At 47.0% G+C, this 40949-nt stretch carries 42 protein-coding genes; 24 read left to right on the top strand and 18 right to left on the bottom strand.

Going from position 1 to position 40949, the window contains the following annotated elements; all coding sequences use genetic code 11:
• Positions 1–142: 142 nt before the first annotated feature.
• Positions 143–1576, bottom strand: a complete 1434-nt coding sequence (locus DXA36_RS30125; protein ID WP_118682950.1) for a S1C family serine protease — start codon at positions 1574–1576, stop codon at positions 143–145.
• A gap of 131 nt (positions 1577–1707) precedes the next feature.
• On the opposite strand from DXA36_RS30125, the gene DXA36_RS33910 reads away from it, so the two are divergent.
• On the top strand, positions 1708–1830 hold the full coding sequence (locus tag DXA36_RS33910) for a hypothetical protein (protein WP_279221574.1): 123 nt from the start codon (positions 1708–1710) through the stop codon (positions 1828–1830).
• 7 nt (positions 1831–1837) lie between these two features.
• Here the strand turns inward: DXA36_RS33910 and DXA36_RS30120 are convergent, their stop codons facing one another.
• Together DXA36_RS30120 and DXA36_RS30115 are read right to left on the bottom strand one after the other, a co-directional pair.
• Positions 1838–2656 (bottom strand): delta-lactam-biosynthetic de-N-acetylase, encoded by an 819-nt coding sequence (locus tag DXA36_RS30120; protein ID WP_118682949.1) that lies wholly within the window; start codon positions 2654–2656, stop codon positions 1838–1840.
• Between the two features lie 116 nt (positions 2657–2772).
• The gene (locus DXA36_RS30115) at positions 2773–3243 is read right to left on the bottom strand and encodes a TspO/MBR family protein (RefSeq protein WP_118682948.1); all 471 of its coding nucleotides are present in this window, start codon (positions 3241–3243) and stop codon (positions 2773–2775) included.
• Between the two features lie 220 nt (positions 3244–3463).
• Between DXA36_RS30115 and recA the strand changes: the two genes are divergently transcribed.
• The gene (gene recA, locus DXA36_RS30110) at positions 3464–4474 is read left to right on the top strand and encodes a recombinase RecA (RefSeq protein ID WP_118682947.1); all 1011 of its coding nucleotides are present in this window, start codon (positions 3464–3466) and stop codon (positions 4472–4474) included.
• A 54-nt stretch (positions 4475–4528) separates the two neighbouring features.
• Here recA and DXA36_RS30105 read toward each other — a convergent pair whose 3' ends face one another.
• The 4 genes from DXA36_RS30105 to DXA36_RS30090 form a co-directional block, all read right to left on the bottom strand.
• Positions 4529–5023 carry a heavy metal-binding domain-containing protein gene (locus tag DXA36_RS30105; protein WP_118682946.1) on the bottom strand — a complete coding sequence of 165 codons (495 nt, stop codon included), beginning with the start codon at positions 5021–5023 and terminating at the stop codon, positions 4529–4531.
• A gap of 106 nt (positions 5024–5129) precedes the next feature.
• Positions 5130–5474 (bottom strand): hypothetical protein, encoded by a 345-nt coding sequence (locus tag DXA36_RS30100; RefSeq protein ID WP_118682945.1) that lies wholly within the window; start codon positions 5472–5474, stop codon positions 5130–5132.
• Between the two features lies 1 nt (position 5475).
• On the bottom strand, positions 5476–6078 hold the full coding sequence (locus tag DXA36_RS30095; protein ID WP_118682944.1) for a hypothetical protein: 603 nt from the start codon (positions 6076–6078) through the stop codon (positions 5476–5478).
• Between the two features lie 7 nt (positions 6079–6085).
• Complete coding sequence (locus DXA36_RS30090; protein WP_118682943.1) at positions 6086–6760, bottom strand: hypothetical protein; 675 nt, start codon at positions 6758–6760, stop codon at positions 6086–6088.
• A gap of 203 nt (positions 6761–6963) precedes the next feature.
• Between DXA36_RS30090 and DXA36_RS30085 the strand changes: the two genes are divergently transcribed.
• From DXA36_RS30085 to DXA36_RS30065, 5 genes are all read left to right on the top strand, one after another.
• Complete coding sequence (locus DXA36_RS30085; protein ID WP_118682942.1) at positions 6964–8010, top strand: helix-turn-helix transcriptional regulator; 1047 nt, start codon at positions 6964–6966, stop codon at positions 8008–8010.
• Positions 8011–8174: 164 nt separating this feature from the next.
• Positions 8175–9548 carry an alpha-glucosidase/alpha-galactosidase gene (locus DXA36_RS30080; RefSeq protein ID WP_118682941.1) on the top strand — a complete coding sequence of 458 codons (1374 nt, stop codon included), beginning with the start codon at positions 8175–8177 and terminating at the stop codon, positions 9546–9548.
• A gap of 67 nt (positions 9549–9615) precedes the next feature.
• A complete protein-coding gene (locus DXA36_RS30075) occupies positions 9616–11025 on the top strand; it encodes an MFS transporter (protein ID WP_118682940.1) in 1410 nt (469 codons plus the stop codon).
• Positions 11026–11122: 97 nt separating this feature from the next.
• Positions 11123–13552 carry a glycoside hydrolase family 2 protein gene (locus DXA36_RS30070; protein WP_182479326.1) on the top strand — a complete coding sequence of 810 codons (2430 nt, stop codon included), beginning with the start codon at positions 11123–11125 and terminating at the stop codon, positions 13550–13552.
• Positions 13553–13714: 162 nt separating this feature from the next.
• Complete coding sequence (locus DXA36_RS30065) at positions 13715–14152, top strand: hypothetical protein (protein ID WP_118682938.1); 438 nt, start codon at positions 13715–13717, stop codon at positions 14150–14152.
• A 35-nt stretch (positions 14153–14187) separates the two neighbouring features.
• Here the strand turns inward: DXA36_RS30065 and dapA are convergent, their stop codons facing one another.
• Both dapA and DXA36_RS30055 read right to left on the bottom strand, forming a co-directional pair.
• Positions 14188–15084: a 4-hydroxy-tetrahydrodipicolinate synthase gene (dapA, locus tag DXA36_RS30060; protein WP_118682937.1), complete on the bottom strand. Its 897-nt coding sequence runs from the start codon at positions 15082–15084 to the stop codon at positions 14188–14190.
• Between the two features lie 12 nt (positions 15085–15096).
• On the bottom strand, positions 15097–15405 hold the full coding sequence (locus DXA36_RS30055) for a hypothetical protein (RefSeq protein ID WP_118682936.1): 309 nt from the start codon (positions 15403–15405) through the stop codon (positions 15097–15099).
• 55 nt (positions 15406–15460) lie between these two features.
• Between DXA36_RS30055 and DXA36_RS30050 the strand changes: the two genes are divergently transcribed.
• From DXA36_RS30050 to DXA36_RS30035, 4 genes are all read left to right on the top strand, one after another.
• Positions 15461–15895 (top strand): hypothetical protein, encoded by a 435-nt coding sequence (locus DXA36_RS30050; protein WP_118682952.1) that lies wholly within the window; start codon positions 15461–15463, stop codon positions 15893–15895.
• Between the two features lie 201 nt (positions 15896–16096).
• The gene (locus DXA36_RS30045; protein WP_118682935.1) at positions 16097–16534 is read left to right on the top strand and encodes a MarR family transcriptional regulator; all 438 of its coding nucleotides are present in this window, start codon (positions 16097–16099) and stop codon (positions 16532–16534) included.
• Entirely contained in the window at positions 16527–17384 is an 858-nt protein-coding gene (locus DXA36_RS30040) for an SDR family oxidoreductase (protein WP_118682934.1), read from the top strand. The genes DXA36_RS30045 and DXA36_RS30040 overlap by 8 nt, the downstream gene beginning before the upstream one ends.
• A gap of 119 nt (positions 17385–17503) precedes the next feature.
• Positions 17504–18919, top strand: a complete 1416-nt coding sequence (locus DXA36_RS30035) for an ATP-binding protein (RefSeq protein ID WP_118682933.1) — start codon at positions 17504–17506, stop codon at positions 18917–18919.
• On the opposite strand, the gene DXA36_RS30030 is transcribed toward DXA36_RS30035, so the two are convergent.
• Positions 18878–19591, bottom strand: a complete 714-nt coding sequence (locus DXA36_RS30030) for an ISAs1 family transposase (RefSeq protein ID WP_118682932.1) — start codon at positions 19589–19591, stop codon at positions 18878–18880. The genes DXA36_RS30035 and DXA36_RS30030 overlap by 42 nt on opposite strands.
• 257 nt (positions 19592–19848) lie before the next feature.
• Between DXA36_RS30030 and DXA36_RS30020 the strand changes: the two genes are divergently transcribed.
• Entirely contained in the window at positions 19849–20109 is a 261-nt protein-coding gene (locus tag DXA36_RS30020; RefSeq protein ID WP_118682930.1) for a hypothetical protein, read from the top strand.
• Here DXA36_RS30020 and DXA36_RS30015 read toward each other — a convergent pair.
• Complete coding sequence (locus DXA36_RS30015) at positions 20087–21352, bottom strand: IS701 family transposase (protein ID WP_118682929.1); 1266 nt, start codon at positions 21350–21352, stop codon at positions 20087–20089. The two genes, DXA36_RS30020 and DXA36_RS30015, sit on opposite strands and share 23 nt — an antisense overlap.
• A gap of 174 nt (positions 21353–21526) precedes the next feature.
• Between DXA36_RS30015 and DXA36_RS30010 the strand changes: the two genes are divergently transcribed.
• The 4 genes from DXA36_RS30010 (at position 21527) to DXA36_RS29995 (ending at position 23353) form a co-directional block, all read left to right on the top strand.
• A complete protein-coding gene (locus DXA36_RS30010) occupies positions 21527–21784 on the top strand; it encodes a hypothetical protein (protein WP_118682928.1) in 258 nt (85 codons plus the stop codon).
• Positions 21768–22187 (top strand): PIN domain-containing protein, encoded by a 420-nt coding sequence (locus DXA36_RS30005; protein ID WP_118682927.1) that lies wholly within the window; start codon positions 21768–21770, stop codon positions 22185–22187. The genes DXA36_RS30010 and DXA36_RS30005 overlap by 17 nt, the downstream gene beginning before the upstream one ends.
• 325 nt (positions 22188–22512) lie before the next feature.
• On the top strand, positions 22513–22920 hold the full coding sequence (locus tag DXA36_RS30000) for a histidine kinase (protein ID WP_182479325.1): 408 nt from the start codon (positions 22513–22515) through the stop codon (positions 22918–22920).
• Positions 22847–23353, top strand: a complete 507-nt coding sequence (locus DXA36_RS29995; RefSeq protein ID WP_118682925.1) for a hypothetical protein — start codon at positions 22847–22849, stop codon at positions 23351–23353. Before DXA36_RS30000 ends, DXA36_RS29995 begins: the two co-directional genes overlap by 74 nt.
• A 35-nt stretch (positions 23354–23388) precedes the next feature.
• Here DXA36_RS29995 and DXA36_RS29990 read toward each other — a convergent pair whose 3' ends face one another.
• The 4 genes from DXA36_RS29990 to DXA36_RS29975 are packed head-to-tail and all read right to left on the bottom strand — an operon-like array spanning position 23389 to position 28386.
• Positions 23389–24882, bottom strand: a complete 1494-nt coding sequence (locus tag DXA36_RS29990; protein WP_118682924.1) for a response regulator transcription factor — start codon at positions 24880–24882, stop codon at positions 23389–23391.
• A 16-nt stretch (positions 24883–24898) separates the two neighbouring features.
• The gene (locus DXA36_RS29985; RefSeq protein WP_118682923.1) at positions 24899–26638 is read right to left on the bottom strand and encodes a cache domain-containing sensor histidine kinase; all 1740 of its coding nucleotides are present in this window, start codon (positions 26636–26638) and stop codon (positions 24899–24901) included.
• A 36-nt stretch (positions 26639–26674) separates the two neighbouring features.
• Positions 26675–27502, bottom strand: a complete 828-nt coding sequence (locus DXA36_RS29980; protein ID WP_118682922.1) for a carbohydrate ABC transporter permease — start codon at positions 27500–27502, stop codon at positions 26675–26677.
• The gene (locus tag DXA36_RS29975; RefSeq protein ID WP_118682921.1) at positions 27499–28386 is read right to left on the bottom strand and encodes a carbohydrate ABC transporter permease; all 888 of its coding nucleotides are present in this window, start codon (positions 28384–28386) and stop codon (positions 27499–27501) included. Before DXA36_RS29975 ends, DXA36_RS29980 begins: the two co-directional genes overlap by 4 nt.
• A gap of 307 nt (positions 28387–28693) precedes the next feature.
• Here DXA36_RS29975 and DXA36_RS29970 point away from each other — a divergent pair, with 307 nt between their 5' ends.
• From DXA36_RS29970 to DXA36_RS29960, 3 genes are all read left to right on the top strand, one after another.
• Complete coding sequence (locus tag DXA36_RS29970; RefSeq protein WP_118682920.1) at positions 28694–30118, top strand: ABC transporter substrate-binding protein; 1425 nt, start codon at positions 28694–28696, stop codon at positions 30116–30118.
• Positions 30119–30144: 26 nt separating this feature from the next.
• Positions 30145–31602: a family 43 glycosylhydrolase gene (locus tag DXA36_RS29965; RefSeq protein ID WP_118682919.1), complete on the top strand. Its 1458-nt coding sequence runs from the start codon at positions 30145–30147 to the stop codon at positions 31600–31602.
• Between the two features lie 155 nt (positions 31603–31757).
• Positions 31758–32078, top strand: coding sequence for a hypothetical protein (locus DXA36_RS29960; RefSeq protein WP_118682918.1), 321 nt, complete (start codon positions 31758–31760; stop codon positions 32076–32078).
• Positions 32079–32557: 479 nt separating this feature from the next.
• Here DXA36_RS29960 and DXA36_RS29955 read toward each other — a convergent pair whose 3' ends face one another.
• The 3 genes from DXA36_RS29955 to DXA36_RS29945 form a co-directional block, all read right to left on the bottom strand.
• The gene (locus DXA36_RS29955) at positions 32558–34645 is read right to left on the bottom strand and encodes an FtsX-like permease family protein (RefSeq protein ID WP_243114779.1); all 2088 of its coding nucleotides are present in this window, start codon (positions 34643–34645) and stop codon (positions 32558–32560) included.
• Complete coding sequence (locus DXA36_RS29950) at positions 34638–35390, bottom strand: ABC transporter ATP-binding protein (protein WP_118682916.1); 753 nt, start codon at positions 35388–35390, stop codon at positions 34638–34640. Before DXA36_RS29950 ends, DXA36_RS29955 begins: the two co-directional genes overlap by 8 nt.
• Before the next feature lie 285 nt (positions 35391–35675).
• A complete protein-coding gene (locus DXA36_RS29945; RefSeq protein ID WP_118682915.1) occupies positions 35676–36347 on the bottom strand; it encodes a Crp/Fnr family transcriptional regulator in 672 nt (223 codons plus the stop codon).
• Between the two features lie 192 nt (positions 36348–36539).
• Here DXA36_RS29945 and DXA36_RS29940 point away from each other — a divergent pair, with 192 nt between their 5' ends.
• The 5 genes from DXA36_RS29940 to DXA36_RS29915 all read left to right on the top strand — a co-directional run.
• A complete protein-coding gene (locus DXA36_RS29940; RefSeq protein WP_118682951.1) occupies positions 36540–36905 on the top strand; it encodes a TIGR04076 family protein in 366 nt (121 codons plus the stop codon).
• 160 nt (positions 36906–37065) lie between these two features.
• Positions 37066–37854 carry a sialate O-acetylesterase gene (locus DXA36_RS29935; RefSeq protein WP_118682914.1) on the top strand — a complete coding sequence of 263 codons (789 nt, stop codon included), beginning with the start codon at positions 37066–37068 and terminating at the stop codon, positions 37852–37854.
• 25 nt (positions 37855–37879) lie between these two features.
• Positions 37880–39019, top strand: coding sequence for a carbohydrate kinase family protein (locus DXA36_RS29930; protein WP_118682913.1), 1140 nt, complete (start codon positions 37880–37882; stop codon positions 39017–39019).
• Entirely contained in the window at positions 39000–39440 is a 441-nt protein-coding gene (locus DXA36_RS29925; protein ID WP_147366661.1) for a hypothetical protein, read from the top strand. The genes DXA36_RS29930 and DXA36_RS29925 overlap by 20 nt, the downstream gene beginning before the upstream one ends.
• Positions 39441–40044: 604 nt before the next feature.
• On the top strand, positions 40045–40949 hold a 905-nt coding region (locus DXA36_RS29915; protein WP_147625745.1), incomplete at its 3' end, for an AAA family ATPase.

The following is a 40949-nucleotide window of genomic DNA, read 5'->3' as shown; positions in this document are numbered from 1 at the left end:
AAATGTGTCAGATGAGGCTGACACATTTGACTGGTCTCATCTCCATGGTCTGACAGGCACCTGCGAAAATTCCTTTTCCGTCCCGGGAGAGGGGCGCCGACAGCGGGCGGAGGGCCGTCTGGTACCTGCGAAGTTAGAGTTGTTAATAGATAGCCCCCATGTCCTTCTGGGTTCCTGCACCCGGAAGTTCTGCCGCTCCGGCCTGGGATCCGGTGCTTTCCGCGTGGCCTAAGGTGAGGGATACGGTTTTTTCCGTGTAGGCATTGTCGCTGCCCAGGGTCTGGATGGTAAGCTCTACGGTTTCGCCTGCGGGATAATACGCAAGAAGATCGGTCAGCTCCTGTATCTGGGTTATGGTTTTGCCGTCAAATTCAGTAATGACATCCCCTTTCCTGAGTCCGGCCAGTTGTGCGCCGCTGCTTTCCGATACGCTGGCAACATAGACGCCGGAAGGGATTCCGTAAACGCTGGTTACCGATTCCGTTACCGTGATTCCGGTGATACCGATGCTGGATTTCTGGTCATCGCCTACCTTGCTTCTGGTGGTTTCATTCATCAGCTTTTCAATGATATCGGAAACTCTGGAAACCGGGATGGCATAACCCATACCTTCCACTTCCGTACTGGCTAATTTGGCGGAATTGATACCGATGACTTCGCCTTTCATATTAACGAGCGCGCCGCCGCTGTTGCCGGGATTGATGGCGGCATCGGTCTGGATATAGGTAGACTGGCCGGCCGAATCGTTGGAAGCTGTTTCCTGGCTGCCGCCCAGGGTACGGTTTGTGGCGCTTACGATACCGGTGGTAACGGATTGGCCGTAGCCCAGCGCGTTTCCGATAGCCACAACCTGTTCACCCACACGCAGGGAATCCGAATCCCCGATGGAAGCGACGGCGATCTGGGACATGGTGTCTGCGGATATGCTTTCCAGCGGAACAGCGATTACCGCAAGGTCGTTATCGGGATCCGTGCCTTTCATATTTGCTTCATAGACCTGGTTGTCAACAAAAGCGACGGAGAGGGTATCGGCGTCTGCAATGACATGATAGTTGGTAACGATCAGAAGCTCGGAATCATTTTTGCCGATGATGATGCCGGAACCGCGGCTTTCTGTCTCCTGGGGGACGGTTTCCCCGCTGTAGCCGTAACCAAACATATTAAAATAATTCTGCACCTCCTGTACCGACTTATTCGTTATGGAAACGATAGAAGGCATGACGGCTTCTGCGATATCGGAAACATCCAGGCTGCCTTTCGCATCGGAAGTGCCGGAAAGGGAAGCGGTTTTCATAAGGCTTGCGGAGGGGCTTTGTGCGGAAGAGGCGTCGGCATCCTGCGCTGCAGTGTCGTAACCGGTTATATAATTTACCACCTGAAAGGATCCGGCAGCCACTCCGCCGAACAGCGCTGCACTTAAGGTGATGGCGCCTATTTTTTTCAGGAGACGGGTACCTTTCCGGGGGCGTCCGGGACCGGCCGGTTTGCGGGGCGTTGTAGGTCCGTTTTCCGGCATTTCACTGTAATGGTACATCTGGTCTCTGTTTTCATAAAGCTCATTCTGATATTCAAACATAATAGTCAACTCCTTTTTATGATTACATCTGTTTTCTTTGTTTCTATAGCTGTAGTATAAAAAGGAATTGTGATGGAATTATTATTAAATTGTGAGGAAACTGAGAAAAAAGTAAGGAAAAAGTGTGAAACGTGAAAGTGGATTCGAAAGCGCCGAAGAAAGCCGCTTCCGAATATCGGAATCCCACACCGGAAGATGGGAGTTACCATTCCCCTTACGGATGGTTTGTGCTTTCATCGGCAGCAGGACAGTAAGTGCGCGTCAGCTGGTTCCGACCCCCGGAAGCTCTGTCAGAGAACGGAAGCTGTAGCCCATTTCTTCCCATTTGGTAAGAAGTTCATCCAGGATTTCCCCATTGGTTTTTGAGGTATTATGTAACAGTATGATAGCGCCGGGATGTACCCTCTTGAGGAGCTTGTTAAAAGCTTCTTCGTGGGTAGGCTGCTGGTTCTGGTCCCAGTCCACATAAGCCAGGCTCCAGAAAAAGGTTTTATATCCCAGATCTTTGGCGATTTGTAGATTGTTTTCGCTGTATTTTCCCTGAGGCGGCCGGTAAAATTTCTGCATGGGCTGGCCGAAGGTCTGTTCATACAGCGTTTCCAGTTCTCCCAGTTCCTTTGTAAAATCTTCTTTTCCCATCTGTGACATGTCAGGATGGTGATAGCTGTGATTCCCCACGATATGTCCTTCGTCCAGCATGCGCCTGACGAGATCCGGACTGGTTTCCAGATAATTCCCTACAATAAAAAAGGTTGCTTTTACATTGTGCTTTTTCAGCGCATCCAGAATGGCAGGGGTATTCCCGTTTTCAAAGCCGCAGTCAAAAGTGAGATAGAGCACCTTTTCCTGTGTGTTTTCCGCGTAAAAGGCGTTGTATTTTGCCAGCTCCTCGAAGGTGGCGTTAGCAACAGGCGGCTTTCCTTCGTCCCGGAAGCTCAGCCCCCAGTTCCCTTCTGCCGGAAGGACTGCCGATGTGCTAAAGGCATCCACAGCCTGGGCCAGGAAGCGGCCTGCCAGAAAAGCCAGGACAAAAAGAAAGAGCAGTCCGGCCAGTCCTTTGATTTTTTCTCCATTTTTCATATCAGATATCCGGTTTTTCTTACAGGATATGTGCTGAAAGCCGTATTTATGTCTGCCATAGACGGTAACATCTGGATACGGAGAAGAAGAACTGGCACCTGCTTCTTCCTTCCTTTTTAATTCAGGATGGCAATGCCGAGATTCAGGTACCCTGCAAAGGTAACCCAGAGCAAATACGGCAGCAACAGATACGCCGCCGGCCTGGAGATATGGTAAAACAAGCGGATTGTGATAAGGATAAGGAGCCAAAGCAGCACAAGCCATACGAAAGAGAAGAAATACCAGCCCAGATTAAAGAAAAACAGCGGCCAGAAAAAATTCACCGCCAGCTGCAGCCCATAAACGGAGAGCGCATTCCGGATATCACCCTGTCCGGCTCCGGAGGAGAATACCAGATAGGAAGCGATACCCATCAGGATATACAGTATGGTCCATACAATGGGAAATACGGCTCCCGGCGGGCTTAAGGGCGGTTTGTTCAGCTGCCGGAATACCTGCATGCTCCCTCGTGTCAGAAAACCGGACAGGCTGCCGGTAAGAACCGGTATAGCAATACAAAGCAACAGATTTTTCAGTTTTTCCTGCATATCATTTACCTCCTCTTTATTGTTATGTGGGAAAGAGACGGAATATGAGCCGGCGGGAAAAGGGCTGCAAGGATAAAATCCGCTGGAAAAAGTGCACAAATAAAAAGGATATATTATACGGCAAAACAACCAAACTTTATCATCATACTATAAGAAAACGCTTACGAAACGACCGCTGAACTGCTACAATAAAAAAAAACTACAGGACAGGTAAAAGCGTATGGATGAAGATAAGAAAAAAGCACTGGATGCGGCGGTCATGAAGATTGAAAAGGATTTCGGCCGGGGAGCGGTCATGCGGCTGGGAGATGCATCCGCCTTCGGAGAGGTGGAAGCGGTTCCTACCGGGGCGTTGAGCCTGGATATCGCGCTGGGGCTTGGAGGAATACCCCGGGGCAGGGTAGTGGAAATCTACGGGCCGGAGTCCAGCGGAAAAACCACGGTATCTCTGCATATGGCGGCCGAGATCCAGAAAAGAGGCGGTATTGCGGCATTCATTGATGCGGAGCATGCGCTGGATCCCAAATATGCCGCAGGTATCGGCGTGGATATTGATGCGCTTTACATTTCCCAGCCCGATACGGGGGAACAGGCACTGGAAATCGCGGAAATGCTGGTGCGTTCCGGGGCCATTGATATTGTCATCATTGATTCGGTGGCGGCCCTGGTGCCCAAAGCGGAAATCGACGGGGAAATGGGGGACAGTCATATCGGGCTTCAGGCCAGGCTCATGTCCCAGGCGCTTCGAAAGCTGACCCCTGTGGTGAGCAAATCCCGGTGCATTGTGGTTTTTATTAACCAGCTGAGGGAAAAAATAGGCATCCTGTTCGGCAATCCTGAAACGACCACCGGAGGACGTGCCCTGAAATTTTATGCATCCGTCCGTTTGGATGTCCGGCGGATTGATATGATTAAAAGCGGCGGAGAAAGAATTGGGAACAGAACCCGTGTCAGGGTGGTAAAAAATAAAGTGGCCCCGCCTTTTAAGGAAGCGGAATTCGACATTCTATACGGCACGGGCATTTCCCGGGAAGGGGATATCCTGGATTTGGCGGCGGCTGTTGCTGTGGTGGAAAAAAGCGGTTCCTGGTATTCCTATCAGGGCCGCCGCATCGCCCAGGGACGTGATGCCGCCAGGGTATTCCTGAAGGAGCATCCGGAAACCATGGCGGAAGTGGAGAGGAAGGTAAGGGAATATTACCAGCTGAAGCCGGATGGGGTTACCCTGTAGGGGAATACGGACAAGGGAACATACCTTTTTTAACAGGGAGCTTTAGCCCCCTGTTTATTCGATTTTAACTGAGGTACCATTAACAGATATACCGATCATATTTCCGGTAAAAGCCACATAACTGTATGAAATGCCAATAATGGCATTTCCTCCTCTGTTGATGGAATCCGTTATCATGTCATATAATGCGGCCTGTTTTGCATCTTTGAGCCGGTCTGAATATGCTTTTGATTCCGTTCCGAATAAATCCGAGAAACTGGCTTTAAAATCCGATATAAAACCGGTTCCGATTACCGTTTCCCCGGACACAAGACCCAGATATTCAGTAATCTGTCTGTTTTCAAATGTGAAGCCGGTGGTCAGACAATGTTCCTTAACTTCTTTTTTACTGAAAGGATTTATTGTATGGGCCTGTTCCGTTATTTCTTCAAGTGTTTCCGGATCCAGAAAAGACTCATCTATTATTTTGCCGCATTCCCAGCACATGTTTGCATTTATCATTTCCGGTGTCAAAGTACAGCCGCATTCCGGGCATTTGTTGTTTGTCATAAAAAACCTCCTTTGAATGATTATCGTTTGTCAGCCATATGCAACTATCTGCATCAATATGATTCTGCAGTCGTGTAACGGTATCCGTTCAGGCAAGTCAGAAGCATTACGGGAAATCATCCATTTCCCCCTTCTTAAAATAAAGAATCTGTTCGACCATCTCCTGATCCCGGACGGGAAGAAACGTTGTCAGCTTTGTGACAGTACGTCCGCACCGGGGACATCTGTAATGCTGGATGCCGCAGGCGTAAATACCTGTGGGAATATCTGCTTTCTTCGCTACCGGTACCAGGGCTTTTTTGAAATAGCCGGCATCCTCCATAGGGGCAAAATGCCCGACGCTCATTCCCGGCATGGCATACAGCTGTTTTTTCACCATTTCCATCGGACATCGGCAGCTGCTGCAGGAATCAGGGCGGAAACGGGCCTGTATTTGTTGTAAAAAACTCATTTCACTGTACCTGCCCCCTGACTTTGTTCAGCAGTCCGACCATGACGTCGGCCTTGGAAATGCCTGTCAGAATCTCTTTGCTGTTCATCGCATAACGCTGATTGGAAAAGAAAGTAGGTACCTTTACCTTGACACCGTCCACCAGGAACAGGAAGCTTACCTCACGGCTTCCCTCCAGGAACCACCGTCCTTTTTTCCCGTCGTTTACCCACGCTTTTGTAATCCGGTCCGCGGGCAGCACAAAACAACAGGAGGGATTTAAGCCAAACTGTAATGCTATCAAACGTTGGGTGGTATCGACCATTACTTTACAGGAACCGTTAAAGGTAATATTTGTAACAAAACCTGATTTTTCAAGCTCCGACAGCTGTTCCCCGGTTTTCGCCAGATTACGCTTCTTAATACGCTTGCAGGAAAGGAGATATAGCAAAAAGCCAAAAAGGAAGGGGCCGAAAATTAAGGGAATCAAGATGCTGTCAGGAAGTTCAACAGTAAAACTTATCACCATGCAGGCGGCCAGAACGGCAATTGGTGCCAAAATTATGGAAACGATCAGCAGTACATATTTCGTATCGGTTTTTTTAACAGTGCTATCAGTGAGCATACGTTTTTTACTCCCATTCTGATTTTTTTTTCTTTCCGTTTCCGGGCATAAAAAAAGAGGGAAATACACCAAGCCTTGCCCCGGCCATATGGAAAAGTGAAAAAGCGGCAACTCCGGTAATAGCTTGCGCAGCGGAAACAGCAGGCTTTGTGAAATCCTCTTCTTCCTTTACAGGACTGTTCCCTGACATATCAATATAAAAGTCGGTACCAGTCAGCGGCTGCCTGCTTTCTATCTGCGCCATAAAGTCTTTATCCTGCGCCAAATCGGCATAAACGGCCGTACCAACAGGCAGCAGATACTCGCCTCCCAGAATCGGGAAATCCTCCAGTTTTACTGCGGAGTCAATATAGACAGAGGCGGCGACATATTCCCCGGACGGCAGTTTCAGACAGTACAGGGGGGAATCTTCATAAAAGCCGGTTCCATAATCGTAGAGCGTCATGATATCATAGACGAGGGTGAACCTTTCGTGGGAAAGAATATCGTCCACGCTTTGTGCCCGGAAGAAATCTTCATCGGCCCTGCCGCCTATTTCACCGTCCGGTATCTGATGTCTTTCCGCATAGCTGTCATAGGCCAGTGCAGCAGCCCGCCCGGCCAGTCTGCCTGCTCCCCAGGAGGCCAAAAAAGCGATTACAAGGCAAAAAAGGATATCATCCCTGATTCTGTAAATGCGCATAAATTATATAACCTCTGTTTTCATAAGTATCCTTATGATATCATGGTACAGGGGGGTTTGCAAGTTATAGGGCCCTTCCGTTCCAGGGCATTTTGTGTTACAGGACGCTTCTGTGTCCGTGACGCCGGCTCCGCTTAAGGAAGGCCGGCGGTTATAGTCCGGGCGTGGCGGAAATCGGTACCCGGACGTGAAAGGAGCAGTTTATGGATATGGAAACCTGGTTTGCCCCGGCAGTGGAACTGGGGCAGCTGGTAAGGGAATATCGTACGGCGGCGCCGGAGGATAAAGAAAGGCTGGAGCGGCTGATCAGAAATTCTGCGTATCTATCGCGGGTGGATATTGTACAGAGCTATGGCGGAACGGGTTTTTTGCGGGGAATGCTGCCGGAACAGAATATCAATACGATAAAAAGAGATTTTTTTATGAATCCGGCGACGCCGTCCCCCCAGACGCCCGGGGAGAAGCATTACCAGATGCCTTACCACAGGCATGACTACCTGGAACTTATTTTTGTGCTCCGGGGAAAATATGTACAGTCCATAAACGGGGTGCTCCATGAAATGAAGGCGGGTGAGGTATGTATGCTCAATCCCAATGTCATCCACAGGGATGAAATATCCGATACGGGGGATCGGGTTCTGTTTATGGGGTTATCCTCCGGCTTTCTGAAGGGGGAACTGATGCGTTTTTTTGCGCCGCATCCCGAGGTTGCGGGGTTTATGGAAAACCAGTACGGCCGCACGGATCAGCAGTATATCTTGTTTGACAGGAAAGATTTTGCGCCAGTGCAGGCGCTTCTGGAGCAGATTATGGAAGAGGATGAGAAAAAGCTCCCGGGGCACCATCTGGTGATAAAAGGATATCTGGTCCGTCTGTTCGGGTTGCTGGTGGAAAATCACAGCTATGTCTGCCACTACCAGAGCCGCAGTGAAATAGAAGAAAATCTGGTGGCTGAAATATTGAAATATATGGAAGATCATCTTGCCGACGTGGACAGGACCGCTCTTGCCGCTTTTTTCCACTTTAATCCGGACTATCTGAACCGTTTCCTGGTACGTATGACCGGGGAAAACTATTCCGCTAACCTGCGGCAGATACGGCTGCAGAGGGCGGCAGAGCAGCTGAAAAATACGGATAAAAGCGTCAATGGCATCATACGGGAGCTGGGCTTTTCCAATAAAGGTCATTTTAACAGGATGTTCACGGAAAAGTACGGCATGCTGCCCGGTGCATACCGGAAGGAAGAATGAGTATAGATTCCAAATTAGAAAACAGAGTGGATACCGTTCAGAAAGTCTGAATCGGTAACCACTCTGTTTTTGCCTATCTGTTCATGTTACTGAAAAAGCACCGTTGGAATGCTATATTTGATGTACAGATTAGATAAAACAAATAGTGGGAGAAGGAGGAGAGAATGGACAAAATAACTTTTTTGGGAGCGGGAAGTACCGTGTTTGCCAAAAATGTGCTGGGTGATTGTATGCTGACGGAGCCTTTGCGGGAGTTTGAGTATGCGCTGTATGATATTGATCCGGAGCGTCTGGAGGAATCGTACCTGATGCTTTCCAATATCAATAAAAACTCCAACGGACAGAAAGCAAGGATTGTGAAATACAGGGATCGCTGCGAGGCGCTGCGGGGAGCCAGGTATGTCATCAACGCGATCCAGGTCGGCGGATATGAACCCTGTACGGTAACGGATTTTGAAATACCGAAAAAATACGGCCTGCGGCAGACGATTGGGGATACCGTAGGAATCGGGGGGATTTTCAGGGCGCTCCGCACGATTCCTGTGATGCTGGATTTTGTGAAGGATATGGAAAAGGTTTGCCCGGATGCCTTGTTTTTAAACTATACCAATCCCATGGCTATGCTCACTCTGGCCATGCTCCGGGCATCCTCCATCCGTACGGTGGGAATCTGCCACTCTGTTCAGGTATGTGTGCCGCAGCTGCTTTACCGGCTGGGCCTGCCCCAGGATCATGTGAAATACCGGATAGCAGGCATCAACCACATGGCCTGGCTTCTGGAAATTACCAGAAATGGGGAGGATTATTACCCGGAAATCAAAAGGCGTGCAGAAAAGGGGCCTGTATATAAACCCTATACCAGGGAAATGCTGAAGGATTATCCGCAGCTTTTGTATCCGGAATATGAATTTACCCCCGAAAAGCATGATGATCTCGTCCGTTTTGAGATCATGAAGCAGTTTGGCTGTTATGTCACGGAATCCAGCGAACATAATGCGGAATTCATGCCATATTTCATCCGGAAAAACCATCCGGAGCTGATTGAAAAATACCAGATCCCGCTGGATGAGTATCCGCGCCGCTGCCGAATCCAGATAGAACATTGGAAGCAGCTGAAAAAGCAGCTGGTAGGGGATGAAAAGCTGACCCATGTGCGCACCCACGAATACCCTTCCTATATTCTGGAGGCGCTGGAAACGGGAAAACCGTTTTCTTTTGCAGGAAATGTAAGAAATGACGGGCTGATTGAAAATCTGCCGAAGGACTGCTGTGTGGAAGTGACCTGTGTGGCGGGACAGGGGGGCATACAGCCCTGTCATGTGGGAAATCTGCCGCACCAGCTTGCAGCCCTCAATATGAGCAACATCGGAATGCAGCAGCTGACGGTGGACGCGGCGCTCACCGGAAAAAAGGAGTGTATCTATCAGGCGGCGCTGTTGGATCCCCACACGGCGGCGGAGCTTACCATCGATGAAATACATAGTCTCGTGGATGATTTGATCGAAGCCCACGGCAGCTGGCTTCCGGAATTCAAGTAAACGGTATGGCAGGCGGGGAAGCCGGACAGTGCCTGCCGGCAGTAAACAAAAAAGAGAGGTATATCTTATGAGTGAAACAATGACCCAAAACAAGTATGGTACAGAAACGGCCAAACCGGGAAAGCATAAGAACATGGCATCCGGAAAGGAAGTGCTGGGGCATGCGCTGGGCGGTGTGGGGCAGAATACGGTTTATGCGCTGTGGAGCGGCTTTATCACTGCTTTTTATACGGATGTATTCGGAATGAATCCGGCCGTTATGGCAGGTATTTTCCTGTTCGCACGGATCTGGGATGCAGTGAATGACCCGATGATGGGTATCATGGCAGACCGATCCAAAAGCAGGTTCGGGCGTTACCGCTGCTGGCTTCTGCGTATGCCGGCGGTTGTGGCGGCCTGTCTGGTTCTGAACTTTACCGTCCCCAATTTCGGGACGATGGGAAATATAGTATACGCGGCAATCACTTACATATTGATGGGCATGGCCTTTACCAGTGTGGACATTCCGTACTGGAGCCTGCCGGCGGCGATGACGAATGATCCGGCGGAACGGACAAAGATTTTCACGACGGCGACGCTGGGCACCAACCTGGCAACCACAGTGGGCAACATGCTCATCCCTATTCTGCTTGTAGCCTTCGGCGGAACAGCCAGCGCCCATGCCTATTTCATGACGGCGGTTATCTTTGCGGTGGTCGGCTGCAGCCTGTATCTGACCTGCTTTGGCCTGGTACGCGAGCATGTGCAGGCCCCTACGGAAAAATTCAGCTTTGCATTGGCTTTTAAATCCCTGTTTACCAATAAGCCTCTGTTCTGTATCATGATCACCAATCTTGTCATCAATCTGGCATTTATCATGAAAATGACATTGAATTACTATTACACCACCTATACGCTGGGAGATGTAAAACTGATGTCACTCATGAGTCTGATTACGCTCCCGAGTATTCTGGTGGGAACCGCCGCGGCACCTTTCCTGACCAAATTGGTGGGAAAGAAAAAGACCCTTCTGGGACTGATGATCGCCAACCTGTTGATCAGCGCTGTATTCTGGCTGGTAGGTTACGGAAATATCCCTCTCGTGCTTCTAATGGGAGCGCTGCAGATTCTCTGCGTGGGGGCATCCTTTGTGGTAATCAGCTCCATGACGGCGGATACCATTGAATACGGGGAATGGATGACCGGACAGAGAAATGAAGGCGTGATCACATCCACCCGTACCCTGATTACGAAAGTGGCTTCCGCACTGGTAGGCGTTGCAGTAGCAGCGGTTCTGACCATGACCGGCTATGTGCCCAATGTGGCACAGTCTGCACAGACTATGGGCGCGTTCCACTTTGTCGTATCATTCCTTCCGGGTATTGTCATGATGATCGGGGCGATCCCCATGTTCTTCTACAGCCTGACGGAGGAAAGGCATGCACAGATTATGGAAGAACTCAAAGAACGCCGCGCCCTGAAGGACAGCGGTAAATAATCCTGTAAACTGATGTGGCCGTTCATTTCCGCGGCCAAAGCTATTATCCGATACCGCAGACGCCTGCTATCCGGTGTCTGCGGGGAAGGGAGGAAAATTGAAAGAAAGAATCCCGTTTAATGACAGCTGGCTTTACAAGCCTTCTTTTACCTCCGCCGATCCGTGCGGTACCACCGATACGGCGGAGTATTCCCGGGTGGATTTGCCGCATACTAACAAAATCCTTCCATACAACTGCTTCGATGAAGCGGAATGCCAGTTTATCAGCAGCTATAAGAAGCTTTTCCGGGTAAGTAAGAATTGGGAGGGTAAAACGGTTCTGCTGGAGTTTGAAGGGGTCATGGCGGCATGTGATGTGTGGTGCAATGGAATCCATGTCGGCGGACATGAAGGCGGTTTTACGCCGTTTCAGGTGGATTTGACAGCGGCCGTAAGGTTTGGGGAAGAGAATGTGCTTACCGTAAAGGTGGATTCCACGGAACGAAAGGACATTCCGCCCTTCGGCAACGTGGTGGACTATCTGACCTATGGCGGAATTTACCGGGAGGTATGGCTGACTGCGGCGGATCCGGTATTTCTGTCACGGATTTTTCTGGACTGTCCCGATCCGCTGGAGGAAGAGAAAACGCTGCACTGCAGCTGTGAAATCACAGCGCGGCAGACCTGTGAGAGTACGGTGACAGTTACGCTGTTTTCCCCGCAGGGAGAGAAAATAGGGGAACAGACGGAAACTCTTTCCCTGGGACAGGGGTGCGGAAAATACCGGATCACCCTTTCTCATTTACAGAAAATTGCATTGTGGGATCCGGATCATCCCAATCTGTATACGGCGGAGGCAGAGATGAGGGCCGGAGATAACCGGGACATCTGCACGGAACGGTTTGGTTTCCGGTCTGCGCGTTTTACGCCGGAAGGGTTTTTCCTGAATGGAAAGAGGGTGAAACTAATCGGCCTGAACCGGCATCAGTCCTGGCCCTATGCGGGTTATGCCATGCCCCGCAGGGTGCAGAGGAAGGATGCACAGCTTTTGAAGGAGGAGCTGGGCTGTAACATGGTGCGCACGAGCCATTATCCCCAGTCACGCCATTTCCTGGACGCCTGTGATGAAATGGGCCTGCTCGTTATGGAAGAGATCCCGGGCTGGCAGCATATCGGGGAGGAGGCCTGGAAGGAACGCTCCCTGAAGGAGCTGGAAGAGATGATTGTCCGCGATTATAACCGGCCGTCTATTGTATTGTGGGGCGTGCGTATTAATGAATCCCAGGATGACCATGGCTTCTATACACGGACAAACGCACTGGCGCACAGCCTGGATCCCGGAAGACAGACGGGAGGGACCAGGTATATCCAGCGCAGTGAGCTGCTGGAGGATGTATACACCTATAATGATTTCACCCATGAAGGCGGAGAAGAAGTCTTTCGCCCGCAGCAGGAAACAACCGGCCTGGAATCGCCAGTGCCGCTTCTGGTTACCGAAAGCAATGGGCATATGTATCCCACAAAACGGTTTGATCAGGAGCAGCGCCTGACAGAGCATGCGTTAAGACATCTGCGGGTGATCAACGAAAGCCTTGGCAGGGAAGATTTGGCGGGAGGTATCAGCTGGTGTGCCTTTGATTACCATACCCACTCCAGCTTCGGATCCGGCGATAAAATCTGTTATCACGGCGTATTTGATATGTTCCGTAATCCCAAATATGCGGCCTATGCCTATGCTTCCCAGAAGAATCCGGCGATGCAGATCGTGATGGAGCCTGTTACTGCGGCATGCCGCGGTGAAAAAGATGGCGGCGGAATGGTTCCTTTTTATATCATGACCAATTGTGACTTTGTCAGAGTCTATAAGAATGGAAAGCAGGTGGCGGATTTTTACCCCCAAAAAGAGGACTTTCCCTATTTGCCGCATCCGCCGGTGATGGTGGTCCATCTGATGGAAGCGGATGTGATATCCGGTTTTTCCGGGGAGGACAGACAGCAGTTTCAGGAGTATCTGGAAAAGAGGATGCGGGAAGGAACGCTGACGGGGCTGCGGCAGGAGGATTTGGAATATCTGGCAAAGCTGGCACACAAGTACGGGCTTGATGTAAAAGGGCTGGTAACCACTGTGATTAAATCCGCGGGCGGCTGGGGAGATATCGCAAACAATCTGGTACTGGAGGGCTTTTGGGACGGCCGGGCCGTATGCTGCCGTGAAATCGGAGAAGGCAAATATGCGGCCGGAATTACGGCAAAGCCGGATGATACGGTACTTTATACGGGAGGCGAGACCTATGACGCCACCAGAATCACAGTGGAAGCCATTGATAATAGGGGTAACCTGATGCCTTTTATACAGGAATGTGTGGAAGTGAAGCTGGAAGGCCCCGTCAGTCTGATAGGGCCGGCACGCTTCCCTCTCACCGGGGGCATCTCCTCCTTCTGGATCCGGACTGCCGGGGAAACGGGCAGTGTCAGGATTTCCGTAGAAGGCATGACGGGCCGGACGGAATGTGCGCTGGAAGTAGAGCTTGCTGTGCCTCTCACCTGATGGCTGTATTTACCAGTTTTTTCTAATCTCTCGCAGGCCCGCAGCTCTCAGGTAAGAGAGCAGTTTTTCCAAAATGCGCATGCGGTATTACAAATCATCCATTCCTTTTCATGCACCGGCTCTTATAATAATAGAAACATACCGGAAGGAGGACAGGAATAAATGAATACGGAATTTTGTGCAAAATGGGCGGCGGGCCTGTTGAAAGGACTGGAGGAAAACTGCCCGCCGGAAACAAGGCGTGCCTGCCTGGAAAGCTGTGCTTTTATCCATTACAGAATCAATAACATGGATCAGCTTACGGAACAGTATGCAGGGGATTTGGAAGGATTTACCGATTTCCTCCAGTCAGAGTATGGCTGGATTATCCAAAAAAGTGATGACGGGAAAACCTTACTGGCAGATGAAAACAAGAGTTACTGTGTATGCCCTATCGCGGAGGCAATGAAGGGAGAAGTCCCCCTGTCCCTCTGCGACTGTTCCGCGGGCTATGCCCGGCTCCTGTTTTCCCGTGTGGCGGAGTGTGATGTGGAAGTCCGGGTAAAGCGATCCTTCTTAAGGGATGGATTATCCTGTATCTATGAAATTACTTTCTGTTAACCATATTTATGAAAACCGGCGGATATCATAACCGTTTATGCGTGCCCGAGAAGTCCGTATTTTTTCAGCACTCCATAAAGTTTTTCCGTTTTTGCGGAATCCATATCACATAAGGGAAGCCTGCATTGGCCCACATCGTACCCCATGGCCCGCATAGCCTGCTTCACCGGTATCGGGTTCACATCCATAAAAAGGGCTTCTGTCAGTTCCCGGTATTTCTGCTGGAGGCTGTCACTTTTTTCTAGGTCGCCTTCCAAGAAGGAAGAACAGATGGTATGTGTTTCCTCCGGCAGGAGGTTGGAAAGGACGGATATCACTCCTTTCGCGCCAAGAGCCATGGCAGCGCCAATCTGATCGTCATTTCCCGAATAAATGACCAAATCGTCCCCACAGAGAGCGGCGGTTTCCGCCATCTGGGATAAATTACCGCTAGCCTCCTTGCAGGCCGCGATATTGCTGTTCCCGCTTAGTCTTTTATAAGTGGAGGGACAAATATTTACGCCGGTTCTTGAAGGGACATTATAGAGGATGATCGGCAGTGATGTGGCCTGTGCACAGGCCGTAAAGTGTAAGTACAGCCCCTGCTGGGATGCCTTGTTATAATAAGGGGTTACATGAAGGAGGGCATCGGCGCCGGCTTTTTCACACGCTTTTGACATCCATACGGCGTGGGCGGTATCGTTGCTTCCCGCCCCGGCGATTACGGGGATCCGCCCTCCGACCTGTTTTACCGCTTTTTCCACCAGCATCACATGCTCCTCGTCGGAAAGCGTGGAGGCTTCCCCTGTGGTTCCTGCGATAACCACCGCATCGGCCTTCCCCTCTATCTGCAGCTCCAGAAGCTGCTCTAAAACCGGAAAGTTAATCTTACCCTTTTCCGTCATGGGGGTAATAAGTGCGGTTGCCGCACCTTTAAAAATAAGTTTCTTCATCCTTTTCTCCTCTTATTCGGTCCTGGTTTTCATGATTGACGTCTGCTGCCTGCAGCAGATCATCCAGTTTACTTCTTGCGGTGTTTCTTTAATTCTTCTATACTCAAACTTCGCAGACAGCCGGCGGAAGGCCATTCGGCAACTGAGAAATTTGAATTTTATATTAATATCATATTCCTCTCCCCCGATATTGGCGATAAAACCACTTCTATTTTCCGCTATATGGAAACGTAAATCAGGGTTCCGGCAGAAATGCTGTACCAGTTCCGGGGCTTCTTCTTTCGTTTTCAACCGGTTTTTGTCGAATATTTGATTTGCCATGCATAACAATCCGGAAATTCGAAATAATAAAGAAAAAAAGAGAGGTAAAACAGCTATGGATAATTCAGATACCGTAAAGCTTCTGCAGGAATGTGACTCCGGCACTAAAATGGCAGTCTCCTCCATCGATGAGGTTCTGGAAAAGGTCAGTGATTCCGAGATGAAACGGCTGCTGCAGGAAAGCAAAAACCATCATGAAAAATTGGGAAATGAAATCCACGCTATGCTCAACCGCTATGATAAAGAGGAAAAAGACCCGTCTCCAATGGCTAAAGGCATGTCCTGGTTAAAAACGAACATGAAACTGGGAATGGATAACAGCGATGCGACGGTGGCGGATCTTATTACGGACGGCTGCAATATGGGAATTAAATCCCTCAACAAATATTTGAATGAATACGGACAGGCCGAACCTTCCGCCAAGAAGCTCTGCAAAGAACTGACGGAAATAGAGGAACAGCTGTGCACGAAGCTGGAGAGCTATTTGTAAGAAGGGATGGTTTGCCGTAAGAAAACGTGGCGGCAGTAAGAATCCGGCTCATCGTGAAGCGATTTCATAGGCCGGATGCAATAACGGTCCAGACTTGTCTGAACCGTTACAAAGGATCTTAATATAAAAGATTGACATAGTTAGCCTGATTAACTACAATAGTAGTTAGTCAGGCTAACTGTTATATAAGGAGGTACTACCATGCAGGATATCAGAATCGAAGCCGCAGAGACCGTTTCCCTGTTCTGCCGCCTGAATCAGCGGGTAAAAAAAGAACTGCCGATCCGCTCCAGTGAGATGGGCCTGCTGATACTGCTGGTCACATCGGAGGAACCCCTGTCGTCGGTGGAAGCCGCGCAATTTTTCCAGGTGAGCAAGCCGGTAATCACAGCTATGGTCAAGTCCCTGACGGCAAAGGGTTATCTGGGTAAGGAACCGCGGGCTCATGACAGGCGCAGCTTCCTTCTTGTGCCGGAGCCAAAAGCTGTGGAGTTGGTTCATACCACCTGCAGCGAGTATTTGTATACCATGACACTTCTGCAGGAGCATATGGGAAGGGAAGCGTTTGGAGAAATGATTCGTCTGCTCGCACAGGCAAATGCCGTCATCCAAAAGGAGGAGGACAGAAAAAATGGGTAACATACTGGTCACAGGAGCAACCGGAAATGTGGGAAAATACGTGACGGAATATCTGCTTGAAGCAGGGGAAGCGGTGAAAGCCGCCGGTACAAACAAAGAAAAAGTCACGAAGCTGTTCGGTACAGCGGTACAATACTGTGAATTTGATTTTAAGCGCCCGGAAACCTTTGCCGGCGCTTTGAAAGGAACGGACCGTATTTTCCTCATGAGGCCCCCTCAGATGGGCGATCCAGAAGCGCTGTACCCGTTTCTTGATGCGGTGAAAGAGAAGGGGGATATCCGTCTTGTCGTATTTTTATCTTTGCTGGGGGCGGAGAAAAATCCCATGCCTCCCCACCATAAAATAGAAAAATACATGATGCGCACAGGATTGCCTTACTGCTTTATGCGGCCGGGCTTTTTTATGCAGAATCTCAGCGGTGTACATGCCTTTGAAATCAAATATTTCAACCGTATCGTCGTTCCGGCGGCAAAGTCCCTGACCGGATTTATTGATGCCAGGGATATCGGCGATATATCCGGCATGATCCTATCCGGGCCGGAGGGGCATGAAAGAAAAGCCTATGCGATCACCGGACCGGAGGCTATCGATTACGATGAAGCGGCCCGCATCCTTTCTGAGGAGCTGGGAAGGGAAATCACCTATTCGGAGGTTTCTCCGGGAAAAGCCCTGTATTACTGGACTCACATCCGAGGGCTGGACGAGGAATACAGCAAAGTCATGAACATGCTCTACCGGCTGACCCGGATGGGGATGGCTAAAACGGTTACGGATGATTTTGAGAAGGTTACCGGAAGGAAAGCACGCTCGTTTCAGGCGTTTGTGAGGGAGAACAGGGATATCTGGTAAGCGGCTTTTTCTTCCGTACCTTTCCGCCGTTTTCCCTATGGATTTTCCATTTATATTGACAAATATGATTTAGTGACTTACGATATAGTATATCGTAAGTCACTATTTAGGAGGCCGGCATGTTTGTAGGGAGAGAAAAAGAATTAAAAAAACTGAACAATATGTATAAAAGTGAAAAACTGGAGGTGGCTATCATTTATGGCCGCAGGCGTGTTGGAAAAACAACTCTTATCAATGAATTCTGCAAGGATAAACGGACTGTTTTTTTCGCAGCACAGGAAAACAGCGCGCAGCAGAATCTGGAAGTATTGTCCAATGCAATTTGTGAAGTAAGCACAGGGGAAAGTGCGGCGAGGATGAGTTACCGCAGTTTTACCGATGCCTTTACCAGACTTTCGGAAATGGCAGAATCGGAACGTCTGATCCTTGTAATTGATGAATATCCGTATCTTGCTCAGGCTGAGAAAGGGATCTCCTCTTTATTGCAGAATTATCTGGACCATCAATTTAAGAATACAAGGTTGTTTGTTATTCTCTGCGGCTCATCCATGAGCTTTATGGAAAATCAGGTATTGGGGTATCAGAGTCCTCTTTATGGCCGCAGAACGGCACAATTTAAAGTTTTGCCCTTTGATTATCTGGATACCGGAAAATGGTTCCCTGCGTATTCCTATGAGGATAAAGCAATTATGTACGGGGTTACAGGGGGCATTCCCATGTATCTGGAGCAATTTGATCCGGAAAAGACAGTAAAGGAAAACCTCCTTGAAAACCTTTTTGACAGAAATGCGGCATTGTTTGAAGAACCCTCCAATCTTCTGAAGCAGGAGCTTCGTGAGCCGGCTGTCTATAATGCGGTAATTACCGCAATTGCCTCCGGGAAAACAAAACTTTCTGAAATAGCATCAACGGTGGGTACGGATACCGGCCTGTGTTCCAGGTATATTGCCAATCTGATAACACTTGGAATTATAAGAAGGGAGACACCTGTGACGGAGCCAAACAGCAAACGGCCGGTTTACCTGATTGAGGATCCGTTTTTCCGTTTCTGGTTTACCTTTCTTCCTAAAAATATGTCGGCCATCTTATCCGGAAGAATAGATAAATCATATCCCTTACTGATAGAAAAACGCCTTTCCGATTATATGGGATTGATATTTGAAAAAATGTGCAGGGATTATCTTCTGTACTATGAGGATAACCTTCCTTTTCCTATAGGCAATATAGGGCAATGGTGGGGAGGACATCCCAAAACACATAAACAGGCGCAAATAGATATTGTAGTAACAGCGGCTGATGATGACAGCGGAATCATTGGAACCTGTAAATTCCGTGACGGCCTTGTCGGAGAGGAAGAGTGGCATTTGATGGAGGATTATGCACAGGCTATGGGACACTTCGGCCGGCGTTATTATTATTTCTTCTCCAAATCAGGTTTTACTGCTTCCTTAAGGAAAATGGCGGAGACAGAGGGACTTCGTCTAATCACATTATCAGATATATATGAACTGCCGGTGGAAGAAAAAGGATCTTGAACCTGCCCTTGAGCTGCTTATACTGGAAGGAAGGTAAACGGCGCCGCCGGGCACATGGATGCTGGAAAAGGTGGAAGCGATTTCCCGGGCATCGGGGATTTCATTGGTCTTGGAATCAATGGGCTGGGAGAACAGGCAGACAGAGTGGGTTGCATCATAGACATGGAGGGTCTGGAGGTTGCGGACCACTTCTGCTGTCCCGTATTTCCTGCCAGTCCCTTTTTCCTCCTTCCCATCCACACAGATAAGCCGGTAGCCGTCTGTGGGAAGGGAAAGGCAGCGGCGCAGTGCTGCCATGTTTTCCATCAGGAAGGACACAGTGGCCTGCTGGAGGGAGAGGGGATCAATCAGGGAAAAGACCCTTCGGAATGTATCATGCGAAGGCACGCCATTCTTTAAAGGAACAAACTTTTTCAGCCACCTTTTTTTGCTTTCCGCGAAATGCGCAATGTCAGCCCATGTAGAGGCATTGGCCAGGACAGCCAGGAAAACAAGCAGGAGGATTTCCACCAGAGGATATTCAACCATGCCGTCCAGGCGGCTGTCGTCCACGGAACGGAAAAAGCGTACAAAACGCCGGAGGACGGCCCTGGGAGGCTGTGTACCCAGGGGCAGTCCTGCGCAAGAAAGGGGTTCCTGGTATTCAAGGATGGTGTGGTTTATTTTTGCCATAAGTCGTGCCTCCAGTTTAAAGAGTATTTAAGAACCAGCCCCGATACGGAATTGGGCAACTCGCAGCAGTATAAGCGGCGGTTGGCGCCGAAAAGTGTACCCTGGGAAAAAGAAGCTTTTACCAGGGGAAGGTCATCACCAAAGAGCTTCCCCATGGTATCGGAAATCATAAGGAAGCCGCGCTGCACCCCGCTTTCCTGCTGCGCAGAAAGTACCTCAGGGATTACAAGGCCAGGGAAACGCAGTGAGAGCCATGAGTGGAGAAACAGATCCTGCGAGCAAAAGCCATAAATAAATGTCAGGACAGAAGCGCACATGACCAGATCGCCATTAACAACGAACGTGCGCCGCAGGCCTTTATGGATATTAGTACAAAGGGAAAAGATCAGGGAAGAGAGGCCATACTCATAGGAATAAACAGGCCCGGAAATCTTGTCCCTGGGAGGGATAAGCCCCTGCTCCTGGGTAATCCTGCCCAGATACCCATCGGCATTGTCAATGGGATTGCTTTTTTTTAAACATTTCCCGTATCTGAGTGGTAAACAAATGGGTTATCATTACAAACAGCTTATGGCGCACCCAGACTTGGTAGCTGCGGCATTCATAATCTGCCATCCCAAGATTGCTTTTGCATTCCTCAAAACACTGCTCGATTGGCCACCTTAACGTTGCCGCCCAGTCCAGTTCTTCTACCGGGAGGTCTGCGGGGGCATTGCAGACAAAATATTTTGTTTCATCATCTGCATATTTCCTCAGATAAAGCCATATTTCATCCCCTGGCCTCACATAATTCCGGCTTCCGTCTGCACGGCAGGAAAAACAGCGAAGAAATTTTCGCTCTGCAATGATTGGGCCTTTTGCCCCTTCTGCCAGCACCACCGTTTCCCATGGCAGGGATGGATCTTCTGCAATATCACGCACGGATGTTGGGCCATGCGAAAGCACCGCGTGCTTTCGGGGACGTCCCCTTTTCGTTTCGGGGAAAAGCTGCTGTGGATACTCCAGGAATACCTGTTCCTTTGCATTGGTTGCAGCAAAATACCATACCCCTTCCGGCAACTCCAAACCATCCAGAAAAACGTGGTCATTTCCATAGGCCGCATCACACCCTACCCACTGGACCTGGAACCGGCCACTCCTAATCACTTGGTTGCGCATGCGCTGGGCTATCTCGTTTTTGGTAGCAAATGTTTTTCCTTCCGGGATATGGCATTGCTCACGCAGCTTAGAATAATCCTCGCTGAACCATTCCTTGGGAAGGTAGCGTTCATAATCCACAAGCCCAAATCCTTTGTCACCGGCATAGGCAAGGAACACTCCGGACTGGCAGTTTTCCGTTTTCCCCAGGCAGCCACAGTACTGCCGCTTTACACCGGCAGAATGCTTCCCTTTTTTTACAAAGCTTGTGTCATCCACAGACAACATGCCGCAGCCTGCCCCAATCTGCCCGGACAGAAGTTCCTGGTAGGTATCCAGAAGGGGCTGCTCATCAAAAGGCGAACGGGTAAAGAACTGCTGCAGGGGCCTGACATACTTTTCACCGGAAAAGTGAAGGGCGATTGGCTCAATGGATTTACGTTCCAACGGGCTCAAAAGTCCTTGTATAAAGGTTTGGAACCACCTTCGTTGTGGCTGCTGGGAAAAGCAGGAAAAATAATTCTGAAGATAGTTTTCCAGTTCTGTTTGGAGTAAAAAATCATTATTTTCATCGGAATACCAGGCCTCTAATGCAATAGGATCGAACAACGTAGGATTCATCATAGGATCGCCTCTTTTTCTTTATTATACCAAAAAAGGGGGAAACATGCCACTTAAGGAGTTCGCTGTAGTACTAGGTGGTGCATAAAATAAAAACACCAAGGATTGCATAATAAAAAGTGATCTATTATACTATAGTCATGAACGGAATCTTTTACAGAAAAAAGGAGGTCCCATATGGAATTTGTGAGAAAAATTGTTGATGCAAGTAGCCTAATGAAAATTGTACAACTTCCAGATACATTAATGAATAGAAAATTAGAGATTATTGTGTTGCCAGTCGATGATAACCAGAAAGAGATGATTCTGGAAAGCATGACTGTTACCGGTCTGTCTGATATTACACAATCTTTAATTGGTAGTATTCCGATTTCTGATATTACTATCGAGCAAATTAAAGAGGAGCGTCTGAATAAATATGAAAGTAATGTTTGATACTAATATAATATTAGATTTATTATTAAACAGACAACCATTTTGCGAAATGTCAGCCAGAGTAATTGACCTTTCGGCTACTAAAGTTATAGAAGGCTATGTTTCAGCATCTGCGATTACTGATATATACTATCTTGCATATAAAGCTATAAGAGATAAGAATAAAGTTTGTTCTTTGGTGGAAAAGCTGTTACAAATTGTTTCCGTTGCAGGAGTGACAGAAGCAGAAATTTTGACAGCTCTTAAATCTGGTTGGAACGATTTTGAAGATGCTGTACAATATTTTACGGCTCAGAATATAGAAGTATCGTATATTATAACGAGAAACAAAAAAGATTACTTATCAGGGGATATAGCGATAGCTGAACCAGAAGAGTTTTTCAATCTACTTAAAAGAGAATAATCTTTGATAAAGATTGCCATTATGTAACAAAAGGAGAGTACTACAAGAAATCTTTAGAAAATATATATGTACAAAAACTCTGGTATGAGCCGGAGTTTTTGTGCGTTTAACAGAACTTTTCCCGTGGTGAAAGCAGGATACGCCATTAACGCCTGACATATCGGTAGCAACGGCTGGACGCTCGCTGTGGTAACACCATCCGCGGAGAGAAATCTTTATGATGTGAAAGCCTTTGGATGGCTCTCGATCTGGCCCGGCCTTCTGTTTTACAGATTATCCTGTGATCCGGAGCCTGAATACCTTTGTATACAGCCTGATGACGCATATGGAAAAATTAGGGGAAGAGGCGGAAAAAACCAGCGCCATGCTGTTTGCCCTGCAGAGCCAGATGAATACCCATTTTCTTTACAACACGATAGAGTACATTGAAAATATAGGAATCTGTTATGTTGTGAAGAAAATCGAACTGCTATCCACCGCACTTTCCGGCGTATTCCGTTACAGTCTGCGCCAAGAAAATATTTTTGTCCTATTCCCTGCAGCTGCTGGTGGAAAATGCTATGAATCACAGCTTGGAGAGCAAGAAAGGGCAATGCCGGGAAAAGGAACCAGTATGCTTATCCATATTAAGAAAATCCGATGTTTTTTCAGCACACGGTGTGAACGGCTGGCGGGCGTGGGGAGAGACGGATCCTTCCAGATATCATCGTCTGCCGGACGGTATACGGATTGACGGAACCGGAGAAAACATCGGCAAATCCCATCCCCTCACCATCATTACCGGCGATCACAGTTATGAGATCACCGTTCATGTAACATGCCGGGAAGGGTGTGAAGCCGGAATCATCCTGCAGTATAATGAGGAAATTTATAATGCGATCTCCCTGAAGGACGGCAGGCTGCGCATTTACCGCCTGGGCAGGATGCTTGCACAAAAGGATACCGGGTTCACGGAATGCTGGCTGCGGATGAAAAATGATGATCAGTATATCAGCTTTTCTTACAGTCCTGACGGAATAAGTTATAAAAAAATGAATTATGTCATCAATGCCGTAAGCCAGAACAATAACGCCTATAATGGTTTCCTGAGCCTGCGGCCGGGAATATTTGCGGCCGGGGAAGGGGATGCCGAGCTGAAACAGTTCACGTATACCGGGCTGGCATAGAAAATAGAAGTTTGGTTAACACCGGCCCCAAGCTGCTATTCCTCTCCTTTGCGAAAGCTGCCGGCTGTAGAACCGGTATATTTCTTAAATACCTGGCTGAAGTAGCTTTGATCTTCATAACCGCATTCACGGGCAATGTCTAAAACCTTAAGATCTGTGTTTTTAAGCAGATGTTTTGCCCGTTTCATTCGTTCCTGTGTAATAAAGTCAAAGAGATTCTGACCGGTCTCCTGTTTGAAGATGTAACTTATATAAGAAGGATTCCGGTTTATTTCAGCGGCGAGATCATTTAAGTTGATACCGCAGCTGAGATTATCCAGAATATATTGCTTAATTCGTGCAATATGACGCTGTTTATAACCATCCCGATGGGAGGCGGAGTAGTCCCGCAGACGGAATACGAAATCACGAATGATATCAAACATATAGTCCAGACTTGGAGAGGACAGAAGCGGGGATATCATTTGAGAGTCCCAGTCCAGGGAAGCTGCGGATATATCTTCATAGGACATTTCGAATTGTTTTCGCAGCCGGTAAACAAAATCAATTGTTTGTGCTTTCATAATATTTGCACTATTATTTTGAAGCTGTATGTCCTCTTTGATCTGTTGTAATATAATCTGAACTTCAGATGCTTCTTCTACGATAAGAAGCAGATTTTCCGCTTCTTTAATTCGGGCGGGAGCAGAAGTAGAAAGCAGGGCTGTTCCGGGGCTTCCGTCGATCTGACTGAGACTGAAGGCACAGTATTCCTGCATTTCTTCTGCGGCGAGAAGCGACTTGGGAAGCAGCATGGGGGAATCAACGATACAGCCTAATCCCCAATAGAAGGAATATTCAAGTTCCGTACGCAGCAGCTCCAGATTATGGATAATCCTTTTCCGTGCATTATTGACCATATGCGCATCTCTTTGAGCAACAATGAGGGTCAGTTTTGTTTTCTCTTTTAACAGGAATAACTGCCCCTCCATTACCGCCCATGCCCCTATTCTCACCGCAAGGGAATCGACAGAGCCGGAGACACCGGTTAGTTTTAGCTGGATGATAAAGAAACTTTCATATTGACAGAATATATTATCTTCCGGGAGAATTTCATTTCCATTTAGAATATTCTGGAGCAGATATTCTTCTTCGCTTTGAAAGTGTGTAGCTTTCTGATACCGGTATTTTTGGGATGCTTTTTTTATTGCCTCTTCTATTTCGGAGATATTCACAGGTTTTATCAGATAATCCACCGCATCCATCTGCAGGGCTTCCCTGGCATATTCAAATTCGCTGTATGCAGAAAAAATGATATAAACAGCATCGCATTTTCTTTTCAATTTTTCCATTAACTGCAGTCCTGTCTGGCCTGGCATAAATATATCCGTAATAACAATATTAGGTTTCAGCTCCAGGATTTTTTCCTCAGCTTCCCTGCCGTTTTTTGCGTAACCTACGACGCAGGCATCCAGTTTGTCCCACTGGATACGATTTATAAGACCATTTATTACTTTACCTTCGTCATCTGCGATAAAAACAGTATACATCGTGACTTCCTCCCTGTTAAGTTATTTCTGCTTTCAGTTTGACAAAGGCTTTGGTGCCATGTCCGGGGACAGAGGTAATTTGTACCCCGTAGTCCGGACCGTAATAAAGCTTCAGCCTGTCATCAATATTTCTGATTGCATATCCATGCAGAGGAACAGTCTCCCCATCGGTTTCAAAACCTACTCCGTTATCTTCCACAATTAGCAGAAGATCCTTTGCTTCTCGGTATATGCGTATAAAAATGTTTCCGCCTTCATCCTTATGGGCTATCCCATGGTTGATTGCATTTTCCACAAGAGGCTGGAGAATGAACTTGACTATTTTCAAATCCAGAAGACTTTCTTCTACGGAAGTTGTGACATGAATCCGATCTTCAAAACGGACTTCCTGGATAGTGATATAGCTTTGTACCATTTCCAGTTCCTGCCGGATTGTAATCAGTTTTTCTCCATTATTTAGAGAAAGCTTGAACATCTTGGACAGTGCTACGGTCATATGGGATATATCATCGGCGTTGTGCTCTTCGGCCATCCAGAAAATGGAGTCCAGCGCATTATATAAAAAATGTGGGTTGATTTGGGATTGCAGGGCAATAAGTTCCGATTCTTTTTCTTTATACAGAGATTTATATAAATTGGTGGTAAGCTTTTCGTTTTCTTCCACAACCCGGATGAATTCATTGCCAATCCTGCCGATTTCATCCGCAGGATTAAAATGGATATTTTCCTGACGGCCTGTCTTTAGATTGTCAACATAACGCTGCAGCCGCCTTATGGTTTCCGTAATATTATTTGTAAAGAGATAGGAACACAACAGAGCAACAAGCAAGGTCAAAGCAGCAATGCCTATGAAAAGGAAGAGCGTGTTTCTTTTATCAATTCGGAGCACATTATAAGGTGTTACGGCAGTAATATGCCAGTTCGTATTCTTGCAGAGAATACTCTTTACATAATAACGTTCTGCAGGAGATACCCTTTTGATTCCATCGTTCTTAAGCGTAGAAAAAAGTTCATTACGGGGCATTGAAGACAGTGCACCGTTTTCATACGGTGCACTGTCATACAGGATTCCTTCATCTCTCCAGATGATTATCTGGGTATTGTTTAATTCCTCTACCGGAGAGAGCAGGTCCTCAAAGACCTTTTTATCAATTCCTATAAGAAGGATACCTATAGGATGGAGCTGGTTCAGGCTGCGGATTAGTTTCGTGTAAATAAGTACGTTATCTGTAAAATACGCGGTAGCTTCGCTCGGGAACCAGCTTCCCTGCCCGTATGCTTCCAATGTTTCCTCCATCCATAGTTCTTTGCCTAAATCCACAGGGTCTTTGTCGATCCGATAAGTCAGGCTTTTGTATTTTGCAAGAGAATAATCAGCATTAGCAAGCAGGATCGTTCCTATATATTGTTTGTTATTAGTAAGATTGATTAGAAGATCCTCCACCGCGGTTTCATGAGACAGGATTTGCTGATGATAATCGGCCGCGCCGGAATTTGCTGATAATACAGCCTGGACATCACCGGAGGTCATAATGATGTTGCCGGTATCACTTACATCATTAATTGTATACTGCACGTTTTTTTCTATCAGGGAAAGCACATTTTCTGTCATCTGGAAAAGCTTGTTATCCACGGTACTACTATAGCTCATATATGAAAAATAAACAAAAAACCCCAGGGGCAGAATGAATGTCATGGCAGACAGCAGTAAAAACTTTTTAACCATACTTAACGATTGAAATGCTTTCCGAATCATAGAGAAACTCCTCCTTGCAGATATGACAGCAAATGTTTATTCTTTAACGGCACCCGTTGTCATCCCTGCTATAATGCCTTTATTCAGAAGAAAATAAACAATCAGAACAGGCAGCAGGAAAATGGAAATGGCCGAAAATGTGGCGCCCCAGTCGACCATACCCTTGGCACCGATATAATCAAATAAGCCGATAGGTATAGTTTTTAGTTCAGAATCACTGATAAAAGTATTGGCAAAAACAAACTCATTCCAGATAAAAATAGTATTCATTGTGACAACGGTAATCATGCAGTTTTTGGACATAGGCAGGATAATATGGGAGAAAATACGCCACACAGAAGCTCCGTCTATTGCCGCTGCTTCCATTATAGTATCTGGCACGAATTTGTAAAAGGTAATAAATAGGTAAATGGACAGAGGAAGATTAAAACCGATCTGAGGTATAATAAGTGCCCAGTAGGTATTAAGCAGATGGGTATCACGATATATTTGAAACAAAGGTATTAGGGTAACATGAATGGGAATGGTAATTCCCAGTAAAAAAAAGGAGAGTATTCCCTGATTTATACGAAATCTCATTTTTTCCAGAGCAAAGGCAGCTGTGGAGGAAAAAAGAACAAGGGCGGCAATGGTAATTAATAATACAAGAATGCTGTTTTTAAAGTATAATCCCAGGTTGGATGTTTCCACTGCCCGAATATAATTTTGTATATTCCATGTAGCCGGCAGGGCAAATGTACTTTTACTCTGTACCTCGTCTGTTGTTTTTAAGCTTGTCATAAAAATCCAGAATATAGGGTAGATCTGGACTGCAAGGATAGCAGTCATTAAAACATATAATAATACTTTTCTTATTTTTCTCATAAGGTATCTCCTTCCGGTTTCGCAAATATTTTCCGCAGAATACCAACTGCAAGTATGCTTTCCAGTGCAATGAATACGGCGATGGCGCTGCCGTAACCATAGCGGGTGCTGGAGAAAGCCGTTTTGTACATATAGGTTGTCAGAAGCTCAGAGGAGCTGCCAGGGCCTCCATTTGTGGTTATAAAAGGAATATCAAAGGCCTTGAGCAGCCCGTTAACCGCCATGATAATGGCTACTGCCATTACCTCCTTAATGTAGGGAAGCTTGATATACCAAAAAAGCGTAAATCCTTTGGCACCGTCCATGCGTGCTGATTCTATAACATCAGGAGGAATGGCCATAAGCCCCGAATAAATGATTACCAGATAGAGCCCCATATTTTTGTAGCATTCAATGATAGCGACACTGGCTAATGAGGTTTGTGCAGTACCTAGCCATGGAGTGATATATGTTTCCAGTCCAAATCCTTTCAATATAGCGTTAAATACTCCAAGTGGTTCTGTGGCATAAAATTTCTGGAATGCCTGGGAAACAGCTACCCCGGATAAAATAGTAGGAGCAAAATATACTGTTTTAAAAAAATTACAGCCTCGGCCGACTTTTGTGAGGAGCAGGGCCAGAAGTAAAGCAATACCAACCTGCCCGACCAGATTAATCAGTAGATAAATAAGATTATTCCAAAAAGCATTCCTGAAATAAAAGTCGGAAAAAAGCTTTTTATAATTGGAAAACCCTGTAAATCGCATAGGTGTAACGCCATCCCAGTCAAAGAAACCAAAGTAGGCGGAACGTATTATAGGAAAAATAACTGTGAAGATAAAAAGAGTGAAGGAAGGCAGGAGAAAAAGAAGCCATGCTTTCCTGTTTTGTAATGTACTTTTCATAAGCATATTCCTTTCTGTTTGTTTTCGGTCTGTTGCAAGCGCAGGGCTTGCAGTCCGCAATAATATATTTTCATTATACGAAGGAGGGAAGAAAGGGGGTATTTTAATATTTTTTGTTTTTTTGAGAAATATTTGGTTCTTTAAAAAATCCCGGAATACTACCTAAAAAAGTTTGTACATTTCCAAAAATACTCACGTTTACTTCTTTTACTACAGAAATTATACTAAAATCAGAGTCGAAAAGAGACAAACAGGGCCCTGTCTTACGACTTTGAATTTGGATAGAAAAAGAAGGAGGAAAGATAGGATGAAGAAGAGAAATAAGATAATTGCCATTTGTGTGGCGGCAGCAACTGTAGTATCTGCGTTGGCAGGCTGTGGCGGTTCGGGAGGAAAGGAAACGGCCACCCAGCCGGAACGGTTGGAGCAAAGCGAACAAGCTAAAAATAATATGGAAAATACCCGTCAGGAATCCGCAGGGCAGGAAGGTACACAACCGGCTGCAGCAGAAACCGATCAGCCTGAGAAAAAAATGACATATATTACCTGTATTACACCTCAGCAGTCCGGTTACATCAGCATGGAAAACATCGTAAAGATGTATCAGGAGCAGGTGAATCCCAATTTTTCCATGGATATCCAGTATATAGCGGATAAACCTGCTTATCTGCAGAAAATTAAAACCCTGGTGGCAAGCAATGAAGCCCCGGATATGTTTAACCTGGATACCGACCCTTATGCTATAAAGCTTCTGGATCAGGGAATCGTAGTAGATTTGAATAATACACTTGATAAATATGGTTTAAAAGATGTGTTTCTTCCGGCGCCTTTAGGATGGGGGACAACAAAAGACGGCAGGCAGGTAGCTATGCCTATCGACTTTTCCATCGAGGTATTCTGGTACAATAAGAAAATGTTTGAAGATTCCGGTGTGTCTATTCCAAAAACACATACGGAATTCCTGGAAGCTTGTGAAAAACTGAAAAATGCAGGGTATACACCGATTTCCGTATCGGGAAAGGATAATTGGGAAATTCTACGGTATCTCCTTATGATCACTTACCGGTATGGGGAAAATGACTTCCTTTATGACCTGGCACAGGGAAAACAAAAAATGGAAAGTGAAATCGGAAAGAAAGCGGCTGCTTTTGTACAGGAACTGGGTACCAAATATTTTCAGTCCGGTTTTGCCAGTACAGATTATACTGGTGCATCCAATTACTTTACGGGCGGCAATGTGGCCATGTATTACATCGGAACCTGGGATTTGCCTTTTATGCAGGATGATCAGCTCAGTGAAGATATGAAAGGAAATATAGGCTACTTCCTTCTGCCTACGGTAGAGGAAGGGGAACCTGTGGGTAAATCAAATTTTATTTCCAACAGTACTATGCCTATCGCTTTTGGAGCGGATAAATTTGATGAGGAAACAGAACGTTTTATTGAATTCTATGCAAAGAATATCAGTGAAGCCATCAGCGGCCTGGCATTTTCACCTGCTGTTAACGGTACACTGCCCAATGAAACGGATCTTACCAAATCCATATATGAAGATATGCAGAATTCAACCGGTTCCATTAAGCTGTTTGATATTGAGTTGGATCCGGCAACGAATGAACTTATAGGGAAAGAAGTGGTTTCCCTTGCACTTGGAGATATTACCGTGGATGAATTCTGCAGCAGAGTGGATGCATCCATTGCGGAAAATGCCTCATCTTATTTCTCGGAATAAATAATTCCTGAGTAAAGGAGAAGAAAATGGAAAATTTGTTTTACAGGCCGGAAAATGCGTGGTTTGGTGATGCCATCCCATTTTATGATAAGGGGATATTTTATATTTTTTATCTGTATGATGAAAGAAAAACGGCATTTACGGCAGATCATACTTCCTGGCATCTGGTAAGTACAAGGGATTTTGTACACTGGAAGGAAGAAGGGGAAGTTCTGCCTGCAGGAGAAGAGAAGGATGCGGATCAGGCTTGCTATACCGGTTCTGTTATTAAAGGACATGACGGGATTTATCATTTATTTTATACAGGCCAGAATCCGTTAAATCCGGATTATTGCCGGGAGGGAAAACCCCTGCAGTATATTCTTCATGCAGTGAGCCAAGACTTGTTAAACTGGGAAAAGCATTATGAAACAGCATTTCCTGCACCGGAGGATAAATTCGAACCCCATGACTGGCGTGATCCTTTTGTTTTTTATCAGGAGGAAACCGGTGAGTACTGTATGCTGCTGGCAGCCCGGCTGCAGGGGAAGAGCTTCCGCAGAAGCGGCTGTGTGGCCCTCTGTCGGTCCGGGGATCTATGGAATTGGCAGTCCGGGGAGATTTTTTTCTCACCGGGAATGTATTATACACATGAATGTCCGGATATGTTCCGTGAGGGGAAATGGTGGTATTTACTCTATTCAACCTTTACGACATGTTTTGCAACGCATTACAGGAAAGGAAAAAGCCTTCAGGGACCGTGGGAGCTTCCTCATGATGATTTCCTGGACGCAAGAGGTCTTTATGCCATTAAAACTGTTTCAGACGGTAGATACCGCTATGGCTTTGGATGGATTCCTACCAGACATGGAAACTGTGATCAGGACTATCTGGAATGGGGAGGAACACTGGCAGTCCATGAAATATATCGACTGGAAAATGGGGATTTAGCTGAGAGAATACCGCACACGATAGAAGAAGCATTTGGAAAAAAGAAAAAAGCTGTTCTTTTATGTGCGGAGGACGGAATACAAAAAAAAGGAAACTCACTTTGTTTTTTATCTGAAAATACGGCATGGGCTATATTTGATAAGTTACCCAGACAAGGATTGCTGAAAGCAAGATTTCAGTGGCAGAGGGAAGACAGTCCAACAAATTTCGGGATTGGCCTGCATATGGAAAAAGGCTGTGATGATGGTTATTTCTTTCGGTTTGAGCCTGGATACAGCCGTGTGGTATTCGATTTGTGGCCACGGGGGGATATTGGCGGAGAACAACATCGTATGGGTGGAGATATCCCGTTTGTACCGGCCTTTGAGAGACAGGTGGATTACACGGCAGATGAAACGACAGTCAAACTGCTGATTGAAGAGGATATATGTATTATTTACGTCAATGATCGAACAGCCATGTCTGTAAGAGTATGCAGTATTAAGGATAACTGGGGGTTTTTTGTTACTGGAGGAAACGTAACGGTAACGGATATTTCATGGAGCCTGATGTAACAGAGTTTCGGAGCAGAGGGCAAGGGTCTGAGCAGATAGAAGATAGGTACAAGTATAACTTATAGCAGCGTGTCAGCCCGCAAAAAAATAAATAGTTTGTCACAATCTCTCCCTTTCCCCGTCTAAATAAAAAACATACAAAAGGAGAAAGCGCTATGAAAGAGATTGCATTGACCTGTCTGTTAGGAATTGTTGTGGGGGCTGTTGACGTCCTGCCAATGATAAAGAGGAAGATGGACCGTTATTCCGTGGTTTCCGCTTTCGTTTTTTATTTCATTCTGCCCTTTATCATTCTGAACACGGAGCTGTTTGGGATGGCCTGGTGGCTGAAGGGCGGGGTGATCGGGATTATCCTGGCGCTTCCCATGATTATCATGGTGGCCGGCCAGGATAAAAAATCCATTCCTCCTATGGTTATCATGTCCGTGGTATTGGGAAGTGTAATTGGGATTGCGGGACATTTCCTGATTGGATAGACCGGAATGACCCGACTAGAGAAATATGGTACCCGCATATATACGAAACAGCCTGGGAACGCCGTTCCCGGGCTGTTTCATTAGTAAGCACGATGCCAATATATTCCCCTGCTTACGCACCGAGTCTGTATTTAAGATCCGGATGGTGCCGTAAAGGTACTGTTAGCATAATACCAGTCTATACAGATGGAAGTCCGTGCGCCGCCGTGTGAGTCAAAAGTACGGACTTCACACATAGACCATAAGCTGGTTGCAGGGTCTTGCTGTCGGATTCTCATCCAGTACATTTCTTGTGAATGACTGTATATGGTATTATCCAAGACAAGACGGCTGGATATGGTAACATTGTAATACGTTATACCGGCTTTCAGGTTAGGGCTGGTAATTTCCTGATTTTCAGTCTTAAAACTGATTTTATAATCAGTGGGTGTGTTTTCTATGACTGTCATTTGTGCGGCTGGGATATATTTGGAAGAAACCTATATTTCAGCAATTATTTCCCCCTTTTTCAGGGAAATCCGATACATGATATACATGATCGTTGCAATGAAAACCATCAGCAGAAGCAATACAAACAGCATCCTTATTTCGAATACATCCAGCCTCATATCATTAAAATACGTAAGCAGTAAAGAAAACAGAAGGCCGATGGAACACCCTGCGGCAGCCGGAAAGAAATATAGGCGTTTCAGCTGTGCCCGGAGAACCCGTTTCACGTAATTCTTCCCTGCTCCCAGCTTCTGCAGATCCCCGAACATATTTTTATTGTCTATGGCAATTGTCACACTTCGTACATAACTCATAACCGAGCAGGCTGTCAGGGACAGGATAGCTACATAAACGGAAAGAAGCACATATATGGCTACCAGCTGCATGGCGTCCTGTTTTTGCAGGACTTTGAAAAACGGGGCATATTTCCAATCATCCACCGGATTTCCGGTATTCTCCAACAGGCCTATGGATCCGGAATAGCTATAGTTTTTTCCGGCGGAAACCGCAAGCTTTTCCTCGTGTGCGTCATAATTGCCGTAATGGTCGGAAAGGGAGGTGGCATGCTTCACAAGCGCATCCTGCAGCGCACCGGCAAAAGCATAAGTGGAATACACATCTCTGACATTAAAGAAAACCATATTATCCATATCCGTATCACCCAGGCCCATACATAATTCCCGGTAATCCTCATCGGAAAGAATAAACGCAAAGGGTTCGCTCATCAGGGTCATATTCTCAAAAGCAACGGTGCCCTGAAAGGCGGGACTTATAGCAGCGCCGGTAACCGGATTGGTGATTTCCAGGAGGCAGTCGGGGCCTATCCATATGGTACGCTGATAGTTGTCTCTGACAACCGTTTGGTATTCTCCGGGAGCGAGGGAAACCGGTATGCCGGAAATCCGGGTGAAATCCGAGGCGGAAACAAAAGATGCCAGTTTTTCGGATTCGTAATCAAAATATTTTCCGTTGTCATCCATGTCCCTGCTCACATAACGGATGATGAGTTCCAGGGCTTTTGCCTCTTCATAAAAGGTGATATCCACTCCATGGGCATCCGCCAGTGATTCCACCTCAGACCTTGTCAGCTGCGGTTCTGCGGCGGGATAATGCATGGAATAGTCCACGGGTGCGTTATCGCTTCCCGTGAAGGCAGAATTATAATACATGATACCCCAGAATGCGGAAATCAGGATGACAAAAATCAAAAGGGTTATCACGCACATGTTTTTGGTTGTCTGTCTGGCCGTAAACCGCATGAGATTCGTGGAGATAATGTTTTTATAGTATTTATCCCGGTTTCGGCCTTTGCCGGAATGGGCGACGGCACTCAGCAGGAAAAGATACAGGCCGGTCAAGGTGACAAGCCAGGTCAGATTCCAGAAGGAAGGCAGAAGCCTCAAAAAAATACGGGTGAAAACAGCAGGTACGGCAACTGCCAGAATCAGTCCGGCGACAATGAGGAAAAGTCCAAGTTTTCCCGTCCATGGTTTGATTTCCTTCACCATTTCGGTTTTCCGGCGGTCATTAAGTATATCAATAATATTGGTCCGTTTTACAAAACGGATACCCGCAGAGCCAATGCAGAGAATCAGTAGCAGGGTGAAAAGAAGTCCGGCAGCCGCTCCCAGCGGGGTGAAACGGTACTGCAGCCCATCCGCCCCGATGAGAAGCCCGGAAAAAGCTTTCCAAATCAGCCAGGAAACCGGTATGGCAGCCAGAATACCCAAAAACACGACTTTCAGCAGCAGCAGGGAAACCTCCCTGAACAGCTGGGCTTCCAGCTTTTTTTTCTGTGCACCCAGGGCGAGGAAAACACCGAATTCCCTGCTCTTGTTTCGAAAGAATAAATCAGCGCCGTATACCGTAAAGATGGTACAGCCGGCGGCTGTTACGAAAAAGAGCAGCCATGAAAGCTTTCTGGTATCGCCGCCCTGGGGCAGAAGATCCTGTACCGTCGGCGAAAAATACAGGAAAGAGAAGGCGGATACCAGAAGTACGGACAGGAAGATACAGATTCCCAGAAGCGTGTACTGGCCTTTATTGTTTTTCTGCAGCTTTGCCATTATTTTATTCATTTTCATCATCCTCTCCCAGTTCCCGTATCGTATCGAGCAATACGTCCATAAATTCCCGTCTTGACTGGCTCCGTTTCAGTTCCCGGTAGATATACCCGTCCTTGAGAACAATTACCCTGTCGCAGAAGGAGGCGGCAAAGCTGTCATGGGTAACCATAAAGACAGTGGCTTCCAGTTCCTTTTTTGCCTGGAGAAAGGAGTCGATTACAGCCCGGCAGGATTTACTGTCCAGGTTTCCCGTGGGTTCGTCGGCAAGGATGACATAGGGCTGGTTCATCAGTGCTCTTGCCACGGCAGTACGTTGTTTTTCCCCGCCGGAAATCATGGCGGGATATTTGTTCTTGATTTTATCAATTCCGAAGATACGGCAGAAGTTCCCCGCTTTTGCTTCCATCTGTGCCGTGGGTTTTTCTGCAATAATCTGGGGAAGGCAGATGTTTTCAAAGACAGTGAGTCCGTCTAACAGCATGAAATCCTGAAAGACAAAACCAAGCTTTTCGTTGCGCACCTTTGCCAGTTCCTCCTCCTTCAGACCGGAAATATCCTGATCGCCCAATAATATGTGTCCGTCATCGTGGGGGATAAAACAGGAAATGCAGTTGAGCAGCGTGGTTTTACCGCTCCCGGACGGCCCCATAACCGCTACGAATTCTCCCTTTTGGACCTCGAATGAAATATCTTTTAATACCGGATAAAGCTGGTTTCCGGTTTTATAGCTTTTTGATAAATTTTTAACCTGCAGCATAGTCGTTCTCCTTTTTTGATCGTGATGTATTTGCTTTTCTCTATGTACCTTAGTCTACAGAAAAAGACCGGGGATTTCGCCCCGGTAAAATGTCAAGTTTGACAGGGATTTCGTAAAGTTTTGACGTAACAGTACGGCCGGCCCTTTGCGTTTTGACGCAGAGGTACGTAACGGTTGAGATAATTCGCAAATGTTTCCGTTATGTATCATTTTTAGCAGATAAAAACCGGCAGCTGCGGTAAGATTAGAAAAGAAGGGGGATTGCATCCCGGGAAATACCCGGAATCAGAGGGTTTCCAGCGAACAATAACGCGCCAGGGCGGGTGGGTCAGTTACGGTGATCCGTTTCCGGCGGGTGCGGATGATATGCTCCTCCCGAAGGCGGGCAAGGCTTCTGGTGAGGTTGACGCGGCTGATGCCGAGGATGTCAGAAAGATCCTCCTGGGTAATGTCAATGATGCTGCTTTGGCTGCCGCCCGCATTTGTCAGGAGGAGATACAGCAGGTTGCACAGCTTAATAAAGGAACTGTTATATTCCTGGTGGGCCGTTTCATAGAGCAGAAGGTTGACATACATGGAAAACCACTCTACAAGCCGGGCATTCAGAAGTTTATTGCTTTCAAACATACGGCAGAAATCTGCCTTTGTGAATTCCAGTACCTCCATATCGGACAGGGCCTGGGTGATTATAGACTTCTCGATTTTGTAATCCTGGTTATGATATCCTGGAAAAACAGTGCCGCCGCCATGGAAGGAAACGATTTTCCGATGCCCGTTTTCATGCTCCACATAGGTCCTGGATATGCCGGATACGATATAATGGATCCTTCGGAAAGGTTCATCCGGTTCCCACAACAGGCTGCCCCTGGAAAAGGATCTTTTTTCATGGGGCTGGGAGAGAAAGTATTCATAAAACTGGCTGAAATCATCTTGAAACAGATAGCGTGGGGTAAGCATGGGCATCCTCCTTGAAAAAAGTATAGAATCACTGCTGTCACATTATTTTACCACGACAGGGCATGATCCGAAAAGAGTGCAGTCCGGCAGTAACGGCTATAAAAGAACTGTCAGATTGGTAACGCCATGAACGCCCCGGCTCGTTCGTTTGGCTCATTGCCCGCGGTAATCAAAGAAAGAAGAGGTATGGAAATGGAACATAAGTGTAAAATTACGGTATTGCGGAAAGAATGTTTTACGGATTTACAAAAGGAGTATCTGGCGGATCCCGGCTCAGGCCCCTGTCCCTGTTTTGAAGTGGGTCAGGAGTTTCTATTGGAAAGGAACGGGGAGCGGGACGACTTTTGGCATATGCTGGACGGAAAATTCTGTTCGGAGGCATGGGATGCGATCAGCCGCTATGTATACGCGGCTCTGCAGGGCGGTTCCATTATGAAGGGCTGGACAAACGATGAGAAAATGATGATCGCCTGCTGCAATGACGGAACGCGGCCTGTTATATTTAAGATCGAGCGTATAGATGTGGAAGACGGGGAAAGCGGCAACTGCGAAGTTTGAGTTTTTTGTACCCTTCGCCCCTTCTTCTGTGTTATTATCATAACAACATGTATTTACATTTTACTACTATTATCATAGGTTTCCGGCGCTATGCCCATGGGATGACGCCGGTCCGCGTAAACAGCTGATATCCATAAATAGGGAAAAAGAGGGGCAGAAGGTGGAAAAAACGATAAACCAGGCAGATTTATTTATTTTTATGGGACAATCCAATATGGCAGGAAGGGGGGATTTGCCGGAAACAATCTCTTGTATCCCGGAAGCGGGCTTTGAATTCCGGGCGATCAGCGATCCTTCCCGTCTGTATCCGGTGGAGGAACCCTTTGGGTACCGGGAAAATAATCCGGAGGGCATCGATGACGGGACTAAAAAATCAGGAGGCCTTGTCCCGTCTTTTATTAATACGTATTTTCAACTTTCCGGCAGGCCGGTTATAGCGGTATCCGCATCGGAGGGAGGCACTACCTGTGCACAATGGGTATCACGACTGGCGGCGGATGCGGCAGCAAGGCTAAAGGCGGCCAAAGAATTTCTTGCAGCACGCGGAAGCTTTGCAGGACATATTTATATGGTATGGAGCCAGGGGGAATCCGACGGAGACGCAGGGACGACAGCAGAAACCTATAGGGAAAAATTCTGTGCCATATACAGTAAAATGAAGGAGCAGGGCGTTGAGAAGTGTTTCCTGATCCAGACCGGACATTTTAATTATCCGGCTTATCCGGAGGGGATAAACGGGCTGGACGGCAGAGAACTGGACAGGCGCTACGGCGAGATCCGTAAGGCGCAGGAGAGGCTGTGCGGGGAGAGAAAAGAAATCGTAATGGCAGCAACTTTTGCGGATTACATATCCTGTATGCGGGATCCGTTCCATTATTATCAGAGAGCATATAATGAAACAGGGGCCCGTGCGGCGGAAAGCTGTTTCCGAACGGAGAGCGAAGCATAGCGGATTCTGTGAGGAGGGCAGGAAAATGGGGAAAAAAGTAATTGTGGCAGGTCATATCTGCCTGGATATCACACCGGTATTTCCGGCAGGGAAATCGGATACGCTCACCGATATCCTGCTGCCGGGAAAACTGATCCAGATGGAGGCGGCGGACGTACATACCGGCGGGGCGGTGGCCAATACCGGTCTGGCTATGAAGCTGCTGGGCGCGGAGGTTTCCCTTATGGGGAAGGTGGGAACCGATACCTTCGGTGATATGGTATGCCGTATACTCAAAAAATACAGGGCGGAGGAGGGCCTGATCCGGGCGGAGGGCGAATCCACCTCTTATTCCGTCGTTCTTGCGTTGCCGGGAACCGATCGGATTTTTCTCCATCATCCCGGGGCAAATCATACCTTCTGTGCCGCGGATGTGCCGGCGGATTCGCTGAAGGATACAACGCTTTTCCATTTCGGTTATCCGCCCTTAATGCGTTCCATGTATGACAATGACGGGGAACAGCTTCTAACTCTCATGCAGAAGGCAAAAGAGGCCGGTGCCGCCACTTCTCTGGATATGGCGGCTGTGGATGAGACATCGGATGCGGGAAAAGCGGACTGGGACCTGATTCTGAGAAGCGTGCTTCCCTTTGTGGATTTCTTTGTGCCAAGCGCGGAGGAACTGTGTTTTATGCTGGATAAGCCGCGCCTGAAGACATGGAAAGAAAGGGCAGCAGGGAAGGATATTACAGAGATTCTTGACTGGAAGAGGGACATCCGGCCGCTGGCAGACAGGTGTATGGCTTATGGAACGAAGGTCCTGCTTATTAAATGCGGGGCACCGGGTATGTATTACCGCACCGCCGGCCTCGAAAAACTGGAAAAAGCGGGGGAACGGGTGGAATGGGACCGTAGCGAATGGGCGGATCGGGAAGGCTTTGAAGGAAGCTACGTGCCCGACAGAATCCTGTCCGGCACAGGCGCCGGGGATACCAGTATCGCCGCTTTTTTAACCGCCGTGCTGGAGGGTTGTCCGCCGGAGACTGCCATGCAGCTCGCGGCTGCGGCAGGAGCGTCCTGTGTGGAGGCATATGATGCACTGGGAGGTTTGATGCCTCTTGATAAGCTGCAGGAGAAAATCCGGGCCGGCTGGAGAAAAAGGGACGATGGGGCCGATGATCTGTAATGAGGCTGTTGCTGCCGGTTTCATGAAAATAAACCTGTATTCCAATTGGGCGAATGGGGCGAAAGGTCTGTTGTGGTGGTGTGCAAATGAGCAGTCCCATCTGGAGGCGCCCCCTATGGAAAAGATGCTGCTGACTGATGAAAAAGCGTTTGAACAGGAGTATTTTGAAGTATATAAGCTGGCAGCAGGAAAGGCGCTGGAAGGCAGATATGCGGTGAGCGCGAACCGTTATGTAGGTGTTACGGAGCATATAGGGGACGATGGAGTATATGCCGTTCTGGTAAACTATTCCCTTGCAGAGCAAAGTAGCGCACTTACCATGAAAAAGGGATGGTTCCGGGAAGCGGTGTTATATGGGAACCCGGAAATGCTGGAGCCGGGCGGCATGGCGATACTTCGGATTAAGGAAAATAAAAGGTAACCGGATGTTATAGTATAATAGAGAATTGCCTGCTGCGGTGGCAGAAGATAGAGGGAGCGAGCATCCCCTGTTTTCTGCCATTTGTTATAGTAAGATATTCTGCTGTGGGGAAAAAGGACATTTTTTGTATTACACAAAATCTCTTTTTACTATTATAATGTAGGGTAATTCCTACATGGAAGATATTAATTCCTTCGGAACCTATACGCCGGTTGCCAGAAAGATTACCATGGCAAACGGAAAAGAAATCCCTGTCCTGACTTATTTCCTGTATGATTGCATGTAAAAGACTCTTTCTGATGCCGGATGTATTCCATATAAATATAGAAGAAAGAAATATAGAGGAAGCTTTCATTCAACAGCAGAGGCATATCAAATATATCCATTTTGCCGACAGCAACCGTCTGGCTCCGGGCCGTGAACAGTATCTACAGCCGGATTGCAATGGATAAGTGTGAACAGAATCATTGCGGAGAACAGGCAAACGGGATATAATCAGGATAGGAAAGAGAGAGTACGTATATTTGCCTGTTAGAGAATAACCTTTTTCAAAGAAATCTGTCAGGTTTTGGCCGAAGAATCGTAATATTGAGGGAGAACAAGAATGAGACCGCTTCCAATTGGGATTGATGATTTTAAAAAGCTCAGAGAAAATAATTTCTGCTATGTTGATAAATCACTCTTCATTCAGGAATTGTTGGACAACAGAAGTGAAGTCAGTGTTTTTATGCGGCCAAGAAGATTTGGAAAAACACTTGGGCTGAGTATGCTAAAATACTATTTTGAAAAAGGGTTCGATCCGGACGGGAATGAAATTGACAACAAAAAGCTTTTTAACGGCCTGAATATTTTAAATGCCGGAGAAAACTATACAAAATATATGGGGCAATATCCGGTTATCAGTTTGTCATTAAAATGTGCGAAACAACCGGATTTTGAAATGGCATATGAAAGCCTCATAGATGAAATTGCCCAGGAATTTGACCGACACAGTCATATTCTTCTCAACTCCAATTTGAATAGTGCTGAAAAAATTCAATATCGGGATATGATTGAAAAAAAAGGCTCTGATTCGGTTTGGGCCAAGGCATTGAATTTTCTATCCAGGTGTTTGAAAAAAGTATACAGAAAAAACGTCATTATTCTGCTTGATGAATATGATGTGCCGCTGGAAAACGCATATTTCCAGGGCTTTTATGGGCAAATGACGGACTTTATCCGTTCTTTGTTTGAATCTGCACTGAAATCAAATGTAAATCTGGAATTCGCTGTTATAACCGGCTGCCTGCGTATCACGAAAGAAAGTATTTTTACAGGCTTAAATAATCTTGAAATGATTACCATACGGAATACGAACTACGCCGAGCACTTTGGATTTACTGAAAAGGAAGTAGCAAATTTATTATCTGATTATGGAATAGAAGAAAAGCGCAAAGAAGTGCGGGAATGGTATGACGGATATCGATTCGGAAAGACAGAGGTTTATAACCCCTGGAGCGTCATTAATTA

It is taken from the genome of Eisenbergiella sp. OF01-20 (assembly GCF_003478085.1).
GTDB lineage: Bacteria > Bacillota > Clostridia > Lachnospirales > Lachnospiraceae > Eisenbergiella.
Note: the sequence above shows the minus strand (reverse complement) of the source record. Positions and strands in the feature narration are given on the sequence as shown.

Bases quoted from the DNA above. Each gene is read 5' to 3' on its own strand.
- DXA36_RS30125 (WP_118682950.1), bottom strand. From the start codon at position 1,576: ATGTTTGAATATCAGAATGAGCTTTATGAAAACAGAGACCAGATGTAC.
- DXA36_RS30120 (WP_118682949.1), bottom strand. From the start codon at position 2,656: ATGAAAAATGGAGAAAAAATCAAAGGACTGGCCGGACTGCTCTTTCTT.
- DXA36_RS30115 (WP_118682948.1), bottom strand. From the start codon at position 3,243: ATGCAGGAAAAACTGAAAAATCTGTTGCTTTGTATTGCTATACCGGTT.
- recA (WP_118682947.1), top strand. From the start codon at position 3,464: ATGGATGAAGATAAGAAAAAAGCACTGGATGCGGCGGTCATGAAGATT.
- DXA36_RS30105 (WP_118682946.1), bottom strand. From the start codon at position 5,023: ATGACAAACAACAAATGCCCGGAATGCGGCTGTACTTTGACACCGGAA.
- DXA36_RS30100 (WP_118682945.1), bottom strand. From the start codon at position 5,474: ATGAGTTTTTTACAACAAATACAGGCCCGTTTCCGCCCTGATTCCTGC.
- DXA36_RS30095 (WP_118682944.1), bottom strand. From the start codon at position 6,078: ATGCTCACTGATAGCACTGTTAAAAAAACCGATACGAAATATGTACTG.
- DXA36_RS30090 (WP_118682943.1), bottom strand. From the start codon at position 6,760: ATGCGCATTTACAGAATCAGGGATGATATCCTTTTTTGCCTTGTAATC.
- DXA36_RS30085 (WP_118682942.1), top strand. From the start codon at position 6,964: ATGGATATGGAAACCTGGTTTGCCCCGGCAGTGGAACTGGGGCAGCTG.
- DXA36_RS30080 (WP_118682941.1), top strand. From the start codon at position 8,175: ATGGACAAAATAACTTTTTTGGGAGCGGGAAGTACCGTGTTTGCCAAA.
- DXA36_RS30075 (WP_118682940.1), top strand. From the start codon at position 9,616: ATGAGTGAAACAATGACCCAAAACAAGTATGGTACAGAAACGGCCAAA.
- DXA36_RS30065 (WP_118682938.1), top strand. From the start codon at position 13,715: ATGAATACGGAATTTTGTGCAAAATGGGCGGCGGGCCTGTTGAAAGGA.
- dapA (WP_118682937.1), bottom strand. From the start codon at position 15,084: ATGAAGAAACTTATTTTTAAAGGTGCGGCAACCGCACTTATTACCCCC.
- DXA36_RS30055 (WP_118682936.1), bottom strand. From the start codon at position 15,405: ATGGCAAATCAAATATTCGACAAAAACCGGTTGAAAACGAAAGAAGAA.
- DXA36_RS30050 (WP_118682952.1), top strand. From the start codon at position 15,461: ATGGATAATTCAGATACCGTAAAGCTTCTGCAGGAATGTGACTCCGGC.
- DXA36_RS30045 (WP_118682935.1), top strand. From the start codon at position 16,097: ATGCAGGATATCAGAATCGAAGCCGCAGAGACCGTTTCCCTGTTCTGC.
- DXA36_RS30040 (WP_118682934.1), top strand. From the start codon at position 16,527: ATGGGTAACATACTGGTCACAGGAGCAACCGGAAATGTGGGAAAATAC.
- DXA36_RS30035 (WP_118682933.1), top strand. From the start codon at position 17,504: ATGTTTGTAGGGAGAGAAAAAGAATTAAAAAAACTGAACAATATGTAT.
- DXA36_RS30030 (WP_118682932.1), bottom strand. From the start codon at position 19,591: ATGGCAAAAATAAACCACACCATCCTTGAATACCAGGAACCCCTTTCT.
- DXA36_RS30015 (WP_118682929.1), bottom strand. From the start codon at position 21,352: ATGATGAATCCTACGTTGTTCGATCCTATTGCATTAGAGGCCTGGTAT.
- DXA36_RS30010 (WP_118682928.1), top strand. From the start codon at position 21,527: ATGGAATTTGTGAGAAAAATTGTTGATGCAAGTAGCCTAATGAAAATT.
- DXA36_RS30005 (WP_118682927.1), top strand. From the start codon at position 21,768: ATGAAAGTAATGTTTGATACTAATATAATATTAGATTTATTATTAAAC.
- DXA36_RS30000 (WP_182479325.1), top strand. From the start codon at position 22,513: ATGGAAAAATTAGGGGAAGAGGCGGAAAAAACCAGCGCCATGCTGTTT.
- DXA36_RS29990 (WP_118682924.1), bottom strand. From the start codon at position 24,882: ATGTATACTGTTTTTATCGCAGATGACGAAGGTAAAGTAATAAATGGT.
- DXA36_RS29985 (WP_118682923.1), bottom strand. From the start codon at position 26,638: ATGATTCGGAAAGCATTTCAATCGTTAAGTATGGTTAAAAAGTTTTTA.
- DXA36_RS29980 (WP_118682922.1), bottom strand. From the start codon at position 27,502: ATGAGAAAAATAAGAAAAGTATTATTATATGTTTTAATGACTGCTATC.
- DXA36_RS29975 (WP_118682921.1), bottom strand. From the start codon at position 28,386: ATGAAAAGTACATTACAAAACAGGAAAGCATGGCTTCTTTTTCTCCTG.
- DXA36_RS29970 (WP_118682920.1), top strand. From the start codon at position 28,694: ATGAAGAAGAGAAATAAGATAATTGCCATTTGTGTGGCGGCAGCAACT.
- DXA36_RS29965 (WP_118682919.1), top strand. From the start codon at position 30,145: ATGGAAAATTTGTTTTACAGGCCGGAAAATGCGTGGTTTGGTGATGCC.
- DXA36_RS29960 (WP_118682918.1), top strand. From the start codon at position 31,758: ATGAAAGAGATTGCATTGACCTGTCTGTTAGGAATTGTTGTGGGGGCT.
- DXA36_RS29955 (WP_243114779.1), bottom strand. From the start codon at position 34,645: ATGAATAAAATAATGGCAAAGCTGCAGAAAAACAATAAAGGCCAGTAC.
- DXA36_RS29950 (WP_118682916.1), bottom strand. From the start codon at position 35,390: ATGCTGCAGGTTAAAAATTTATCAAAAAGCTATAAAACCGGAAACCAG.
- DXA36_RS29945 (WP_118682915.1), bottom strand. From the start codon at position 36,347: ATGCTTACCCCACGCTATCTGTTTCAAGATGATTTCAGCCAGTTTTAT.
- DXA36_RS29940 (WP_118682951.1), top strand. From the start codon at position 36,540: ATGGAACATAAGTGTAAAATTACGGTATTGCGGAAAGAATGTTTTACG.
- DXA36_RS29930 (WP_118682913.1), top strand. From the start codon at position 37,880: ATGGGGAAAAAAGTAATTGTGGCAGGTCATATCTGCCTGGATATCACA.
- DXA36_RS29925 (WP_147366661.1), top strand. From the start codon at position 39,000: ATGGGGCCGATGATCTGTAATGAGGCTGTTGCTGCCGGTTTCATGAAA.